The sequence below is a fragment of the Bdellovibrio sp. ZFWA1 genome (assembly GCF_056175665.1).
Genome location: NZ_JBJKJH010000002.1, coordinates 57672 through 115198, shown reverse-complemented (window position 1 = coordinate 115198; position 57527 = coordinate 57672). Strand labels below are relative to the sequence as shown.

58 protein-coding genes, 1 tRNA gene and 1 pseudogene (2 of these 60 cut by a window edge) are annotated in these 57527 nt (G+C 43.5%); 27 read left to right on the top strand and 33 right to left on the bottom strand.

The genetic code is table 11. The annotated features are described in order from the left end of the window. Together AC04MN_RS10130 and AC04MN_RS10125 are read right to left on the bottom strand one after the other, a co-directional pair. Positions 1-357, bottom strand: partial view of a DUF58 domain-containing protein gene (locus tag AC04MN_RS10130; RefSeq protein WP_475383086.1) — the start only. 510 nt of this gene lie to the left of the window's left edge; 357 of the gene's 867 nt are visible here — the first part of the coding sequence; its start codon is at positions 355-357; its stop codon lies off the left edge, out of view. 2 nt (positions 358-359) lie between these two features. After that, a complete protein-coding gene (locus AC04MN_RS10125; RefSeq protein ID WP_475383085.1) occupies positions 360-1349 on the bottom strand; it encodes an AAA family ATPase in 990 nt (329 codons plus the stop codon). Between the two features lie 111 nt (positions 1350-1460). On the opposite strand from AC04MN_RS10125, the gene AC04MN_RS10120 reads away from it, so the two are divergent. The 8 genes from AC04MN_RS10120 (at position 1461) to AC04MN_RS10085 (ending at position 8156) form a co-directional block, all read left to right on the top strand. Further along, a complete protein-coding gene (locus AC04MN_RS10120) occupies positions 1461-2264 on the top strand; it encodes a M48 family metalloprotease (RefSeq protein ID WP_475383084.1) in 804 nt (267 codons plus the stop codon). 11 nt (positions 2265-2275) lie between these two features. Further along, entirely contained in the window at positions 2276-2524 is a 249-nt protein-coding gene (locus tag AC04MN_RS10115; protein WP_475383083.1) for a DUF1844 domain-containing protein, read from the top strand. Positions 2525-2551: 27 nt separating this feature from the next. Then, positions 2552-3979, top strand: coding sequence for a trypsin-like peptidase domain-containing protein (locus AC04MN_RS10110; RefSeq protein ID WP_475383082.1), 1428 nt, complete (start codon positions 2552-2554; stop codon positions 3977-3979). 155 nt (positions 3980-4134) lie between these two features. Further along, a complete protein-coding gene (locus AC04MN_RS10105) occupies positions 4135-5007 on the top strand; it encodes a response regulator (protein WP_475383081.1) in 873 nt (290 codons plus the stop codon). A gap of 91 nt (positions 5008-5098) precedes the next feature. Continuing rightward, on the top strand, positions 5099-6415 hold the full coding sequence (locus AC04MN_RS10100; protein ID WP_475383080.1) for a hypothetical protein: 1317 nt from the start codon (positions 5099-5101) through the stop codon (positions 6413-6415). A 129-nt stretch (positions 6416-6544) separates the two neighbouring features. Beyond that, positions 6545-6868: a septation regulator SpoVG gene (gene spoVG / locus AC04MN_RS10095; protein WP_475383079.1), complete on the top strand. Its 324-nt coding sequence runs from the start codon at positions 6545-6547 to the stop codon at positions 6866-6868. A gap of 153 nt (positions 6869-7021) precedes the next feature. After that, positions 7022-7097: transfer RNA gene (locus AC04MN_RS10090), tRNA-Gln, on the top strand. A gap of 264 nt (positions 7098-7361) precedes the next feature. Beyond that, entirely contained in the window at positions 7362-8156 is a 795-nt protein-coding gene (locus AC04MN_RS10085; protein ID WP_475383078.1) for a trypsin-like serine peptidase, read from the top strand. A 21-nt stretch (positions 8157-8177) separates the two neighbouring features. Here the strand turns inward: AC04MN_RS10085 and AC04MN_RS10080 are convergent, their stop codons facing one another. Continuing rightward, positions 8178-8759, bottom strand: coding sequence for an NAD(P)H-dependent oxidoreductase (locus tag AC04MN_RS10080; RefSeq protein ID WP_475383077.1), 582 nt, complete (start codon positions 8757-8759; stop codon positions 8178-8180). A gap of 56 nt (positions 8760-8815) precedes the next feature. Between AC04MN_RS10080 and AC04MN_RS10075 the strand changes: the two genes are divergently transcribed. After that, positions 8816-9415 carry a TetR/AcrR family transcriptional regulator gene (locus AC04MN_RS10075; RefSeq protein ID WP_475383076.1) on the top strand — a complete coding sequence of 200 codons (600 nt, stop codon included), beginning with the start codon at positions 8816-8818 and terminating at the stop codon, positions 9413-9415. 4 nt (positions 9416-9419) lie between these two features. Here AC04MN_RS10075 and AC04MN_RS10070 read toward each other — a convergent pair whose 3' ends face one another. Next, on the bottom strand, positions 9420-10364 hold the full coding sequence (locus AC04MN_RS10070) for an SRPBCC family protein (RefSeq protein WP_475383075.1): 945 nt from the start codon (positions 10362-10364) through the stop codon (positions 9420-9422). A 25-nt stretch (positions 10365-10389) separates the two neighbouring features. Then, positions 10390-10959 (bottom strand): TetR/AcrR family transcriptional regulator, encoded by a 570-nt coding sequence (locus tag AC04MN_RS10065; RefSeq protein WP_475383074.1) that lies wholly within the window; start codon positions 10957-10959, stop codon positions 10390-10392. Between the two features lie 105 nt (positions 10960-11064). Between AC04MN_RS10065 and AC04MN_RS10060 the strand changes: the two genes are divergently transcribed. Genes AC04MN_RS10060 through AC04MN_RS10050 form a run of 3 tightly spaced genes read left to right on the top strand, consistent with a single transcriptional unit; the run spans position 11065 to position 14124 of the window. Further along, the gene (locus AC04MN_RS10060) at positions 11065-12348 is read left to right on the top strand and encodes an acetyl-CoA C-acetyltransferase (RefSeq protein WP_475383073.1); all 1284 of its coding nucleotides are present in this window, start codon (positions 11065-11067) and stop codon (positions 12346-12348) included. Positions 12349-12383: 35 nt separating this feature from the next. Then, on the top strand, positions 12384-13325 hold the full coding sequence (locus AC04MN_RS10055; RefSeq protein ID WP_475383072.1) for an AEC family transporter: 942 nt from the start codon (positions 12384-12386) through the stop codon (positions 13323-13325). 1 nt (position 13326) lies between these two features. Beyond that, on the top strand, positions 13327-14124 hold the full coding sequence (locus AC04MN_RS10050; RefSeq protein ID WP_475383071.1) for a hypothetical protein: 798 nt from the start codon (positions 13327-13329) through the stop codon (positions 14122-14124). Here AC04MN_RS10050 and AC04MN_RS10045 read toward each other — a convergent pair. Beyond that, entirely contained in the window at positions 14086-15237 is a 1152-nt protein-coding gene (locus tag AC04MN_RS10045) for a PrpF domain-containing protein (protein WP_475383070.1), read from the bottom strand. The two genes, AC04MN_RS10050 and AC04MN_RS10045, sit on opposite strands and share 39 nt — an antisense overlap. Positions 15238-15420: 183 nt before the next feature. Between AC04MN_RS10045 and AC04MN_RS10040 the strand changes: the two genes are divergently transcribed. Further along, the gene (locus AC04MN_RS10040) at positions 15421-16350 is read left to right on the top strand and encodes a beta-sandwich domain-containing protein (RefSeq protein WP_475383069.1); all 930 of its coding nucleotides are present in this window, start codon (positions 15421-15423) and stop codon (positions 16348-16350) included. Here the strand turns inward: AC04MN_RS10040 and AC04MN_RS10035 are convergent. Together AC04MN_RS10035 and AC04MN_RS10030 are read right to left on the bottom strand one after the other, a co-directional pair. Continuing rightward, positions 16347-18926: a peptidase U32 family protein gene (locus AC04MN_RS10035; protein WP_475383068.1), complete on the bottom strand. Its 2580-nt coding sequence runs from the start codon at positions 18924-18926 to the stop codon at positions 16347-16349. The genes AC04MN_RS10040 and AC04MN_RS10035 overlap by 4 nt on opposite strands. Before the next feature lie 63 nt (positions 18927-18989). Continuing rightward, a complete protein-coding gene (locus AC04MN_RS10030; RefSeq protein ID WP_475383067.1) occupies positions 18990-20270 on the bottom strand; it encodes a sensor histidine kinase in 1281 nt (426 codons plus the stop codon). Between the two features lie 183 nt (positions 20271-20453). On the opposite strand from AC04MN_RS10030, the gene AC04MN_RS10025 reads away from it, so the two are divergent. Beyond that, a complete protein-coding gene (locus tag AC04MN_RS10025; RefSeq protein WP_475383066.1) occupies positions 20454-20942 on the top strand; it encodes a hypothetical protein in 489 nt (162 codons plus the stop codon). A gap of 29 nt (positions 20943-20971) precedes the next feature. Here the strand turns inward: AC04MN_RS10025 and AC04MN_RS10020 are convergent, their stop codons facing one another. From AC04MN_RS10020 to AC04MN_RS10005, 4 genes are read right to left on the bottom strand one after another with little or no spacing between them, the layout of a single operon-like run. After that, positions 20972-21913, bottom strand: coding sequence for a spore coat protein U domain-containing protein (locus AC04MN_RS10020; protein WP_475383065.1), 942 nt, complete (start codon positions 21911-21913; stop codon positions 20972-20974). After that, the gene (locus tag AC04MN_RS10015) at positions 21910-24312 is read right to left on the bottom strand and encodes a fimbria/pilus outer membrane usher protein (protein WP_475383064.1); all 2403 of its coding nucleotides are present in this window, start codon (positions 24310-24312) and stop codon (positions 21910-21912) included. The genes AC04MN_RS10020 and AC04MN_RS10015 overlap by 4 nt, the downstream gene beginning before the upstream one ends. Next, positions 24312-25016, bottom strand: a complete 705-nt coding sequence (locus tag AC04MN_RS10010) for a fimbrial biogenesis chaperone (RefSeq protein ID WP_475383063.1) — start codon at positions 25014-25016, stop codon at positions 24312-24314. The genes AC04MN_RS10015 and AC04MN_RS10010 overlap by 1 nt, the downstream gene beginning before the upstream one ends. 36 nt (positions 25017-25052) lie before the next feature. Continuing rightward, positions 25053-25364, bottom strand: coding sequence for a hypothetical protein (locus tag AC04MN_RS10005; RefSeq protein WP_475383062.1), 312 nt, complete (start codon positions 25362-25364; stop codon positions 25053-25055). Between the two features lie 234 nt (positions 25365-25598). Here AC04MN_RS10005 and AC04MN_RS10000 point away from each other — a divergent pair, with 234 nt between their 5' ends. After that, a complete protein-coding gene (locus AC04MN_RS10000; protein WP_475382640.1) occupies positions 25599-26723 on the top strand; it encodes a transposase in 1125 nt (374 codons plus the stop codon). Positions 26724-26836: 113 nt separating this feature from the next. Here AC04MN_RS10000 and AC04MN_RS09995 read toward each other — a convergent pair whose 3' ends face one another. Next, positions 26837-27292, bottom strand: coding sequence for a fimbrial protein (locus tag AC04MN_RS09995; protein ID WP_475383061.1), 456 nt, complete (start codon positions 27290-27292; stop codon positions 26837-26839). 156 nt (positions 27293-27448) lie between these two features. Here AC04MN_RS09995 and AC04MN_RS09990 point away from each other — a divergent pair, with 156 nt between their 5' ends. Continuing rightward, positions 27449-28993, top strand: a complete 1545-nt coding sequence (locus tag AC04MN_RS09990) for an ArnT family glycosyltransferase (RefSeq protein ID WP_475383060.1) — start codon at positions 27449-27451, stop codon at positions 28991-28993. Here AC04MN_RS09990 and AC04MN_RS09985 read toward each other — a convergent pair whose 3' ends face one another. Next, positions 28994-29710, bottom strand: a complete 717-nt coding sequence (locus AC04MN_RS09985) for a response regulator (protein ID WP_475383059.1) — start codon at positions 29708-29710, stop codon at positions 28994-28996. It abuts the gene before it with no gap. A gap of 1 nt (position 29711) precedes the next feature. Next, entirely contained in the window at positions 29712-30074 is a 363-nt protein-coding gene (locus AC04MN_RS09980; RefSeq protein WP_475383058.1) for an Hpt domain-containing protein, read from the bottom strand. Positions 30075-30273: 199 nt separating this feature from the next. Here AC04MN_RS09980 and AC04MN_RS09975 point away from each other — a divergent pair, with 199 nt between their 5' ends. Beyond that, positions 30274-31914, top strand: a complete 1641-nt coding sequence (locus AC04MN_RS09975; protein ID WP_475383057.1) for an ATP-binding protein — start codon at positions 30274-30276, stop codon at positions 31912-31914. A 21-nt stretch (positions 31915-31935) separates the two neighbouring features. Here the strand turns inward: AC04MN_RS09975 and AC04MN_RS09970 are convergent, their stop codons facing one another. Next, a complete protein-coding gene (locus AC04MN_RS09970; RefSeq protein WP_475383056.1) occupies positions 31936-32388 on the bottom strand; it encodes a DUF3465 domain-containing protein in 453 nt (150 codons plus the stop codon). Positions 32389-32428: 40 nt separating this feature from the next. Further along, on the bottom strand, positions 32429-32905 hold the full coding sequence (gene greB / locus AC04MN_RS09965; protein ID WP_475383055.1) for a transcription elongation factor GreB: 477 nt from the start codon (positions 32903-32905) through the stop codon (positions 32429-32431). A 111-nt stretch (positions 32906-33016) separates the two neighbouring features. On the opposite strand from greB, the gene AC04MN_RS09960 reads away from it, so the two are divergent. Genes AC04MN_RS09960 through AC04MN_RS09950 form a run of 3 tightly spaced genes read left to right on the top strand, consistent with a single transcriptional unit; the run spans position 33017 to position 38307 of the window. Then, a complete protein-coding gene (locus AC04MN_RS09960) occupies positions 33017-34855 on the top strand; it encodes a FecR family protein (protein ID WP_475383054.1) in 1839 nt (612 codons plus the stop codon). Further along, positions 34855-36471 (top strand): fibronectin type III domain-containing protein, encoded by a 1617-nt coding sequence (locus AC04MN_RS09955; protein WP_475383053.1) that lies wholly within the window; start codon positions 34855-34857, stop codon positions 36469-36471. The genes AC04MN_RS09960 and AC04MN_RS09955 overlap by 1 nt, the downstream gene beginning before the upstream one ends. 12 nt (positions 36472-36483) lie before the next feature. Continuing rightward, entirely contained in the window at positions 36484-38307 is a 1824-nt protein-coding gene (locus AC04MN_RS09950; protein WP_475383052.1) for an adenylate/guanylate cyclase domain-containing protein, read from the top strand. Positions 38308-38316: 9 nt separating this feature from the next. On the opposite strand, the gene AC04MN_RS09945 is transcribed toward AC04MN_RS09950, so the two are convergent. From AC04MN_RS09945 to lgt, 7 genes are all read right to left on the bottom strand, one after another. Next, on the bottom strand, positions 38317-39582 hold the full coding sequence (locus tag AC04MN_RS09945) for an ABC transporter permease (protein WP_475383051.1): 1266 nt from the start codon (positions 39580-39582) through the stop codon (positions 38317-38319). Beyond that, positions 39579-40268, bottom strand: coding sequence for an ABC transporter ATP-binding protein (locus AC04MN_RS09940; protein ID WP_475383050.1), 690 nt, complete (start codon positions 40266-40268; stop codon positions 39579-39581). Before AC04MN_RS09940 ends, AC04MN_RS09945 begins: the two co-directional genes overlap by 4 nt. Next, positions 40268-40780, bottom strand: coding sequence for a ZrgA family zinc uptake protein (locus tag AC04MN_RS09935; protein WP_475383049.1), 513 nt, complete (start codon positions 40778-40780; stop codon positions 40268-40270). Before AC04MN_RS09935 ends, AC04MN_RS09940 begins: the two co-directional genes overlap by 1 nt. A 13-nt stretch (positions 40781-40793) precedes the next feature. Next, complete coding sequence (locus AC04MN_RS09930) at positions 40794-41243, bottom strand: DUF3299 domain-containing protein (protein WP_475383048.1); 450 nt, start codon at positions 41241-41243, stop codon at positions 40794-40796. A 70-nt stretch (positions 41244-41313) separates the two neighbouring features. After that, a complete protein-coding gene (locus AC04MN_RS09925) occupies positions 41314-41616 on the bottom strand; it encodes a nitroreductase family protein (protein WP_475383047.1) in 303 nt (100 codons plus the stop codon). Between the two features lie 7 nt (positions 41617-41623). Continuing rightward, positions 41624-42016, bottom strand: a complete 393-nt coding sequence (locus AC04MN_RS09920; RefSeq protein WP_475383046.1) for a nitroreductase family protein — start codon at positions 42014-42016, stop codon at positions 41624-41626. A 22-nt stretch (positions 42017-42038) separates the two neighbouring features. After that, positions 42039-43100, bottom strand: coding sequence for a prolipoprotein diacylglyceryl transferase (gene lgt / locus AC04MN_RS09915; RefSeq protein WP_475383045.1), 1062 nt, complete (start codon positions 43098-43100; stop codon positions 42039-42041). A 75-nt stretch (positions 43101-43175) separates the two neighbouring features. Between lgt and AC04MN_RS09910 the strand changes: the two genes are divergently transcribed. Beyond that, positions 43176-43994: a hypothetical protein gene (locus AC04MN_RS09910; protein ID WP_475383044.1), complete on the top strand. Its 819-nt coding sequence runs from the start codon at positions 43176-43178 to the stop codon at positions 43992-43994. A gap of 48 nt (positions 43995-44042) precedes the next feature. Here the strand turns inward: AC04MN_RS09910 and AC04MN_RS09905 are convergent, their stop codons facing one another. The 4 genes from AC04MN_RS09905 to AC04MN_RS09890 form a co-directional block, all read right to left on the bottom strand. Next, positions 44043-44792: a hypothetical protein gene (locus AC04MN_RS09905; RefSeq protein ID WP_475383043.1), complete on the bottom strand. Its 750-nt coding sequence runs from the start codon at positions 44790-44792 to the stop codon at positions 44043-44045. Positions 44793-44871: 79 nt separating this feature from the next. Further along, positions 44872-45429 carry a hypothetical protein gene (locus tag AC04MN_RS09900; RefSeq protein WP_475383042.1) on the bottom strand — a complete coding sequence of 186 codons (558 nt, stop codon included), beginning with the start codon at positions 45427-45429 and terminating at the stop codon, positions 44872-44874. A gap of 52 nt (positions 45430-45481) precedes the next feature. Further along, positions 45482-46669 carry an RsmB/NOP family class I SAM-dependent RNA methyltransferase gene (locus tag AC04MN_RS09895; RefSeq protein WP_475383041.1) on the bottom strand — a complete coding sequence of 396 codons (1188 nt, stop codon included), beginning with the start codon at positions 46667-46669 and terminating at the stop codon, positions 45482-45484. Between the two features lie 24 nt (positions 46670-46693). Further along, entirely contained in the window at positions 46694-47335 is a 642-nt protein-coding gene (locus tag AC04MN_RS09890; RefSeq protein WP_475383040.1) for a hypothetical protein, read from the bottom strand. Between the two features lie 151 nt (positions 47336-47486). Here AC04MN_RS09890 and nrdR point away from each other — a divergent pair, with 151 nt between their 5' ends. The 5 genes from nrdR to AC04MN_RS09865 are packed head-to-tail and all read left to right on the top strand — an operon-like array spanning position 47487 to position 50362. Next, positions 47487-48140 (top strand): transcriptional regulator NrdR, encoded by a 654-nt coding sequence (nrdR, locus tag AC04MN_RS09885; protein ID WP_475383039.1) that lies wholly within the window; start codon positions 47487-47489, stop codon positions 48138-48140. Further along, complete coding sequence (gene nusB, locus AC04MN_RS09880) at positions 48091-48489, top strand: transcription antitermination factor NusB (protein ID WP_475383038.1); 399 nt, start codon at positions 48091-48093, stop codon at positions 48487-48489. The genes nrdR and nusB overlap by 50 nt, the downstream gene beginning before the upstream one ends. A gap of 38 nt (positions 48490-48527) precedes the next feature. Beyond that, the gene (locus AC04MN_RS09875; RefSeq protein WP_475383037.1) at positions 48528-48974 is read left to right on the top strand and encodes a hypothetical protein; all 447 of its coding nucleotides are present in this window, start codon (positions 48528-48530) and stop codon (positions 48972-48974) included. Positions 48975-48983: 9 nt separating this feature from the next. Continuing rightward, positions 48984-49529: a GTP cyclohydrolase gene (locus AC04MN_RS09870; RefSeq protein ID WP_475383036.1), complete on the top strand. Its 546-nt coding sequence runs from the start codon at positions 48984-48986 to the stop codon at positions 49527-49529. Then, positions 49526-50362 carry a pyruvate, water dikinase regulatory protein gene (locus AC04MN_RS09865; RefSeq protein WP_475383035.1) on the top strand — a complete coding sequence of 279 codons (837 nt, stop codon included), beginning with the start codon at positions 49526-49528 and terminating at the stop codon, positions 50360-50362. Before AC04MN_RS09870 ends, AC04MN_RS09865 begins: the two co-directional genes overlap by 4 nt. On the opposite strand, the gene AC04MN_RS09860 is transcribed toward AC04MN_RS09865, so the two are convergent. Continuing rightward, entirely contained in the window at positions 50359-51267 is a 909-nt protein-coding gene (locus AC04MN_RS09860) for a LysR family transcriptional regulator (protein ID WP_475383034.1), read from the bottom strand. The genes AC04MN_RS09865 and AC04MN_RS09860 overlap by 4 nt on opposite strands. 53 nt (positions 51268-51320) lie before the next feature. Here AC04MN_RS09860 and AC04MN_RS09855 point away from each other — a divergent pair, with 53 nt between their 5' ends. Then, positions 51321-52043, top strand: coding sequence for a hypothetical protein (locus AC04MN_RS09855; protein WP_475383033.1), 723 nt, complete (start codon positions 51321-51323; stop codon positions 52041-52043). A 178-nt stretch (positions 52044-52221) separates the two neighbouring features. Here AC04MN_RS09855 and AC04MN_RS09850 read toward each other — a convergent pair. The 4 genes and pseudogenes from AC04MN_RS09850 to AC04MN_RS09835 form a co-directional block, all read right to left on the bottom strand. After that, positions 52222-54234, bottom strand: a pseudogene (locus tag AC04MN_RS09850) (methyl-accepting chemotaxis protein); the annotation flags it as partial. A 5-nt stretch (positions 54235-54239) separates the two neighbouring features. Next, positions 54240-55667, bottom strand: coding sequence for a M16 family metallopeptidase (locus AC04MN_RS09845; protein WP_475383032.1), 1428 nt, complete (start codon positions 55665-55667; stop codon positions 54240-54242). Positions 55668-55679: 12 nt separating this feature from the next. After that, entirely contained in the window at positions 55680-56921 is a 1242-nt protein-coding gene (locus AC04MN_RS09840; RefSeq protein WP_475383807.1) for a M16 family metallopeptidase, read from the bottom strand. A 209-nt stretch (positions 56922-57130) separates the two neighbouring features. Beyond that, on the bottom strand, positions 57131-57527 hold the 3' portion of the coding sequence (locus AC04MN_RS09835; RefSeq protein WP_475383031.1) for a flagellar basal body-associated FliL family protein. 122 nt of this gene lie beyond the right edge of the window; the window shows 397 of its 519 coding nt (coding positions 123-519); its start codon lies beyond the right edge, outside the window — the gene reads right to left on this strand; the stop codon is at positions 57131-57133.

The following is a 57527-nucleotide window of genomic DNA, read 5'->3' as shown; positions in this document are numbered from 1 at the left end:
ATCGTTGTTGCGAACCGCACTGAATGCCAATAGAGCTGCTAAATGGGTCATAACTTCGCCCTTGAACCATTCACCCGAGCCAAAATCTGTAGAGCCGCTAACGTCCACTGCCAAGATCAGGGTCAACTCACGCTCTTCCTCGAAGGTCTTGATAAAAGTTTTTCCCGTTCGGGCTGTCAACGTCCAAGAGATATTACGAACATCATCCCCAGGGACATACTCTCTGAAATCAGCAAAAGTCATCCCTTGCCCTTTGAAAGCCGTGTGATACTCGCCGGCAAATAAATTATTTACCAGCTTTCGAGTATTCAGCTCTAAAAGTTTGACCTTCTTAAGGACCTCAGGAGGTAAAGCCACTGCTACACCACCTCGACCGCAGTTAGGATCTCTTTGATGATTTGATCTGCTTTTATATTTTCAGCTTCCGCTTCGTAAGTCAGGATCAGACGATGTCGAAGAACGTGATAGGCAATTGCCTTGATATCTTCTGCGACAACATAGCCACGCCCCCGCAAAAAGGCATGGGCTTTGGCTGCTCTGAATAACGAAATTGTCGCTCGTGGGGAACCACCAACTTGAATTAAGTTTTCCAAGCGCCCCAAGCCATAAGCTTTGGGCTGACGAGTCGCCATCACGATTTCAACGATGTAGTTTTTAACCTTTGCATCGACATAAATTTGGTCCACGCGAGACGCTGCACGAAGCAAATCGTCTTTGCTAATCACGGCTTGGATTTGTGGCTTTTCATTAGTACCCATTCGATTCAAAATCTCCATCTCTTCAGACTTGCCGGGATAGTCGACGTTGATCTTAAACATGAAGCGATCCATCTGGGCTTCCGGCAATGGATAAGTACCTTCTTGCTCGAGCGGATTTTGAGTGGCCAATACTAAAAAGGGATTTTCTAGCTTATACGACTGATCACCAATCGTAACCTGCTTTTCGGCCATGGCTTCTAGCAATGCGGATTGCACTTTTGCGGGTGCCCGGTTGATCTCGTCCGCAAGAACAATATTCGTGAAAATAGGTCCTTTGCGCGGAGCAAATTCTGCTGTTTTCGGATTAAAAATCATCGTTCCAATTAGATCCGTCGGTAAAAGATCCGGCGTGAACTGAATGCGATTAAAATCCAAGGAAATAGTTTTTGAAACCGTTGCGATCGTCAGTGTTTTGGCCAAACCTGGGACACCTTCCAAAAGAATATGACCACCCGTTAAAAGCCCCATCAAGATGCCATCTACCATTTCTTTTTGACCCACAACCACTTTGTTAATTTCTTGGGCCATTTTTTCGATGAACTGACTTTCTTGTTTGATCGCCGCGTTAAGCGCCATGATATCAACTTGCACACTCACCTCCGGAGTAAAAATCACCCTCTATTTCACTCCTATTCGAGGAACTGTGCAACATTTCCCTCTGAAACTTGCCTTTTTATAAAGTCCGTAGGCAAAATAGGACCTATGAATAACTCCACTAAAGTCTGGCTCTTCATCTTAGGCACTTCACTTTTTTTATTGGTTCTTGGTTACCAATTAGGCGGACGTCTGGGGCTGTTTATTGGCTTTCTGATGGCCATTGCTTTTAACATCATGATCTTCTTTTTCGGGGAAGACCGCCTCTTATCGAAGATGAAAGCCCGGCCTGCAAAAGGTCAGGATGCGTGGGGCCTTAACTCCAAAGCAGAGCGCTTTTCAAACTTAGTGGGAATCGAGTGCCCTCGCATCTATATTTTTCCATCGGAAAGCATCACGTGCTTTTGCACATCACAAAGATTAGGCCGGGGCAGCATCGCTTTTTCCGAAGGCTTGCTTCTGCGCCTGCGTGACGAGGAACTTGAAGCCATCGTAGCCCATCAGATCTGCCAAATCAATCGCATGGACAACTTCGCCTTTAGTGCCAGCTCAACGATTGCCAACTCCCTAGTTGGTTTCGGCAGCTTGCTAGATCGCTACCTGCCTTTCCGCTTTTTTGAAACCTTACTTTCGCCTTTGGGTTGGTTGATCATCAAGCCTATTTCGCCAGCAAACAGCTTTTACCAAACGGACACCGCAACCATTGAGCTGCTGGACAATCGTTTTGTCCTTGGCAAAGTACTATGGAAGCTAGAAGGTTACGCCCAAAGCCTCCCTCTGGATATACCCCCATGCACTAGCCATTTATTCATCACCCATCCGCAGTCTATTCAGCAAAAGAATATATTTTTAAAACTTCACCCTCCCATTGAGTTCCGGCTACAGAACCTGATGGGATACTTTCCACCTTAGAAGGAGGAACTATGCACGATAATATGGAAGCCTCTTTTTCGATGTTAATCATGAGTGTTGCCTCTTCAGCCGCCATGGCTTTGGGATTGACCCCCAACCCTCAGACTGGAGAAACACAAAAAGATAAGAATATGGCTCGATTTAATATCGACCTGCTTATTATTTTAAAAAGTAAGACTAAAGGAAATTTAACAGCAGAAGAAGAGCAGTTTTTAAATTCACTCATCACAGACTTGCAAATGAAGTTTGTGAACTCATAGTTTTCCAAAAATTAAGGAGATATTCATATGAAAAAGTTCCTTTATACTGGATTGGCTTTAACGGCAGGAGCCCTTATTGCCTTCGGACTGAATGCTCAATCACAGGTCCCCCAAAAAACACCCCCAAAAATGAACATGGGCGAAGCTCTGCCAGCAAATGCCTTTATAGAGCTGGCTAAGATCATCAATCCCGCAGTGGTAAATATTTCGACCAGTGTAGTTCCTCGTGGTCGCCCTCAGCGCGATCCAATGCTAGAAATGCTTGAACGCTTTTACGGTGTTCCTGCTAGACCTCAGCCAAAAGGTCCAGTTCAAATGGGTTTAGGCACAGGTTTTATTATTCGTGAAGATGGCCTGATCGCCACCAACGCCCATGTGATTGAAGGGGCTGACATCGTTAACGTGCAACTAACTGAAAAATCAGACAAGCTTTACGAAGCCAAGGTTATCGGCGCCGACAAGCGAACGGATATTGCATTGATCAAAATTGAACCAGACGGGAAACTTCCTGTCGCAGCATTAGGCGCCTCTAAAGATGTTCAAGTTGGTGAATGGGTGGCCGCCTTCGGCAATCCTTTTGGCCATGGCCACACGATGACCAAAGGAGTTATCTCGAGCAAGGGACGCGAGATCGGAGAGATCAATAAGATTCCTTTACTTCAAACTGATGCCAGCATCAATCCAGGCAACTCTGGAGGACCTTTAGTCAATCTTCAGGGCTACGTCATCGGTGTCAACTCTGCAATTGATGCCAGGGCTCAAGGGATTGGCTTTGCAATCCCCATCGACGAAGTAAAGCAGATTATTCCGCAATTAGAAAAGCGGGGTTTTATTCGGCGTGGATACATTGGCGCCGGCCTTGCTGACTTGGATCCAGAGGCTGCTGAATATTACGGCTTCCCTGAATCCATGGGCGCCGTCATAACCGTCCTTGAAAAAGGAGGGCCAGCTCATAAGGCTGGAATCAAACCTTATGATGTTGTGATTGAGTTTAACGGAAAGAAAATTCGCTCCTCTACAGAATTGATCGATGCGGTTTCCGATGCAGAAATCGGAAAGGCAACAAAGGCCATCATCATGCGGGGAGCAAAAAAGCAAACCGTGCAGATAGTTGTCGCCGAACGTCCTGAAGAGAAACTCGCGAAGGCTCCGGTAAAAACTAAAGAAGCTACTAAAGGCATCGAATCACCGCACAACTTGGGCTTCTCGATAGCTGACCCCACAAACGCGCTTAAAGCCGAATGGGGCTACCCAGAAGAGATGAATAGCCCCATCGTTGTAGCCGTTCAGCGGGACTCTACAGCCGCACGGGCAGGACTTCGAATGGGTGATATCATTTTAGATGTGAACAAAGAGAACGTCGAATCCGCTAAAGATGTTCAAAATAAGTTGAAAGCCAAAGGGAATACTCTTCGTATTGCCCGCAGCGGAAGAATTCTCATTTTGAACTTTTAAAAAATAAATATTCAATATTTTCTCAAGAGGCAGTTTCTCAAAAAAGCTGCCTCTTTTTGTATCTTAAATAACGCCAACTATTATTAACTTTAGTTTAACATGGGATTTCTGTTTCTTAACGGTTTGTCGATGTATTTAGGCATAAAATAATCGCTATGGCAGAAAGCAAAAAATTCGATCTCGAGTTACTGACCCTACAACGAAGCTTCGTCGGTGGAATACCCGATCGTCTAGAGGCTATTCAAGAAATGCTTCTGCTACTTGAAAAATTTCCTACGACTAACGAAGCTCCCGAAACACTTCGAGGTCTGATGTCCGAAGTTCATTCCCTCAAAGGATCGGCATCCGCTCACGACCTCTACTGTATTTCTAGACTTTGCCATAAAATGGAAGACCTATTAGTCGGAATCTCGAAACAACAAATTAAAATTTCCAGTAGCAGTGTTTCGGTCCTTCTTAACTTTGTTGATTTGATATCAAAATACTGCGAAGAGTTCTTAGAATCTAATGTTCCCCCAGATATCAACGAATATGAAATACAAATTAAGCAAATTGATCTCATAAAGCAACTGACTGAAAATTCTCGATCGGGCCTATATAAATTAACCAAATCCCTCTCGCACTTAAATCGCATTTTTGTCCTGGATGATGATCAAGATATGTTGGCAATTTATCGCCTCGCTCTGCAAAAAAACCTTGAACAAACGACAATGTTTTTTCATGACTCAACTCAGGCGATACAACAAATTATCTATTTCAAACCAGATCTACTGATCTGCGATCTACATATGCCCGAAAAAAATGGTCTAGATATTTTAAAAGAAATTCACTTATCACATCTCTCTGGCCTGCCCGTACTTTTTGTCACCGGAGACATCGACTCAGATTTAGCAAAGTCCGCTCTTCAGTCGGGAGCGCTCGCTGTTTTAGATAAAAATCTCATCAACCCTCACTTTTCCCAGTGGCTCCAAAACTATCTTCGCCATTTGGAAACGAAGCAAATGTCTCTGAATAAGACAGCGGTATGAACGAATTGAAATCTTCTTCAGCTAATTTTTTATCCAGTCTATGACGATAAGTACAATACGTTATTGATGTTTTTTTACGATTGGAAATTATTTGAGTAAGGCACGACTTCAAAACTTCAATGCCATATTCCACGAAGAATCCTTTGGTGGGGATTTCTTCACTAATGCGCTCAACGCAAGCTCAAATCTGTTTTGCATCGTGAAACTTAACACCGATGTCGAAAATCACTATACGAAAATGACCATTCATCACTTCAATAACGTCTTTGAACAAGTCGTTGGCCCCCACACAAAAATCAAAGGCCAAGACATTCGCCAATTCATCGAGGCACAAGATTTTTTCAAAGAAGGCGAATTCTTAAGCTCAGAAAATATCCAAGGTCAAAAAATCCCAGCGAATTTAAAAACCTACTGGGGCGATTCATTCAATGTAATGGTAAGCTGGAATCTTTTTGAATACGAAAATCAATCATTCATCTTCTTTGCTTTTGACAACTTTCCATTGCCTGAACGAAGTGATGAATCGAAATCGCGCCTTAAAGAAGTTCCAGTTAGCCTTCGGGAAAAACAATTTTTTTCATTCCGCCGGCTTTTAGCAAATATAAAAAACCAATATAAATTTAGTTACCCCGATGGGCCCGAGTTAAATATCAAAATTGATGATCACTTATCTGATCAAATATTAGGCCCCGAAGCAGCTCTTTATGCTTCACTTCATGCCGTTTTTGAACTCTTCTCTAAAGCCAAGATCAAAAGCTCGGTGCGCATGACCTTATCACCGCACCCTGATCGTCCTCGAGTTGCTCGGTTGCTAGTCCGCACATTCGGCCATCTTCCTGAGCTCAACTCTATGGACTTCTACAGCCACGTCTTCGAAGCGCTCGGCGGAAGCTTTAGCACAGAAACCCATATCGATTCGGATTCTTCAATTTATATCTCGATTCCCTTTGATCCTATCGCCGGCGAGATCCCAGCCTCCCCAGCCCCTGAAGAACGGTTGCCGCGCATGGTACCAGTAGGTTTAAAAACACTCTTTGTCCCAAGCAATCAGACCAACAAGCTGATTATTGAACACTTTATCGAAGGCCTTCACCTACACTCATCGTTTGCTTTCGATGTAGAGGCGACCCTAAATCAATATCAAACATCAAATCCCGATATCCTTTTTGTCGAGGTCACTGCACAAGAGATCGAAAAAGCCGCTGACATCATTGAAAAGGTTCGCAGTCTCGAGTCGACGTTTCTAACGCATAAGGCGGCCATCATCGCCATCATTCCCGATGAGGCTGGATCAGCGCTTCCGCAACGAATGATTGAATGTGGGGCCAATGCCTGCCTTTCGGAAAGCTATAGCCGCAAAAATCTGCTCGAAGCTATGATTCATTTCGCCCCAACCGTCTTAATTTGAGATTTCTATATTAAATACACTTTTTTCTAGACCTTGGTCTTTAGTTTTTAAACAGGATGCCGTTATTAGACTTAAGTCAGTTAGTGGCTGTTAGATATGCAACAACGAACGGCAGCCTGAAAGGAAACAATGAAAATCACCGAGGTCAAAGTCTTCCCTGTGAATGAAGATCGACTCAAAGCTTACGTCTCTATCACAATTGAAAATTGCTTTGTAGTCCGTGACTTGAAAGTCATTCAAGGCACCAGCGGGCTTTTTGTAGCCATGCCTTCTAAGAAAAGAAAAGATGGGCAGTTTCGCGATATCGCCCATCCTCTGAACCAAGAGACTCGAACGATGATCGAGGACATGGTGTTTGAAGCTTATGAAAATGAATTGAAATCTATGGGAGCCACTTTGGTGAATCTAAAACGCCAAAAAGGACCCGACTACAACGGTGGGGATGATTATTAAGCCGATGGCGGCTGATACTCTGCTCGCATAGATCTCACTGCTCACTACCAAGGGCTTGGAGTTCCTCCAGGCCCTTCTTTTTAGCAATTTCGCACCGCGCTAGACATTGAATTACCGACCAGATTACCTTAGTTTACAAAGCTCTTAAGCCGTTGGGGTATCGCCAAGTTGGTAAGGCATCAGATTTTGATTCTGACATCCGGAGGTTCGAGTCCTCCTACCCCATCCAATTCTTTGCTGAGTTGAAAACGGTTTAATTTTTTAAAAAACCACCGCGAGGTGGTTTTTTTTTGCCTTCTTCAAACGCGAACCAATGACCTATCCATAAGCTTGCTTCTCAGAACAATAAGTACCTAATTCAGAACAGAACCTAAGGAAAAACGAAGAAGCACGCTCTGCGGCTGCATCTTTTCGATGCGCTCTCAGGATATACTTCGACTCCGTCAAAAAAAATAAAGTATAGATGCTGGCCTAACACAAACGGAGAATACCTATGAAAAAGTATCTATTTCTTTTTTTAACTATCATCATAATTCAAGATCAAGCTCATGCAGAAATCTGCGGAAAAACAGATGATCGAGTTCCATCATTCGACACAAAAGTCGGAAGGGCTTCCCGTGAAAATAAGGCAGGGGTCTGCGTTGCAACACTTGTTGGAAAAAACTGCGTGGTCACTTACGGAGCCTGCACTCAAAATATTGATTTCGTCGAATTTAACGTTCCGATGTCAGTCGCTGGAGTGCCCCAATTTTCAGACTCTACTGATAGATACTATATCAATAAAGATTCAGTCGCTTTTGAAGCACGCGGCATAGGTCAACAATGGGCTGTACTAAAATTGCTTCCTAACTCGGTAACTGGAAAACATGCTGGAGACATCCAAGAATTTTACAAAGTTGCGAAAAGAAAATCCGAAGACAATGATCCAATTAAAGTCATTCAGTATTCTTACGCCCTTAGTGATACCGAATATGTTCGCGAAGGAGTCAACCCAAACCAATACGGTGATATGATTCATTTTGCTCAAAGCAGTTCAAACGGTTCGCTTATCAAGGCAAGTATATTTTTAATTCCTGAAATCATTGAGCACAATGCGGACACATCATACGGAAGCGGTGGAGCCCCCGTTATCAACTTAAAGACCGGCGAATTAATCGGAATCAACACACACGGCGGTTGTCGAGCTACCTATCTTGTTACGGCTGGAGCAAGATATACGAACTCAGGGACTTCAACAACAGGCTCCTCAAAATTTAGAAGAGCTATTGAAGCATGTAACGCCCATTAGTCATTAGAACCTTATTTATGTCTATCGAGCCCGAGCCCGTCCCAAATGACGGGCTTTTTCTATGAAAGAACTGATCTGTCTTTCATTACGGTTTTTAATTTCGTCAAAACTAGTAACCTTTAATACCTTCACTCCGCAAAAATCTAAAACGCCCTTTTTGACCATATTTATTGAAGGATTTCCTAATATAAATCGATTCCACCAATTGGGTGCATCGGTTGAAATAATGATTTCGCCAGTTCGGCCTTTCAACAATCGCTCCCAAAACGGACTATTGGGCCGATACTTAAACGCAAAACCTGGAAGCAGGATCCTATCAAAAAAACCTTTTAGCAGAGCCGGAACGCTACTCCACCAAATCGGAAAAACCACCACAATATGCCGAGCATTTAAAATCATCTTTTGAGCACGAACAAGATCTGGCTCTAATTCCTGGATCTTTAAATATCCTTTGTGCAGTATCGGATCAAAATTTAGATCAGATAAATGCAGAACTTCAACTTCAGCCCCTTGCTGACGAGCGCCATCAGCATATGCCAGGGCTGCTTGAGACAAAAAGCTTTCTTTATTAGGGTGGCCGTTGATAACTAATATACTCTTCATGTTGACAATGTAAACATTGATGTTAACATTGTCAACATCAATTAAAAGAAGGACTCATGTCAAGACACTATCACCATGGCGACCTAAAAGCGGCCGCAATTAAATCTGCCCTGATCATGATTCAAAATCGGAATGAAGTTAATTTTACCATACGTGAAATATCCAATGAACTTGAGGTCAGCCCAACAGCCCTTTATAGGCATTTTCAATCCAAATCAGATCTTATAGCGGCCATCGCAGAAGAAGGCTTTTTACGGATCAACCAGGTCTTCGCCCAAGAAAAAAGCAAGTCTCGATCGGCCGATGATCAGCTGTGGGATTTGGGGTTTGGCTATATTCAATTTGCTCTTAATAATCCAGGGCACTATCGCGCCATGTTCCACCAGGATCTTATATGCGATCCCGAAACTTCTGCTAGTTTAAGCGCGGCTGGGGAAAAGGCATTTCTGTACTTATTAAATACAATCGAAGAAGGAATGACCCAACAGGTTTTCAAAAAGACAAACGCCATGCAATGCGCCCGAACTATCTGGGCAGCAGTTCATGGATTTGCAACTCTATTAATTGATGGCCAGTTCAAATTGCTAGAAAATGAAAAAGAGATCCAAAAAAGTATCAAACAACATTTAGATCTAATATTAAAAATTCTTCTTTAGCTCTTTAAACAATTGGAATCACTACTTCCGTTTTCAAATCAATAACAGACACCTGATCCGGCGTTGTTAAATAAACCTCGTAGACGGCAATTTTCTTGTTGAGCTTAAGCTTCTTAGCTTTTTGATGGGCCATAGCCATCCCCCAAGAATTCCCTAAGTGTTGATAGTCGCCTTTATGCAAAACCCGCAAAGCTTTGTGGGCCCGCACCTCGCCCGATTCAAAGCCCTGCTCTAAATTTGCAAAAGGCTTTTCGTAAGCAAAACAAGCCCGGTATTCGCACTGCCCAGTTACAAAGTTAAATTCGTCAGTAAAGGAAAGTGCCATTTTTGGTTCGGGCCATTCTTGTTTTTTTACTTTAGCCATCATCGCTCCAAAATCACTTTCCATCATTGGCCCTAAATCAGCGATCGCACACGACCTACGCTTGGCCACGAAATAGAAACCACTCTTGTCACCAATGCCCAGCATCTCACTTTGCGCTTTAACCTGGCCATCCTCTAGAACTGACTTTACCATCTTCAGCCCTCTTTGAAAATCATTGCCAATCCAAGCCTGCATTTGCTTTTTCATGAAAAACAGAAAAAATGGCAGTTGTCCCTGCATAGTCCATTTAAACTCACACTTCTCGGGTCCGAGTTCATTTAAATCCCACACAACCGGAGACACTGACTTCCAAGGCTTAAAAAATTCGATCTGAAGCTTGACGGATTTTTTATCAATAGCATCCTGAAGAGTCATTTGCCCTTCACCTATAACATCCCCCCGCCAACGCAACACAGACCCAGCCCCCGAAGAGTTGCCGCTGATTTCAACTTCAGAGTTAGGCTCCAGAACATACCACGGAGACCATTTCTGCCAGTTCTTAAAATCAGAAATGAAAGAAAATACTTCTTTTGATGATTTGTTGATTACAATTTTTTCTGTAATGCTAAAACGGACGTCTAACATAGGCGAACTTCTTTCGGTTGACGCATTATTTGCTAAATATATTCTGGATTATATGTATATGTTCTTGCAAATGCTTCTTTGCTTCGGCTGGACTGCGCTTAAGGCGAGCCGTCTGTAATGCCCCCTGTAACGAGCTTAAAACATAGCGAGCAATCGCATCCTCGCCGCCCATCTTTTTAAGATAAGTCGAAGAATGAATATTACGAAATCTTGAGCTAAGCCATCTTAACTGAAGCGTGTAAAAAGAATTTAAGTCCTCTAACACTTGACCGTCTAACGCTTCTACTTCGATGCAAAACGCCCCAATCGGACATATTCTTTGCTGGTCTTTCCACATCGAGATGAAAATCTTAAAATAAGCCTTCAATTGATCTTGATCCGTTCGGGACTCGACTTTCAGGAACCACTCTTTGAATTGTCTTTCAAAGTCTTCTATTAAAGCTGAGGCTAAATCTTGCTTTGACTTGAAATGATAATGAAGACTGGCCTTACGAATTCCCAATCCATCCGCAAGATCTTGAAAGCTAAACCCATTAAATCCATGGGTTTGCAGTAACTTTTGCCCCAAAATCAAGGCCTCTTGTCTCGTATTCATTATACCCCCTTGCTTTGGAGTCTATCTGTTGTTATTATCTACCTATCGGTAGGTAGATAGCAAGAACCATTTTTTACTGTTCAGGCTCAGCTTGAAGGAGACTCCATGAAGCAAAACCAATCCTTTCGCAAAGTCGCAATTATCGCAGGCGCACGCACCCCGTTCACAAAATCTTTCGGAGCGTACTCAAGAACTTCCAACAAAGAGCTCATGACAGCGGTCTTGCAAAACTTAGTTCAGAAAACGAACTTACGTGGGGTCCGACTCGGGGATGTCGCATTAGGTGCTGTTATGAAAAATGCAGCTGATTGGAACTTAGCTCGAGAATCAACATTAAGCTCGGGACTTGATCCCCGCACTCCTGCCTATGATGTGCAACGCGCGTGTGGGACAGGGCTTGAAACTGCCTGGCAGATTGCTTTAAAAATCGCAGCTGGCCAGATTGATGCTGGCATCGCTGGCGGAACCGACACCAACAGTGATATCGCAGGCGTCCTTCCGACTGAATTATCCTGGATCTTAATGGAAGCACAACGCGCTCCAAGCTTATTTGCAAAATTATCGATTCTGTCTCGTATTCGCCTGCGCCACTTGAAACCTCAATTTCCCGTCGTACAAGAGCCTCGCACCGGCAAATCCATGGGCCAGCACTGCGAGATGATGGTAAAAGACTGGGCCATCACCCGTACAGAGCAAGATCAACTAGCCTTTGAAAGCCATCAAAAAGCAGCCAAGGCTTACAGTGAAGGCTTTTACAACGATCTTATCTTCCCATTCAAGGGCCTTGAAAAAGACAGTTTTGTTCGAGCCGAGACAACAATCGAAAAACTGAACAAGCTTAAACCGGCCTTTGACTTTTCAGGAACCGGCAGCCTCACCGCGGGCAACTCGACTCCACTCACAGATGGGGCCTCGGCCGTTCTATTGGGCTCCGAAGAGTTCGCCAACAAACATCAACTTCCTATACTGGCCTACTTCGTTGATGCAGAATCCTCGGCCGTGGACTTTGTTAATGGCGATGGACTTTTGATGGCTCCTACCGCCGCTGTCGCAAGACTTCTGAAACGCAATGGTTTAAGCCTCCAGGATTTTGACTTTTATGAAATTCACGAAGCCTTTGCAGGCCAAGCACTTTCAACGATGAAGGCCTGGGAGTCCGAAGACTATTGCAAAAAAGAGCTGGGACTTGATCAGGCTTTAGGGAAAATTGACCGAACTAAATTAAACGTCAAAGGAGGCAGCTTAGCGTTGGGGCATCCATTTGCGGCGACTGGTGGACGCATACTAGCAAGTCTCGCCAAAATTTTATCTCAAAAGGGTTCTGGCCGCGGCCTTATCTCGATCTGCACGGCTGGCGGGATGGGCATTGCTGCCATCATTGAAAGATAGTTGCCATTAAGCCAAATCACAGGCAGAAAGAGGATATGGAAAACTTCGTTCTGCTTGTGATCTGTTTTGCTCTTGGAATTCTAGCCCAGCGCTGGAAAAGATTTCCAGAAAGCTCGTCCCAGACATTAAATGCTTTTGTCATTTCAGTTTCGCTTCCAGCATTGATGCTGCTGAAGGTACCCGCAATTATTAACAACCAAACCCCGGTCTCCCAAGCCTGGCTACCTGTAGCCATTATGTGGAGTATGTTCTTTTTTTGCTGGCTTGTTGTTCATTTTATTGCTCAAAAGCTCAATTGGTCCAAGCCTAAAACAGGTGCCCTGATTCTAACTACAGGTTTAGCCAACACGTCTTTCGTTGGCCTTCCCATTTTGAAAGCCCTGATCGGAGACGCCGCAATCCCCTATGCCATCTTAGCTGATCAACCCGGCGAATTCCTGATTGTATCTACTCTTGGTGTTCTGGTCGCCTCTCTCTATTCAGGACACGCCGTCACAGCAAAATCGATACTACTCCGAGTGTTTACATTTCCGCCCTTCATGACACTGATCGCCTGCATTCCATTAAGCCAAAGCACCATCATCAACAATATTCTTTTTCAATCGACAGCTCAAACCCTAGCAAATACTCTTGTCCCGTTGGCTTTATTTGCAGTCGGACATCAATGCAAAATTCACTGGCACGTAATTCAACGGCGCGCACAGCCTCTTATCATTGGCCTTTCGTTGCGCTTGCTAGTTATTCCATTGGTGCTGGTTTTTTTATTTAAAATGCTTCTGCCTACGGGGTCTCCACTTCCCTTAGCTATGGAAGTAAGTCTCTTGGAAGCTGCCATGGCCACACAGATCACATCGGCTGTCGTCGCCAACGAATTTCAGCTGGATGGAGAACTTGCAAATCTTATGGTAGCAATCTCGATTCCTATCTCGTTAATGAGTGTCCCACTTTGGCAACAAGTTCTTCACCGAGTTTTTTAAAATGGAAAACTTAAGCCCTCAAGAATATTGCATCTATTTCGTGATCAAAGGCCTGCTAATAAAAGAAGGAAGAACCCTAATACAAGGACGCTTCGCCGCCCCGCTAAAACCCATTAAATACACAGCAACTATTTCCATTCCAAATCCAAAATCGAATCAATTTCAAAAATACTGGAAGGAACTATGGCCTGCGGAATTTTCTTCCTACAGGGATCAGTCTCCCGATCAGTTTCTATCCACCATGCGCCTCAAAGGTCTTCGTCAAAATGCACAGTTAGCTTTATTGGCTTTTTGGCAAGATGCATGGCCTTTGATCGGCCGCTGGGACTATCCAACACCGGAAGAACTTTTAGCAATTCAAGCCGAAGGCTACCGAGTCGTTTCAATTTTAAAAGATCGTCCTTATACAGAAATGATCACCGCGGACAAGAACAATCTAGAGTTTACAATTCATGATTTAGAGCATGCCGCTAAATATTTTGAAGACCCAACCGCCTCAGTTTTACAAAAGGAACAATTCCAGCGCCTTATGTATTTAAAAGCAGAGCCCTTAATACAAGAGCTGATACAGCAGGATCCTCAATTTTTAAAAGACTGGCACTATCTAATTTCTGATATGAATACCGCCCCCGCACATAGTTGGTTTTTCTTTCGAGGAACACTCCTAAATGCCTTTAAAAGAAAAGCCCAAATTCCAATGACCGAAAAACTTCCTGAGAACTTGGAAGAACAATTTTCGAAATTCGAACAAAAGGCGTGTTTAGACTATTTTGGGAATCCAAACATGTCCGTCAAATAAAGGACGTGCCGTTCGGTAAAATCCCCCGCTGATGGCATGATACTGATTCCCTTTTTTTACAACTTCGGCATCAACAGCTAGAATGCCAGAAGGCATACCAAGCCGAATCAACGAAAGAGTCCCCGCATCCTTCACAAGGACCTCATTTAAAATGGACCCGGGAATACGTGCTGCAACTCCCGCACAAAGCGAAACGGTCAGTGGCAAAGCCTTGTGAGCCTGTCCGCTGGCAATTACTCGCATTGTAAAATCCATTTCATCGGAAGATATTCTTTCACCATCCGATGTAACAAACCCTTTAGGAGCACTGACCAAAGCAATATAAGGCACTGATAAACTTTTGCTTGCGGCTTCAAGATTAGGCGTGATGCCCATTGCGACGGATGCGGCTTGCCGAATCAACTCGAGCTTCCGAAGCAATTCTTTGTTCATCTCGAGTTCTTCCGCAGACTCGTTCCCCACCAAATTAAAGTGCTCGGCCTTCAGGAAAACTGTGGCATTAGCGGCGTCAACCAAAGAAACCATAACGTCACCAACTCCCGGCACACCCAGCATTTCTTGGACTGCGCCAGTGGGAAGTAACTTACCTGTGCTGGCTCCACCTGGATTTAAAAAATTCAAGCGAATGGGCGAGCCAAATCCGGCAACCCCGGGGATGGTAAAGTCGCCGTCAAAGACAGGCTGATTGTCTTTAACAGTAAAACAAGATTCGATAATCTTTTGTGTATTGGTATTTAAAATGCGAACCTTGACCTCTCCGTCAGACACCGCCCCCATCCAGCCCTGCTGAATCGCAAAAGGCCCCACCGCACTTACAATATTTCCACAGTTTCCATTGTAATCAACCTTCCGATCTTTTACGGAAACCTGAACAAATGTATATTCCACATCATAGTCGCGTTTATTAGAAGAATTAGAAAGAACACCTACCTTGGATAAAGATGATATTCCCCCGCCCATTCCATCAAGTTGACGCGCCAAGGGATCGGGACTTCCTAGAGCAGCTAGAAACAAAGAGTCCCAACAAGACTTGTCTAAAGGCAAATCTTCAGTCTTAAACAACAAGGCCTTACTTGTTCCGCCTCGATAGAAACTAGCAGGTATTCGCTGCATACAATCCCCCTCCCCTAAGAATAATCCAAGTTCCAAAAATGACAAGCAAAGGCTGAGTGTCTCTTTTTTAGACAGTTTACCTATCTAATCACCTCTTTATTTGGAAGCGAACAAGGCATCGGTTTTGTATTGGAAAGTCCCGCGAACTAAAACTTTAAATAAAAGTTTCAAAAGGAGTTTCCAATGTCAGGTAAGAAAATCGTTCTTGCAACCATGGCCGCCATTTCTATGACCTCGGCTGTTCAGCCCGCCTTTGCAAACAAAGAAGGCGTGGGAACTGTTCTGGGAGGCATTATCGGAGGACTTTTGGGAAATGCGACGGGCGACTCTGAAGTCAGCCGCCGAAATGGCACTATTATCGGAGCCCTAATTGGTGGCTTTTTAGGGAATCGAATTGGTGCATCTATGGACGAGGCCGACAAACGAGCCTACGCCGATGCTCAACGCCGTGCTCTGGAATCTCGCATAGGTGAAACTATTGAATGGGAAGGCTCGGACTATGGAGGTCGTACGGGGGCACAAGGCGAAGTCACCACGACAGACGATGGATACCATAAACGAACCGGTGAGTATTGCCGTCGTTATCGCAGTGATTTCAGAGTCAACGGCCGATCGGACTCGACAGTCGCATCTGCTTGTTTAAAGCGTAGCGGTCAGTGGTACGATGTTAAAGAAAGCGATATTAATTGGAATACGGTTTCAAACGATGGCGGCCTACCTGGAGCTGATGGCTCCATGGAAAACTCTCAGTCATTCATTGGCGGCACTTTGGTGAATACTATTACGCGAAAATCAGGTGGTGAATGGATTCGGATACGCCTCTCGAATGCGTCCATCCTAGAGCGTCTGCATTTAGAGGTACGAGACAACAATCTTAAAATTCATCAAATCATTGTTGTCACCCGTCAGGGGCATAAGGTGCCTATCAACTTTGCTGGAACTAATGCTATCTTTAACAGAGGATCAACTAAATCCCTCGACCTAAGAAGCATCGGTGTTAGTACGGGCTATATCGATATCCGCGCAGAATCCTATGGTGGCATCGCCTCAATGAAGGTCCTCCTAGAGGACATTCACGGAGACGAAGTGCGCTCGAAAGCTGAACGCTTCTAACGACCAAAAGGCTGTTGGTTTTTTTTACGGCTCGCGTACTCAATCTCGCGAGCTAAATTTCCTTCTGCCAATCCATACTTTTCTGATAAGCCCAGCTCTTGAACAACGAGTTGGGCTTCTTTTTTGCCCAAAATAAATTCTTGAAGTCGTTGTATTTTTGAAAGCAAGTCTTCCCCGCGCTCGCGAAGAGCCTCCATACGCACCGACCCCAAACCTGCCGTCTTCCATTGGGGAACGTATTTTAAGGCAGACTGTGCAACTGCGGAATACATTGTATTTCGGCACTCTTGATCTGGCTTGATTTGATGACGATGTCCAAATTGATCTTCAAGCTCGACAATATGCTGTTCACAAGGTTTTCCGCAATCTTTAAACGAAGAGCCTTTACTAAGGAATGCTGCAAAAACACAATGCTCCATATGAAATGAAGGCATGTACTGAAGAACCGAAATCTCTATTTTATTAGCATCTGCAGAGTGAAGAAGATCCGAAACCTGTTGGTGGTTCAAATCATAGGATGCACATACTGAATGCAGGCCTTTGTTCAACAAATATGATGCTGATAAATGATTGGTCACATTCAAACTAAAATCTCCACGCAATTCTCCGGCAAATGGAGACACTTCGGTAAAGTAACGAAGAGACCCTAAATTGCGCACCAAAATTATATCTGGCGCCAATCGCTCGATCACTTTTAAATTATTATACTCTTGAGGTTTTAGAATTCGCGTCGTCGCAATACCGACTTTCAACCCCGCAGAACGTACCGCCTCGATTGCCGGCTGATAATCACGTCCAAATTCAAAATCTAAAATAACTGCATCGATGGTTTCTTTCGAAAGGCGCTGCGACATTACCGCAGCAACCAAATCTTCTACCTGCCCAATTTCACGCAGCAATATGTTTAACCTCATCAATCCCGGGCTCTGCACCGCCGGACTCTTTTTCTGCTCGATCCATTCAACGACCTCACCAACAGGCTTCACATTAGCGACAAATCCATCAACAGTCGTCGCCATCAATGACTGATCTAAAAGAGCTGCCGCTTGACGACGCACTTCTTTGAGTTCTTTATGCGCAATAAATAAAGGCCCCTCGTCGGAACGCTCAATTTGAATCTTCACGGCTTCGAATTGAGTCCCGCCAAGGGCCGCTAACTCTTCTGCAATAAAGGAATCCTCGACGCCCCGGCTTTTTGCTGGCTCAACATTTGATTGAGTCATTGCCTGAACAAATCTTTTTCCATCTGACATTGTCACACGTAATGGCTGACCCGACTCCATCTTAACTTGAATTTCAACAGGCACTCGACGGCGTAGATTTTTATCATTCCAAGATTTAAAAAGTTCTTTTTTTAAATCACCATCATGGTTAAGCCAAACTCCGGCGCCTTCCATTTGCAACTCAAGCTTGAAATCTCGACTGAACTTAAGCTCCCACTTGTTACGCTGACGTTCAAGCTGACGGCACTCGTATATTTGCGCGCCCCGCTCGATTTTATCCATCCCTCGATTCCAAGCGATCATTATACCATCACCAGGCTTCAAGTGAACCTCAGTGGAAGTTTCTAAGATGATAGCGTCTTCATGAATATTTTGAACTTGCCCGATGCGGTGCCCACGGTGAGCAGAATATCGACCGTTTACAAGCTTCTGATGATCAACACCATGAAGCCATCCCGAAAAAAAACCTCGAGAGTAGGTCGTTGCCATCTTCGCAATTGATTTGTCAAACTGCCGCTTAGAGACCTTCTCGCCCTGCTCATGCAAATCAATCACTTGACGATATTCACTGGCCGCAGAAGCCACATAGTCAGGAGTCTTAAGGCGGCCTTCGATTTTAAAAGTATGAACCCCAATATCCATCAAAGCCGGTACTTCTTTAATTCCGCAAAGATCTTGAGGCGAAACCAGGTGCTGCCTATCTACTAACTGTTTCTTTTTACCGTCGACGATCATCTCGTATGCAAATCGACAGCTTTGCGCGCACTGCCCGCGATTGGCCGAACGCCCGCCGATTCCTTCAGAAGTAAAGCACTGCCCCGAGTAAGCAACACAAAGAGCCCCGTGTACAAAGACCTCAAGTTCTTTTTCGGTTTTAGCTTTGATAAGCTTGATTTCTTCAATTGAATTTTCACGCCCCAATACAAAACGCTTGATTCTTAAATCATCTAGCAAAGAAATCGCTTCATGATTTGTGATGGTCATCTGAGTTGATGCATGAATCACTTGCTCTGGCGCAATCTGACGAATCAACTGCACAACACCAAGATCCTGCACGATAAAAGCATCGGGTTTTAAAGGAATGATTTTTTCTAGAGCTTCAGCAAGACGTTGAAGTTCATTTTGAAAAATTAGAATATTCAAGGCCAGGTTGACCTTCACGCCATGGGCATGCGCCATATCGATCAATTCTTTAAGATCATCTAGTGCTAAATCGACAGTGCGACCACGAGCATTGAAACCAGGAAATCCCACATAGATCGCATCAGCGCCGTTGTGGATTGCCGCAAGTGCCATTTCTTTGTTGCCGACAGGTAGCAATAATTCGTGACGTGACTGATGTGACTTTGGCATGGGAACTCCTTCAGCTCTTGAAAAGCCCCACTTTATATCGCACTAGGCTCTAGACCGCAAGATTCATCCCTTTTGCCCCAGAGGGAAACGCAATGTCACTTCAGTACCTTGTAATTGATTCACACCCGCGACCTCATTCGAAACGACCTCTATTCGTCCATGCATTTTTTGGACATATTCTTTAACCAAAGGCATACCATATCCGGTCCCTTTTTCTCCTCGGGTGCCTAACCTAGATGTCTGGGCGCTCATACTAAAAAGGTTCTCTAAAATGTGAGGTGGTATTCCTAAACCATAATCTCGAACCTTTAAAACTATTTCGGCCTGATTTTTAGACACTGTCAGATCGATTTTAGATCCCTCTGGAGAAAACTTGATCGCGTTAGTTAACAAGTTCATGACAATGATATTTCTAAAAGGGACAGAGGCCCCTTCGATATAGACATCCTCGCTAGGCATTGAAAGTTCAATACGCATATTTTTATCTTCTAGGCGTACCTTTAATTGATCAATGGCCTCGTGAATTAAGGCATTAATATGAATTGGGTGAGGTTTTAAAAATACCTTCCCATCTTTTAAAGATTTGAACTCGCGGATTTGAGCTAAAATAGCATTCAGATTTTCGGTACTTCTTTCGATTCGGGAAACTGATGTCAACAAGTCAGGCTGCTCGACTTTTTTCTTTAGTCGAAAGGCCTCCATCTGCACGACGGTCAAAGGAGTCGCTACATCATGAATAAGAATACGTAATAGGTTTTCAACCTCTTGCTTCGAATCTTGAATTTCGCCGATCATTTTCTCTTCAGCTGTCACGAAATAGTGGGTTACAGTTGCCGAATAGGCCAAAAAAAATAAAGTATTCATACGTTTTTCAACGTCGTAAATGTTTAAGTCGCGGATAAAGTTAGGACTCATTCCCCAATAATCGCAAGTATAATAGAACGCCACTGCCAACAGGACCGTAGCGGCTCCAATGAAGTTTCCATACCGACCAAAAAATATTCCCGCGGTTAAAGGAACCGCACTAAGCCAAAATACTCCGGGGGCCTGCATCCCACCGGCCGTCCACACCAAAAAAATCAATTCCAAAGATGGTATCGTATACAGCAAGATCTCGGTTAAAAGTAAGTTTTGAGTTCGCCGATAAATCAACGGCGTAGCTAGATAAAGCAAATATGGTGGAATCAATTGCCAATTGTAATAGTAGAATTTGTACTGAAAATTATACTTTAAAATATAAAATCCCACAGTGATTGCAGAGATCACAAAGAGGGCATTAAAATATTTAATCCTATTTTTTAATAGAAGATCACCATCATCATTAAGTGGTTTGAAGAACTGCAAGAAACCCCCTCCATTTTTTAAAATGGAAATCGACGTAAAAATCACTTCATTATGCAATGATTTCAGACACAAAACAGCAATTTGATTATCTGACAGGCCTTTTAAATAAGATTTCCCCTTTAGTCCAAGGTGAACCGCATTTTTGTCTGGTCAAAAAAGTAAAATTGGGGCAAATATAAAGGCATGAATGCTCAGGATTTAAGCTCTCAATTATTAATAGTTCGTAAGCGTCTTTTGGACCTTCACAAAGAATTCTTGGCTCACCTTAAAGAAGAGCATGACCTCAAGGTGGGGCATTTATCAACGCCAACAGAATGGTTTCAACTGATCACGACAAATCCAGATTACGAATGGCTCAAAGAGTTCAACTCTCTTGTTACCGATATTGATTTATTGACTGAAATAAAGCCGATACCGGTGGAGTTTGCTGGAACGGCGAAGGCCGAGCTTAAGCGACTTTTAATGGGTGGTCCTCAAGATGGCTACGGGGCATTTACTAGCCGCTATCTGAAAGTCCTCATGAGTGGATCAAATATATTGCTTTATCACCATCAGATTAAATCAGCAGTCGATGCGCTGCCCGATAGGGAAATTTCATTTCCAGCGGCTCGGGAAGAACGCCTCAAATGGCAAGAGATTCAACGCCAGCAGGCGCGCCAATCACGCAACTAACAATTCCAGAACATTCCTTCAAGTAAGGACTACTCTTTTGACTCGACCGTGAGAGTGATCACATCGGCGTAACTACCTGCAAGAGCCTGACTGAAGTTTCCAATACTGACGTTAACAGCATGGCGTGTGCCAGCACTCGAACTTTGGCCACTACCTTCAGCTATCAAAACTGGATTACTGGCCGAACCCGAAAGGTTCTTTGTCTGTGTGCCAACTTTAAAAGAGTACGGAATAATCGTGCTGTTGTTGGAATGCTTAAGACCTCCGTTATTCATAGACGAGGCATATATTCGATAGCCGGCATTGTAAACAGCGATCAAATCAAAGCCCCGACTTGCTCCCGGAGTAAGAGTTCCAAACTGTAAAGTCTGAGACGTGTCATTAATATTAAAAGGTGCGCCAGAGTCGACCAAAGATATATGAGTATTCGCATTAACGTAGTAAGTGTGGACTAAGTTCCACGCTTGTATAGTGCGATAACTTCCGCCTGGTGTTCCTTCATAAAGAATCATTGTTACGACATCTAGATAGTTCCCCGAATCAACACCGACAGGATCGGGCAACAGCTTCATATAGTAGGTATGCAAATTTGAAGTCAAACTAGGAGAGCCACTTGGAAAAGAGCCAACTATAAAATCGGACGATGAAGTGGAAACCCCTGCCTCTTTGATTATTCTTGTTCGGCCTGAATCGACATAGATATTATAGGGGTAATATTGGTACCACGTGTACATGCCACGAGGATTGTAAGACAGCGACCAACCGGTCGAGAAGCCAACAAAGTAATTGCACGCACTGGAGTTGCCCCGAGCCACTCGAAACGTCAAAGCAGGAGCAGCTCCGCTGTTAAAGCTGTAATTTCCAGTGACATCTTTAAGATAGACACCATTGCAGTTAGTTTGAGCCACAACTTTGTTGCTAACTAAGAATGCACTGACAAGCCCTACCAACCAGCGAACTGGATGCCTCATAAACCCTCCTTAGTAACAAAAGTTCCAAGATCCACTTCGCCAAACTTGAGTTCCGGTATTTCAATTTCTATTTTTTGCAACGAACCATTCGTCTCTAATTCCAACGAGTATTTTCCTGGTTTGATACCTTCTAAATAGAGCCGACCCTGCTTGTCTGTGAAAAACACTGCCTGCTCATCACCTCGCACATTTAATAAACGTCCAGCAATTAGATCTACCGGACGCTGCCTTCGATCTATTAACCGAGCACGAGCCACCAACGTCCCACGTGTTTCAAGCGCAATCTTCATGGCACTTCGATAGGTTGGATAAAGTGTAAAACGATCGTTGGCTAAAGACGTAAAAAGAGATCCTCCCCCCAGTTGCACACCCATCTCGAAGCGGCGATAGGACGCAAGCTCAGGAAGAACCAACTGATTCCGCCGAACTGAATCTTCTTCAAGTAGATCTCCGACGGCGGATACGGTCACGTCTTTGCTTGCCTGAGTCTCGTCCAATTTTACAAGCAAAATGGAATCAGTAACTGGTCTAGACAATGTCCACGCACCAGGCATTACCACTATGGCCGATCCCACATTCCAACGATAAGCTCCGGATCTTTTGGCAAGATCAAGCGATGAATCCTTCCACTCGCCAGAAACACCAGCAACAAACGAAGAACTGCGGTAAGAGGTTTCAGCATTCGCGATCGTGCTGCTGGCCTTCGAAGCGACACCCGCCCTCGCACTCCAAGGCGACTCTTTTCGAGAAGGCTCCCAAGATATTTGCGCCCTCGTTTCACGATCTTTTTCGACGTATGAAGAATATACCTGCAAATTCTTTTTGGGCTCGAACCAATTAAAATATACGAAAAGTCTATTTTCATTGATTGTGGCGTCTTTCCGTTCCGAGTATTCAAAACTCAACTGGCCATTTTTAATTGGAGACAACGAGTAGACTGCATAATTTTGGTTTTTATTTTTTATTCCCATGCGGTCGTCAGCCTGTAACGCCCCCACTGTTAATCGATGACCAAACCATGGCGAAAAACTGATAAAGCAGTCGCGCTGCCATTCATATCGCTCGTATGGATTGGATACTCCCCAAGTAGAAAATCGAAGCTCTCGATTTTCTAAGGATAAACCTAAAGAACTTTGCCATAAATTCTTATTGGTAAAGCTTCGGTATCGAAGACGACCTGCAAACTGCGCCTTGTCATTTCTCAAATAGCTACGAGCGCCCTCTGCGGAAAATAATCCCCATCGAGTCCCTAAGGTTCCCTCAAGGCCTGCGATATTTTGGCCATCATCACCCTGCGCCCAGACGCCTGACGTGAAGGTTTCATGCAGCCCCCATCTGTGATAAAAGGAATAGCCAGAGTTCTTATAGTACTCTCTCCCGGTATTTGATTGATCAAAACCCAAACGACCAGCATTTAGACTGTAGCGCTGCTCGCCCTTGGATAATAAACTTTGCTCAGACAAATATGGAAACTCAACTTTTTGAGTTTCTCCGTTTTCATCAGTCACCAAAATCTGAACTTGATTTAATCCCGCCACTAACGGAAGGTCTGCAATATTAAAGCGCCCTGGCCCCAAACGCTGAGACCTATACAGCGAACCATTGATATAGATTTCAACTAACGAAAAGCGATTTAAGACAATTTCTTGCCCGCTCAAAACCTGCGTTAAAGGATCCCAACTAATCGCCGGATCCTTTTGCATCCCCAGACCTAATAGAGGCCGAAATACTTGATATCCGAGCACCCCATATTGCAAATCTCCAAGACTCCATCGAGTCGATAAATCAGGTCGATCATAGACCGCCCTAAAGTCTTGTCGATACACCGAACGGCTATTCTCGAAGGTTTTAAAGTACCCCTCAAAAACAAGCTTTTTAAAGCGCAAGGCAAAATCATGATCACCTAGAATAGGATCCCGAAAAGACTTATTCGCAGTATCAGGAGAATAAATATTTTGGGAGGCTCGTGCATTAAAGATAAGACTCCACGGTTCTGGATCCAAGCGCAACGCCAAACCTTCATTTTTTGATTTTATAAAATCTTGAGAGCTCATCTCTTCAGGTGATTGCCCCCAACTTAATTGAAGTTTATTAACATCAAATTTTAAATTGAATCCCTGCGCGTTCAAATCGCGAATCTTAAGTGAGGAGTTTAAACGAGCTAATTCTTCGAGTTGCGCTTTTTTCGCAGGAATCAGCTGACTACCTCCAACTTGAATTAAGTCTTGTATCAAGACTGAGACTTGCTCGGCATCTTCTGATGGGGTGACTCGCACATCTCCTAAAAGCTGGCCATTAACAATTAAGGGAAATGGGAGCTGCTGAGCCAACACCGATTGACTACAAAACAAAAGAACAAATATGAAAACAGATCGAATAGATCCCCTCCAAAAAGGCATTATTGACGCTCTCTCAGTTTCACTTTAACGACGGTCGAATCGTCAATACCTGCAGGTAGATCAACGCTATAGGATTTACTTTTTCCAACCAGCAGGTTATCTCCTAAATGTTCTTTAAGCTGCTTCAAATCAAAATTCCACTTCTTAGCGGCCTTGGAAATTTCAATTTCCGAAATGTCTTTAATTAGAAAATGAAGATTTCCAACGTTTTCAATCACTAATTTTTGATTTTTGATTTGAGCCGCAGCTTTAAATTCAATTTTCTTTGGAAGAACATAAAGGGACGCTACAAAGCTGATCATAAATTTTAGATCGACTCTTTTTTTAGTATCTACTGTCTTCTTTAAATTAATAGGCAGTTGCTCCACCACTAAACGATAAGCCTTTTCCTGGTTTAGTTCTTTTTCTCCCATATAAGCCACACGCAAATTGCGAGTTTCTCCTGCCTTTAAGACAAGTTGTTCCGGAAAAAGGGAAAAGTCAGAGGTCGATTGGCGAGTTTCTTTTCCAGCCTCATCTTCACCTCGTGCTAAAACTTGAGCTTTGATCGCCACGTCCTCATTTGATGGATTTTGAAGAACAAAACTGACCGAGGATTTACTTCCCTCTACTTCGAATTCAGAAACCATGGGGGTCAAAGAAAAAGCATAGGTGAATGAACTACATAACACAGATACAAACAAAAAAGGGATGATTGCTTTCATCCCTCTATAGTAACGATTTTAAAGATGACAGAACAGTCAAGGCGCCTGAAACTCGACTCTATACTGCCCCTTCGGAAGATCGCGAAGTCCTGCCATCGCCATACCTGATTCAAAAACGATCTCGGTTGCGAAATCTTCACCTTGGTTGACTGTGGACGCTGGACTGCGGTCGCCACCTTTAGCTTGAACGTGGACCTTATATGGAAACTCAGGGGTTCCATTAATTCGCAAATCCTGATCTGTCCCTAATACCTCGACCTTCGGTAAAACCACCCCCGATAAAAACAAATTATTCGCTTTTGTCGGGACCGCCGCTAATAGAACCAGAAAGAAAACTCTTTTCATCATGCTTCATTTATCGGAAAAGCTAGACCGGACTTTAGTAATAAAAAAGCCCCGAAGATTCGGGCGAATTGCCCGGAAATAAATGTTACCGAAGCTGCCTCAAAACGAGATCCAGATTTTCGTCCCCAAGCTCATTGCCCGTTAAATAGTGTTACCGAACAGGCTAGCCTTAAGTCCTTAGAATCACAGGGAGGTGATTTGGTGCAAGGGTCTAGTAAGTGGGACTATGTCCGAGTTATGAGCGAACGTTACCAGAATGCGTGTCGCAAGGAGAAGCGTCTCATTTTGGATGAGCTGGAGAAAAATTTAAAAGTTCACAGAAAAAGTGCCGTGAGGGCCTTGAATTATGTAAAAAATAAAAAGCCCAAAGAGTCTCGAGGTCGCCGTCGTATTTACGACGATTTCGTGATCCAGCATTTAAAGAAGTTGTGGCTGGAGATGGGGCAGCTCTGTTCGCGCAGAATGAAGAAGGCCTTGCCTCGCTGGATTACTCACTACGAAGCTCCTGATGTGACCAAGCACTTATTGCTACAGATGAGTAAAACAACCATAGATGTATATCTGCGGCCCTACAAGGCACAATACCGCCGTCACTGGAATAGCGGTACGAGAGCCGGTAAGTACATCAAAACGATGATCCCTTTAAAGCCCCTGGACTACAACGTGGGATCCGTGGGGCATATCGAGGCCGACACGGTTCACCACTGTGGCGGGAGCTTAAGTGGAGCTTATGCGATTACGCTAACCGTGACGGATGTACTGAGCAGTTGGACGGAGTGCCGTGCTATGTGGGGCAAGTCTTCGTTCGGGGTTACGACTTGCATGGTGGACATTGAAAGAAGTTTACCGTTTAGGCTACACACGATCTGCACGGATAACGGCAACGAGTTTTTAAACCATCAGTTCCTCCGTTACCTGCAAGACCGCGAAGAAAAGGTCGCTCTTAAGCGAGGTCGTCCCTACCGCAAGAATGATCAGTGTTACGTTGAGCAAAAGAACTTCACCCATGTCAGGGAGCTTTTTGGTTGGGATCGTTTAGACAAAAAAGATCTGATCGAAGTGATGAACGACATTTACCGCAACGAATGGTCGTTACTACAAAATCTTTTTTATCCGCAGATGAAGTTGGAATACAAAACTCGAGTGGGGGCAAAGTACAAGAAGAAATACTCGGAACCACAGACACCTTTAGAAAGAATCCTAGCTTCACCAAACGTCTCCCCAGACTGCAAAGAGAAGCTAAGAAAGCTTGAACAAACTTTAAATCCGTTCGAACTCAAAAAAAGCATAGAAACTAAACTAAAGATCATCAACAAACTTCTTCAAAAAACCGAAGAAGATCCAGAAGGAATACCAGCATGACACATAAACCCACAGACAAGTCCTTCGGTAACACTTATTTATCGGTCAATACGTCGGGGCTGGTATGTCTCATTTTAGGATTTAATTTAAGGCACCCAGAAACTATCTGGAAACTATGGAGCCGCAATTTCAAAAGTGATTGTATCGCTGAAAGTTCCAGCCAAAGCCGTAGCCTTGCCCGCAAAGGTGATCTTCACTGCAGAGTTCACATCTGACGCTGCCGCCAACGTGCTGACTGTCTTTACAACTTTCTTAGAGTTCAAATTAACAGCAGATCCGCCATCATATTGAATCGAATATGAAACACTGTCCCGACCTGATGACAGCAAGCCGCCGTTTTGAGACGACGCCGAAATCTTATAACCGTCTGGGTTGTTAGAAACCTCTCGTACCGAGCCCACCGTTTTTGCAGTTTCACCGCCAGTGATATTCAGACCTGTATTACCCGATGCCGTCACCACAATGGAATATACGGGGGCGACAACACCCTCTAGATACAATGTCCCAGACGTCGCAGCTTGAGCTGATAAACCAAAAAGAGTTGTAATTAGAGCAGCTTTCAATTTCATTTTTTCTCCCTTATTAAAGTAATAAATTTCAAACTAGACAATGAAACACCTCAGCAAAAGACACGCCATCGCTGAGACTCATTTTATGCTTGTAGCGGTTAAAAAAACTGTCAATTTCATCGACATCAGACCGAAAATAGATGTAGAGTGCCAAGCATGAAAAACGTGTGGAATACTCTTAACCCGAAGCAAAAGATCATTCTCTTTTTGAGTCTAGTTTTTGCGACAAGGTTCCTCTTTAGTTTTTATATTCCTTTGATTGACGATGAGGCCTACCACTGGTCTTGGACACACCCCTTACAACTTTCCTATTTCGATCACCCAGGTATGGTTGCCTGGGTCGAAGCTTTGTCTACCTGGATTTTAGGCGAAACCTATATTGGAATTCGACTCCCTTTTTTGCTTTTCTACATGGGAACTCTTTGGTTTTTATGGAAGCTTACAAAAGAATTGTTCGGTGAAACAGAAGCTTACGTCGCGTCGCTATTGATGCTTTTTTCTCCAGTTTTTGGATTAGGAGGATACGTAGCTAGCCCCGAACCTCCTTTCATCTTTTTTTGGATGGCAGGAGCTTGGGTTTTCTGGCAAGGAGCTCGCGAAGACGAATATCAATGGAGTCTAAAAAAGACTTGGATTTATCTGGGCATCATCATGGGCCTGGGCTTGAATTCTAAGTTTATTATAGCATTGCTAGCGATTGGCTTTGGCATCTATTTACTTTTAACCCCTCATCGCCGTAAAGACTTGCTAACGCCTTGGCCCTGGGTCGGCATTTTGATTGCAACTCTGATTGCTTCTCCAATATTCATTTGGAACATTCAAAATGGTTGGCCGGGTTTTATCTATCAGCTGTCAGACCGCCACTCTCGAGATGAGTTTTCATTCGTTCGCTGGATTGGCTTTCTCGGAACCCAGTTCGGTCTTTATACTCCTGTAGTTTATGGCCTCTCATTAGTCTCTCTAGTTTTGGCTTGGCATCACCGAGCCATGCCTCATTGGCGATTCATTTTTTCATTGAGCATTCCATCCTTCCTTGTTTTCTTTTGGCAACCCCTAAAAGCAGAATACAAACCTCATTGGTCAGGCACCGCACTTTTGATATTAAGCATGGCCGTGGCCTACTTATGGGTGCGTGGCCTTAAATACAAAGGGCGTGTTCTATTTATCCCTAAAAGTAGAAAAATTTTGTGGGGAGTTCTGATCTTTTTTATCCCATTAAATTTTATTTTTTATACGGGTTTAGCCTACCCTTGGATACCCAAAGTTTATAAACTGTTCAGACCCGCTCAAACCTGGAATACCTCCTGGGACTTTACAAATGAATTTTACGGCTGGGAAGAGTTCGGACAGTTTATCAACCGCCGACAAAGAGAGCTGCATGCTGAGTCGGGTCGTCGCCCTTTCTTAGCCTCGCAGCGCTATGAAACCACAGCTCAGATGACCTGGGGAGCAAAACAAAAAGTTTATATGCTGAACACAACAACGTCGCAATATACCGTTCAGCAAACACCTCTTGAAATGAAAGCTCTTGAAGGACTTGATGCATTATTTGTAACTAGTGAAAAGTATAAAACAGATCCGAATAAGTGGGCTTTTTGGGAAGAATGCCTCGAAGAAACCTACAAAACCTATCGATTCGACGAGCACGCAAGGACATTTTATCTTTATTACTGCAAAAACTTTCAGGGCATAAAGAAGTAGCTATGACATCTCTTCCAGCTTTTGCAGTTTATTCAAGCGAAAGCTGAGCACTCGAATCTTTGTGAGCTCTGCTTCTTTCAGCCCAACAATTTTTGCAGTCAGTACATAGGATACACCGTCTGGCGCTCTCTGAGACTTTTCTACAATTACTGGAATTTCTTCTATTTCTAGATCCTTAAGTGCTTGCAGCTGCAACTTCATCGGAGAGCCTGGTAACACGGCCCAAGGACTTACAAACTGTATTTCGAGTTCAGAAATGGTTAACAGACTTCCGCTGTAATTCGCACTCATTTGCCGAGAGACTTCGGAGTTTCTTAAAGACGCCTGCTGCCATTTAGCCTTTTCGGGATCATCACCAAGTAACTTGTGCGTTTTTGTAACAAAAAGTAAAGGATCTAAAGGCTTGATCGAATAATCTCTGGCCCCCAGTGACACAGCAGTTATGACATCCCCCATTTCATTTCGACCTGTCAACATCATAACTTTGATGTTCTTTTCAAAAATCTTAGCTGATATTTTACGTAAAACATCTAAGCCCGATAAAACTGGCATTTCGATATCTAAAATCAAGGCATCCATCGTCAGCCGAGGAAATTCTTTTAAAAATAGCTCGGGATCCGAATAGGTTTGTACTTGGTAGCCTTCGCGCTCCAGCACATAACTTGTTAGCTTCAAATCCGTCGGATTATCGTCTACTATAAATATTTTCTTGCTCATACTAAGCCGCCTTTTTGTTAAACGTTTCCAAAAACAGCTTTCCTTCCAAAAAATATTCGTCAATTCTTCCTATCAAATGATCATAATCTAAAACCGCATCTGCTTTTAAGCCCTGCTCAATGGTTTGACAAAGTTTACTGAGGCCAGCAAGTCCCAAATTAGCTGCGCTCGATTTTAACTTATGTGCTTGTTTAGCAGTTGCCGACTTGTCTTTGTTGGCCCAAGAAGATTTAAGTTCATCAATTATTGGAGGCGTTGTTTGCAAAAACACCTCAATTAGCATCCCCAGAAGGTCCTCTCCCGGCTTTGACATAGATCTTAACATATCTAACTGTGACTCGTTTATATTTCCCGAAACTGTCATAAACACTTCCTCTAAGTTCTATAATAGCCGTATTTAGCGAGAAGTTCTGTTTTTAGCGCGTGTATTACAGGCTTCTAAACATGCTGTCTCCTTTAGGGCTTTGATTGACTCATTATTGGTCAATCCCTACTTCGATTAGCGCATTGTTAAACAAACAGGAGACAATCATAGTTATAAGATTGTTAAAGGTACGGATGTTATGGGCAAAACACAAAAATCAACAGAGCTCTCAAGAAAAATTCTTAAAGCGATGGCTTTAAGAATGAGTGTCATGATGCTGATTTTTACAGCCTTCAACTTCACTGTTCTATTTTTATTAGCGAACTATATCGAACTGAAAGCCCCGAACCTTCCCTTTGATGTTCATATGATCGCCTTCGAATCCTCGATCATCCTTTTTACTGGCGGTGTTTTTACGTTAGCTGCTGAATTTGCCTTAATTAAAAACATTCTAAATAAGTATCTTTCAAACCCACTGTCTCTTCTACTAAAAGCCACTCGAAGAGCCCGTCGCGGCGACCTCAATGTTAAAGTTATTCATAAAGAAGAAGATGAAGTTGGCGAGCTGGCCCAGTCATTCAACGAAATGACTGATGTTCTTCAAAGAAAACTCGAGGACTTAAGGCAAACTAAAATGAAGGCAGAGGTTGCCTCGGAAAAAGCTGTCAGTGCCAGTAAATCTAAGTCGCAGTTTTTAGCCAATATGTCGCACGAGATTCGAACTCCTATGAATGGAATTATTGGCGTCTCTAGAATGCTTGAAGAAACTCAACTAAATCCCCAGCAACGTGAATACCTTTCAATAATTCAAAACTCTTCTCATTCGCTGTTAAGCCTCATCAATGACATTTTAGATATTTCAAAAATCGAAGCCGATAAAATGGAAATGGAATCCATTGAGTTCGATCTACTCTCGACAATAGACAATGTCATTGCGACCATGAAGTATTCTGCCTCAACGAAAAATTTAGACTTGCTGATCAACAGCAATATAAAAATGAATAATTCGTTAGTAGGAGACCCCAATCGTATTCGCCAAATACTTCTTAATCTTGTCGGCAATGCTATTAAATTTACAGAAAAAGGCAAAGTTCAAATACATATTCGCGAAATTCCATCTCTGGAAATTGGAAAGCATCGAATATATTTTGAAGTTGAAGATGAAGGAATAGGAATTCCAGAGGATAAATTAAAAAATCTTTTCACTTCTTTTCATCAAGTTGACGCTTCCACAAGCCGAAAATTTGGAGGCACGGGCTTGGGACTTTCGATTTGCAAACGACTTGTCGAAATGATGAAAGGCCAGATCGGAGTAGAGAGTCAACTTGGAGTCGGTTCAAAGTTTTGGTTCTTTATTGAGCTTAGTGAGGGTCGCCCATTAACTGAATTGGCCGAGCTCTCTAAACCACGACAGTTTACGTCTACCATCGATTCAGAAGGAATCAAAATTCTTATCGCCGAAGACAATCTGATCAATCAACTTGTCGCGAAAAACATGGTCGAAAAAATGGGATTTGAAACAGTCCTAGTTGAAAATGGCGTTCAAGCCATTCACGCCATTCACAATGATTCAAATATAAAACTGATTTTAATGGATTGCCAGATGCCCGAAATGGATGGTTATGAAGCCACAAGAAACATCAGAAAAAGTATTAATCCAGATATTCGAGATATCTATATAATTGCACTTACGGCCAACGCCTTGGCAGACGACAAGGACAACTGTTTAAAAGCTGGGATGGATGACTTTATTAGCAAGCCAATGGAACCTTCGGCATTGGAAGAAAAAATTCACGCGTACATAAATGCACAAAAAAAATCCTCTCGCGCCACTGGCTAGAGAGGATTTTTAATTCAAGACTTAGTCAATACAGTAAAATTTTCCAGCCAAATAGACATATCCATCGGGTCTTTTGTTTTTTGGATCATGATGCAACCAATGTAGAAGAGGGCCTTGCTTGGTTTGAACAAGCTCTCCACCCATGCTAACAACATCGCCAACTTTGACGGGAACCTGTGGACACATATCGACATTATAGACTGCAAGCATTTCAGTTCCGTTAGACAATTTTACTATCCATTTCTGATGCCGGCGCCCTGAATTGTCATCTGGAAGCAAGCGAACAACTTGCATTCCTCCGCCCTCAATAAAACGCAATGCTTTTTTCTTAACAACAGCTCTGACAAGATCAGAATCATTATCAACTACATAAGAATCGACATCGGTCTGAATTCCCTCTGTTTGAATAACTTGTGCCTGCACGGGTGACCACACGAATAATGCAGCCAGTATCAATGCCTTCAATTTGATCATCTATTCCTCCTTGAACAGAGCCTATTTTTATTTCTAGAATCTATTTATATTCAACCTTCTCAATAACAACGAACTCTTCCCCAGATGGTTTTATCAATCGGACCTCATCACCTTCCATCTTTCCCAAAACGGCTCTGGCCACCGGTGATTTCCATGAAATTTTACCGAGCTTTACATCAAACTCATCTTCGCCGACGATCTGATATCGAACTTGTTGATCATTTTCATCAACCAGTGTGACCCAGGCTCCGAATAATACTTTTTTACCGGACATCTTGGATGGATCCACAACTTCTGCATCTTCAATTCTTTGAGTTAAAAAACGAACTCGTCTGTCAATTTCGCGTAGCCGTCTTTTTCCATACTGGTAATCCGCATTTTCAGAGCGATCACCATTTGATGCTGCCCACGCCACAACTTCTACAAGCTTAGGACGCTCGACATGCATCAACTCGTGATACTCGGCCCTTAACTTTTCCAATCCCTCTGGTGTGATGTAGTTTTTTCCATTATCCATCACCAGACCATAGCATGTTCGTCTAGTCCGGGGAAGCAACCCCCTGGACCTAGGTCCCACTGGACTCAACAATCCGAGACATACTTCCGAAACGACATGAAGGAGGAATTAGTGAGCGATAATAAGTTCAAGCGCCTATTCACTGCGGCCATGCTGTCATCAACAGTATTTGGAGCCACTTATTACTGGTATAAACACAGTGAAGTTCGCTATTCCTACAGTGGAGATGAAAAAGCTTTGGCCTACGTTGGAAAAATCGTCGACGACATTCAGCGACGCCCAGCAAGTAGACTCCTGTGGCAAAGCGTAGAAACCGGTGAAGCCTTATATAACGGTGAAGCCATCCGCACTCCCTCGAACGGCGAAGTACGAATTCAATTTGCCAATTCAGAGCGCTATATCGACCTAGAAGCTGACTCACTCATTGTAATTAAACAATCTGAAGGCGATATTGCCTTGGACTTGATGGAAGGTAGCCTTTTTGTAAACGCTAAAGGTGGAGCCTCTGAAGGAACAGAGCCGGGACTTGTGTTGACCTCTGATGGAAACAAAGTAGATCTTTCCAACGCCTCCGCGACTTTAAGTAAAGGTTCGAATAACAAGATTGACCTTCAAGTCCTTGAAGGTAAGGCTTCGATCAAAGATAAAAGTGGAAAGTCCCAAGAACTTGGAAGCGGTGATGCAGGAGCTTTAGGCCAAGATGGATTGGTCTTCCGTCAAGACTCCATCCAAATTATTACTCCGACCCCCTCTAAAACAATCTATCGCTATGCTGACGCAGATTCAAATCTTGATTTTAAATGGAGCGGCTTTCCTAACGACAGCGAAATTACTTTATGGATTGGCAACAGTCGGAAAAATCTAAAGCCAGTCATGACTTTGGCCCCGAATGCAAAACCTGAAGCACAAGTGCCTCTAAATATCGGTAAGTACTACTGGAAGCTTTCAGCTAAAAGCCCTGCCGGACAAAGCATTGGCGAGACACCAATTTATAAAAACGAAATTTCAACTCGGCTGACTCCTGCGGTCTTATTTCCACAAGTCGATGCGCAAATTCCGATCCAAACAGATTTCTTTGACATGGCTTTTAAATGGCAATCTACGGATCAAACTGAAAATGTCACTTTAGAAGTTTGGGAAGATGAACAATTAAAAAAACTTGTTACCCAAAAATCTTTTGCAAAGGAAGACTCCTTCACCCTTCCCGCTTTAAAAGAAGGGACCTACTATTGGCGCCTCTCGGCTCTCTTCTTTGAGGATAAAAATCCTTATGTCGGAAAAATTCAAAAGTTTTCTATTTACAAACAAATTTTAGCAAAGCCCAAAATTCAAGTTGATGTTGCTTGGAACGCTGAAGCAACCAAAGATATTCAATACTACGTAGAACAGCCCAAATTAGATTTGAAGTGGGAAGCGAATTTGCCCGAGCAAGTAGCCAACTACCGTCTAAAGGTGCTTAATGAAAATGGGGATACCGAACCCGTTCAGATAAAACAGACCAAAGAGAATCAAAACTCGATTCCTTTGCCTAAACCAGGCCGCTATATAGCATCGATTGAGGCTCTGGACGCTAACGGAGAAGTGATCGGTACTTCAGCCCCTAAGACCATACAATCGGCAGAATTACCGCTCCTGCCTCCACCTCAGTTTGATGGCGACATTTCAGTCCAAGCTTCTAACGACGGTAAAACAGAATTGCAATGGAAGGAAATTCCAGGAGCAAAAGAATATGTCCTGTCTATTTTTAAGAACGGCAAAGAGATCAGAAAAACAAACTACTCTAAAAACACCACAGCTCTGAAGAACTTGATGCCGGGTGAATATGAAGTGCGATTACAGGCTTTAGATAATTACGGAAGAGCCAGTGAAATTGGCGAAGCTAAAAAGATTTTGGTTCCTGATAAATCAGGACTAAAAGCTCCTAGCTTAAAGAAAATTAAGGTGAATTAGTGAAATACGTTTGGGCGTTGATTACAACAATGATGTTTGTACTGGGCTCGGTGGTGTTTGCCGCCGAGGGACCGTACCGTCGTCTTGTAAACTTCGAATGGGAAGCCATCGAAGGCGCTTCAGCCTATGACGTGGAACTGACTCAGATCATAGAGGGAAAACCAGGTTCAAAATTCAACTTTAAAATGAAAACCGCAGAGTGGGCAGGAAAACTGACTCCGGGTAAATACACCATGATTCTTCGAGCTCGTGACTATCGCGGTGTTCCCGGCGAATGGTCAGACCCCAGCGAGTTCTTCGTCGGTCTTGATCCTGTCAAAATCTTAGCACCAAGCCAAAACTCGAAAATAAATAGCTCTAATAAAAAAGAGCAAAACGTCCAATTCAAATGGCAAGCTGTCGGCGGAGCAGAGCGCTATCAGTGGACTGTACTGGGAGCTGACGGCACTACAATCAAATCGGAAATCACTAAAAAAACGGATATGGATTTAGAACTTCCAGTGGCCGCGTCTTACAAATTCAAGGTTTCAGCAATTTCACCAAACGGAATTGAAAGCGATGGAACTTCGATTTCTGAGTTTGAAGTCTGGGGACCAAAACTTGAGTCTCCTGAAATTAAAAAGCCAGAGTCTCAATTTGTTCGCGAGTTAAACTGGAAAAATCCAGAATTTACCTCTACAAATGAAATTGTTCTTTTTAAGCTTAATCCTACTTCGAAGAAATGGGAAAAATTCCAACAAGCCCCCGAGACACAAACAACGGGTTTAGATTTTCCTAGCGACTGGGCCGGTGGAAAATATCAACTTTGGGTGCGTGGAAAATCACCACTGCGCCCTCAATCCGAATTTGCTAAATTGACGTTCGATGTATTAAACGGAAATCGCTCACCCGCTGCTGAATATACCGCGTTGGTTCGCAAATCTATCGAACGCTTCAGTGGTTGGTATGGTATCGCCTCGTACCTGGTAACACAGATTCAATATAAAGGGGTTAATCCTGAAAATGCTTCGTCTGTAGCCTATAGCGCTGTTGGCGGCACAGGCCGGCTTGGAGTCGGCTGGTATCTTCCTGAAAAAGTTTGGGGCTTTTTGGGAATTATCGATCTTAGCGGATTTACTATAAACAATAAAACCAGCACCTTTGCTTCGCTTGAAGGAAATGCCGTCTATAAATCAGCTGTCGGAGAACGCGGTGAACTGCGTATTCAGATTGGCGGATTCTACAAAGAACTTCCCGAGACCATCGGAGATCCGTTCACGGCGACATCTTATTCAACAAAAATACGATCGATCGGACCCCATGTTGGCGGAGAATATTGGTACTCGTTATCTCCTAAATTTGGACTGCAAGCCAATGCCCATGGCTATGTTTCATTAATCAAAATAGATACGCCGAACGGACAACCTATACAGACGACCTTTTCAACTCAATTTGGATTTATGGGAAGCTATCGATTCAGTGAACGTCTTACAGGTTTGATGGGATATGCCCGTCGCGAAGATCGCATGGCCTATAAAGCCAAGCCCGACTCTGGCAATTTTGCTGTTGATGGCGACATCAATACGGCCACCGTTGTTGGCGATTACTTAAACTTTTTTGCGGAATATAATTTTTAAGGGGTAAATTAAATGAGAATCCCAATATCTACTAAACTTATCTCGGTCACGATCTTGATTCTTGTCGCAGCGACGGGAACGATCACTTATATTTCGTCCGCTTACTTTGAAAAACGATCATCAGAGCAAGTCGATATCGCCAATCTTGAATCTGCGACAGGTAAGGCCAAAGAAATCGAAAACATCATCACTTCGATGATAGATAAAACCAAGCTTTCGGCCAGTATTTTACTTCAGGGCGCGACAACCAACCCCGAAGCGCTTTTGAACTTTGATGCGAACTTCGAAAAAGACCGCAACTTTATTTCACTCGAAGTGCTTAAAATCGAAGGCTCGGCCCTCACCTCTGTGATATCACGCCAAAAACAAGAGGTCGTGAAAAAATACAATCTTCACCCCAACTATTTCCAGACAGTACGTGCTTGGCAGAAGTTTCCAATCGTCAATGTCCGTCAAGGTTCTTTTGAAATTGCCAATGGCTCTTATGTCAATGGCCCAGCAATGTTCACTGTTGGCATCCCATTGATTCGAGATGACCAAGGACAAATCACACATATTGCCATCGCCAATATTGATTTGGCGATCTTGCAAAAGCCTTTTGCTGAACCTTCCGAACGTGCGCAATACATTATTGATCGCAATGGCGATGTCTTAGCCCACAAAGTTGAGGCCTATGCAATTCGCAAGCAAGCGATGGTAAAGAATCCAATTATTGAAAAAGCACTTACCCAAAAATCCCCGCAGTTTCAGACAAAGTTCGTAGATCCATCAGACAAAAAAACCTATTTTGGGGCCGCGGTAAAAACATCCGTTGGTGCCACATTAATTTCACAAACTTCTGAAGAATCTATTCTAGAGGTCAGCCGCGAAGTTCGCCGTCGAGCAATCTTTGTCGCAGGCTCTGCGATTTCTTTGGCGATCTTCTTTATCTTTTTATTTTCGATGACCCTAACCGGTCCAATTGAAAAACTCGCCTCGCTAATTAAATTAGTTTCTAAAGGTAATTTCGATGTCAATGCCCGCGAGCAAGTGAAGTCCCACGATGAAGTTGGCGACTTAGCTCAAGCCTTTGATGAAATGACCGAGGGTCTTAAAGAGCGAGACAAAGTTAAAAACTTATTCAGTAAGTTCCACGGATCTTCCGTTACCGAAGACTTGATCAACAAAGATATCGGTCTAGGTGGTATGAAAAAAGAAGTCGTGGTGTTCTTCTCGGATATTCGGGGATTTACTGCCTTTTCGGAAAAACGCCCACCCGAGGAAGTCGTAGGTATGTTGAACGAATACTTTGGAGTCATGGTGAGTGTTATTAACAAATACGGCGGTGTCGTTGATAAATTTATCGGTGATGCGATTATGGCCGTATGGGGCGCTCCAAAAGAAACAGAATACGATGCAATGAATGCCGTTCGTGCCTGTATAGAAATGCGTAAAGGTTTAGAGGAACTGAATCACAAAAGAATGGCTCGCGGTGATGTTCCCATAGCAATTGGTATGGGCCTTCATACAGGTTATGCAATTTCCGGCACCATAGGATCTGACGAGCGGATGGAGTACACCGTAATCGGAAACACCGTAAACACGGCATCACGTATTGAAGCTTCAACAAAGGCCTTCGGAGCAGATTTATTAATCACGGACGAAGTCTTAGCAAAAGTTGGAGACAACTTTAATGTCATCTATGCTGGAGCTGCTGAAGTAAAAGGCCGTTCTGACGCCATCAAAATGTACAAAGTTCGTGGCTACAAAGATCAAACAACAGGCGAATACGTTGACGTTCAAACAGAGTGGTCTGACTACGAAGCCGAAAAAGTAGACAAGGTAAAGGTAGCTTAAAGGCTACCCTTACTTTACCGTCAATCCATCCTTCAGGGCTTGATTTTGCGCTTGAAGAGCTGGCACCAATCCGATCAGAAAGCCCAAGACCAAAGTAACCAGCAAATAAATTAATTCGGTTGAGGTAAATAATGGACCAACCAAGTAAAGACCGAACTCGGATTCAAGCCATGGCCCCAAGCCAAGGACAATGGCCACAGAACCTGCAGCTCCTAGCAAAACACCTGTAAAGGTCAGAATAAATGATTCTAAGACCAACAAAAAAGTGATTTGATTCAATCCGGCCCCGATGGCGCGAAGAATGGCCATTTCTCGGCGACGTTCATTCAAAGTCGTCATCAACGCAATTAACATCGACGACAATCCAACCGCTATCACCATCCAAGAAATAATCTTTAATATTTTTTCGACGTATCCCAAACCATTCCACAATTCGCTTAAAACTACTCCCGGGATGATGGCCAACAATGGCTCTTCTTTGTAGGTATTGATTTCCCTCTGCAAACGCAAGGTCTCGATGCGGCTCTTAGTGCGAAGGAAAAAGGCTGTGATCGTTTGAACTTTTAAATCATCTGCCTTGATCTGATCTTTGGTTATGACCTGATCCGGAGTCGGAGCTGCCCCTGTACTCCAGTCAATATGTACAGCCTCTAAACTCAAAAGACTAACATAGACAGCTCGATCCAACGGTGTCCCTGTCGGCTGCATGATACCTACAATTTTGAAGGGTTTGTCGTCATGCTTTTGAATCCCTTCACCCTTTGTCACTCCATGAGCGATGACTATCTCATCGCCGACTTTATACTTCAGCTTTCGCTCAACTTCGGACCCGATCACGACATCCCATAGTCCCTCAAAAATTCTGCCAGACTGAAGTTGTACCGAGCGATCCCCACGAAATCTATAATGTTTAAAAAAATCTTCCGACGTACCTACAACCCGAAAGCCTCGATGCCCGTCACCTAACGAATAAGGAATTGTCCACTCGATGGCTGGATGACTTTTAAACTGCTGAAAAGTTTCATAGGAAATATTATGAGTGGCATTTCCCATATTAAAGACAGAATACAATAACAACTGAAGGGGACCACTTCGAGCCCCAACGATAAGATCTGTTTTAGAGATCGTCTGCGTGAAACCATCTTCTGCCGCATGCCGGGCCTTCTCGACCCCCAAAAGAAGACTTACACTCAATGCGATACTTAACACCGTTAAAATACTAGCAAGCTTCCTGTTACAAAGAGACTTCCATGCTAAGACTAAAAGAACTTTCATAGATATTCAGCTCCACCAAAGCTAGCTTGATTGATCTCGGACAATGAAATCGAGCGATCAAATAAATGCTGTATCGTTCGATCATGGGATACAAAAACCAACGTCGTACCCTGCTCTTTGCACAAATCAAATAAAACCTTTAAAAACCGTTCGCGGTGATCTTGATCTAAAGCCGATGTCGGCTCGTCAGCTAAAATGACCTGCGGCTTTGCTAACAAGGCCCGTGCCACAGCAACCCGTTGTTGCTGCCCGACAGAAAGCTCCATCACTTTATCATTTATATGTGATGCTAGCCCTAGTCTTTGAATCAATGAATCCATTTCTTTTAAAAGAGCTGATTCATTTTTTAGCCCATTCTGGCGCAAAGACAATGGCAATAATATATTCTCTTGAACAGATAAATAAGGAATCAAATTGAAACTCTGAAAGATATAACCCAAGTTCAAAGAGCGAAATTGATCTCTTTGTCCCGAATTCATAGTTACAAGATCAATACCATTAATTTTAACATGTCCAGACTGTGGCACCAACACCCCGGCAAGAACCTCTAACAATGTTGTCTTCCCCGTCCCCGAGGGACCGAAGAGAAAGACTTTCTCCCCAGCCTGAATCGTTAAACTAGGAATTTGCAAAGTTGGTTTGCTTTTGCCGGGATAAGTAAATTGCAGTGCCGTTAAAGTGATCATTATTTTTTAAACTCGATCAGACCCTGACCGCCCTTAAGCTCTTGTTGCTTTTGAAGATCATCGACAAGAATCTCTACCTTAAGGGCTTTAACTCCCGCAAAAACTTTTCCTAATAGGATTTCCATTTTTTGACCCGCCAAAGCCTTATTACATTGAACGTCCCACTGTGCTTCGATCTCGCTGTGACTGCCATCGAATTTCTGTTCAACATTTGCCTTTGAAATTTCACAGCCCATATCCTTGAACTCAAAAACCTGACTGCCCACCTTCAAAGTTTCCAGCGCTTTGGCAACAGTTGCTTTATCCTTGGGAGTTTTTGCTTTGTGCTCGAATCCGATAATGTTTCCCGCCGGAGTTTCGAGCTCGATCTTTCCTTTAGCTCCCTCGAACGCAATCGACAACGAGGCTTCACCATGAACATGGGCACCATGTTCACGATGATCGTGATGATGTCCCTCTCCGGCAAAAGAAAAAATGGGGGCCACAAGCAATGCGAAAATAAACTGAGACATGGGAACTCCTTTTCTATTTGTATTCTTCGATATAATCGCCCGTCAGTTCAAATGAGGACTCTCCGTAAATTGAACGTGTCGTTGTTAAACGCAATTTTCCATAAACCCAGATCGGACCAAACGCCACATCAACACCTTTTGGAATTTTAACATGAACCATTTGATTAGGTGGAGGTGGCGGCACATGAATACAGGCCTGCGGTGAAGGCACTAATAAAAATTCAGTAACTAATTTTTGTTCGTCCTCGAGGGGGACCATGAAGCCAGGAATGCGAACTCGTTGCCCATCCAATGCCGTCAGTTCTGATGACGCTTTTCCGGTCACAAAATCAAGCTCTCCAAGAAGACGCCAATCGACCTCAGTGCCCGAACCCGAGCCTGCGCTATTTGAAAAGTGCTGATAGATCACAGCACCAGTTACTACGGACAATAAAAGAACGCCAATGAGTACGAATTTTTTCATATATCTATGTAAATCCGGCTCTGAATTAATTGCAAGTCTTTTGCTTTTGGGAATAGATTCGCTAAGGGAGTTAAAGCTTTTTAACTACCCATTCCCTCGGCACTCGAACTTGCGCACCGAAGACACCCCCAGCATCTTCTTCGCCGACTCCCAAGATCATCGCAACATGAGCTTTGCCCCGAATTCCCAACAAGGACTTCACTCGGCATTGATCAAAACCTTCCATAGGACATGAAGCATATCCTTGTGCCGTTAGAGCCAACATCAGGTTTTCACAGGCCAAGGCTGTAGTTTTACTGGCAACTTCATACATCTCTGAACGAAATGCAGGTCCGCGAGGTACGGGCCTAAAAAGCCCCATAACCGAAAACATGACTTTTTTAAAAAGTCCTGAAGCTCCCAAATGGGTCATGAATGTAGACAAAAGGAATCAATTTTAAATAGTAATCAAAAACCGACTTTGGGGTTTTGCTGGGACTTTTTTTAAACTGCTCAACTAAATAATCACGATGCCGCGCCCAAGAGTCAAGCCTAGCAACACAGACGATAAGATCCGAAGCCGTGGCCGCAGCCCCTTGAGAAAAGCAGGCTTTCACTAATTCTTTTTTCACGGAGTCTGAACGAACCCAAATAAATTCCCAAGGCTGCAAATTGGAACTATTTGGAGCAATCAAAGCAGCATCAATGGCCTTTTCAATCACAGCTTCAGGCACTGCTGTCGCTGTAAATTTTCGAACAGAGCGACGCTTTTGAACGACTTCAAAAAAATCCATGACGACTCCGATTTGCGAGGCGCTACTTGCGCCCCAACTTGATATCTTGCCCTTTGCTCCATCCCGGGATTTTCACAAAACCAGAACGCGACCACACAAAAGTTAAAACTATTCCGACAATCAACATTGCCACACTCAACCACTGGCCTCGAGTTAAACCCAGCGCTTGAAATCCAATTTGGGCATCAGGCATTCGGAAGTTCTCATTAATAATTCGCACAATGGCATACGTGATCACGAAATAACCTGCAATGAATCCCGGCTTCCGAGACTTCCGCCACAACCAGAACAAAACCAGAAAGGTAAACAGCCCCTCAAGAGCCGCTGCGATTAATTGTGAAGGATAACGAGGTGTCAGCAAAGGCTCTATCGCGGCGCGAGCCGCCTCGTTGCCGAATTGAATCTCGTGCACAATTCTTGTCAGTCCGTCATAGACGTGCTGTCTTGAAGCCGCATCGAATCGGAAATTAGAAAGCCAAGTCAGCCATTCTTCACGATTTAGACCTACTTTATCAACCACTGATGCCAAACCTTGCAGACGATCAAACTCTGCATTGGGCCACAAAAAAATATCCGAAGGAAACTTCACAGGAAAAGGAAAAGACGCTGGAGCCTCGCGGCCTACAAGTTCTCCGTTGATGAAGTTGGCAATTCGCCCCATGAAAACACCGATAGGTCCTGCGACGGCCACAAGATCAAACAAGTACAAAGTATTTAATCCATTTTTTCGAGCATATAAAATACAGGCAACTACGATTCCGATAATACCACCATGAGAAGCCATCCCGCCCTCGTTGACAGCCAATACTCCCCAAAACGGAAACTCTGGTTTAAATTTTAAAAACAAATCTGGAGCATAAAACAAGCAATAACCCAAGCGACCACCGACAAGAGTTCCAATGGCCCCGTAGGTAATAAAATCACCAACCATCGCAGCCGTTAAGCCAGCACGCTGGCGCTGCACAAGCCATGTGATAAAATAGTAACAAAATACAAAGCCCGCCATATAAGAAAGGCCGTACCAACGAACACCAAAATCACCTGAAATCTGAATCGCAAATGGGTCTAAATTGTGTACAAACATCCACAGTCCTTCTCAAATTGATCACTGTTTGTGAAATACTTGGTGAGCCTTCAGCCTCCAAGGCAAAATAGAGATATGAAAGCACAGAATAGATTAATTCATACTCCGAGAGTCTTTAATTGGATAGCCCTTTTTTTAGGAGTTCTCTTCTGGGGTTTGAGTGCTCCTGTCGAGACCTTAGCTCAAAGCCGCAGCGCAGGAAACTATTGGGGGCAACGGTCTGCCCAGCGAGAAGCCTCGCGATGGACACTTGAAGAGTGGCTCGCTCAGAAGGACCGCAATGCCATGATGGATCTGTGGCTTGCATTCAATCAATCGTCTCCGTATGAATTCACCACTACATTGACTTATTTAAGCTATAAACTAAATAACGACGATGGAGCCGGCACCCTCACTGAAAAGTCAAATGTCTCGAATCGCGGACAACTTCAAGCCTATGCTAGTATTTTTGGCTTGGCCTTCGAGCATGAACACAATATCCCCGAGAACTCGAGCGAGAGCACGGGACTTTTTCAACTTCGCCTACTAGGAGACTCTCTACAGAATACTCATCTGACCGCGTTTTACGGACTACGCACAAAGCACTACGCTGCAACGACGACCGATGCTGCGACTAGCGTTGGACAAAATGTCGCCGGCATAGAGCTTCAAATGTATCTGGCTAAATATTTTGGAGTACGCGGAGAATATCGACAAAATTTAAAAACTGAAAATGCTGTTTTTGGCGATGTGACGGGCTCGCAAAGTGAGGCTGGGCTATTTATCGATTTTGGTCCCGTCCGCGTCTTTGGCGACTGGTACCAAGAAAAAGAAATCCGTAAAAACACAACAACGTTGATTGAAAAAAAAGTAGACCGTTCAGGCATTAAATCAGGTCTTAAAATTTTCTTTTAAAAAGACATAAAAAAAGGGGCTTCAAAGCCCCTTTTCACTAACTAATCACTACTCAAGGTGAACTAGTTTATTGTCACCACTAACGAAGAAAGTCTCAGACTCTTCGATGTGAGTCACAGGAGTGTCAACACTCCACTTCATAACCATTTGCATTCCAGCAACTGGGTTGTCAGTTGTACCCATGTTGAAAACAGATGGAATTTCAGCAGTCGCATTGAATGTGAAGCCCCATGATACGTTCAAGCTTGCAGGCATGAATGTAGCGTTAGTTACATACTTACCTTTACCGTTCATTCCGCCACCTGCTGTGAAAGTCACACGGTAAGCAAAAGTCACAACTTCAGCACCGAAACCGTTTTCATAAACAACTTCGTAAACTTTAGATTGAGGAATCTGCCAACCAGAAAGTTCATTCCAGCAAGACAAACCACGAGGAAGAGCATTTGCAACGTCCATTTTAACGTTTACAACTGGGCGACCCGCTTCGATGATATTCCAAACCTTACGACCTAAATTGATGATTTGATCAAGATAGATATCAAGTTGAGTAAGTGGATTCAATTCAGCATCAGCACCCTTAACTGGAGCTGCCATTGGAGACAACAATTCCCCATTTGCGTTAACCGCAGCACAATTTGCCATTACTGGCGTAGCCATAACCGCAGTACCTTCGTACTTTTCAGTTACATCGCGAACAGACACTTTCTTAATTTGAAAGTATGCGTCTTCAACTGCCATTGCTGGCGTTGCTAAAGAAAGAACTAAACCTAAACTCATCAATTGGATCATTAATTTCATGAACCCCTCCCCTATGCGGACGGGTTCTAACAGAAGGTTTCTTCTATTTTCAATAGAAATAAACTTGAGGCCGTTAGCGTCAGAAAGTTTTAATCAAGAGTAATGCAGGAAATAGCCAATTTTTGTTGTAAGTGACTGTAGTTTTTGTAGAGCCCACTGTTTTGCTTGTATAATCAGCATTATAATAGTTTATCTGAATCCCTAGCCTTAAACGCTCCCCAATCTCGGGTGTCGCGGCAAAACTAGCTAAATAAGAAGTCCCCGTCCAATCCTCTTGAGTTGTTCCGTTCGATTGACTAGCTGTAGCTAATATATTGTAGTTCACAGAAAACATATAATTCCGGCGTGAGCCCAAGAAATACCGAACAGCGATCCCCATGTCTTGAGTTTCAAGCGTATTTTTAGTCGTGCCCACTTTCTCATCAAGTGAAACACTTCCATAACTCCAGCCCATAAATAGATTTTTAGTTAGATCGACCAGAAAAGCACCTTGCCAAAATGTTCCCGCATTTTCTGAGTCTGTCCCTGCATCTTGGGTACCAGATTGGTAAAAACCTTGCCCCTCAAAGCCCCACTCGGCCTTAAGCTTCGGACTGAACAACAAGGTAAACAAAAAAAGCTGTAAAAAAATCTTCACAGCTTTCTTATCGGTTTTGTTTTAGTTTTATACAGTCCAGGACAGGGAGCACCTACTTATTTCTACTTAGCAAAGCTGCATAGAAGCCATCAAACCCGTGCACGGCCGGCAGTATTATTTTTTCCTCGACCAGAGTCCAATCAGTATTGCTAGATAAAAAGTTCTGCACTTGTTCTTGATTCTCTGAGGGAAACAGGCTGCAAGTCGCATAAACTAGGCTGCCACCATTTTTAGTCATCTGCGAGTAGTCCTGCAAAATCTGACGTTGCAATTCGCGCAAACGCTCAAACTCTTCCGGCTTCAGTTTCCACTTTGAATCTGGGTTCCTTCGCAATACACCCATCCCAGAACATGGAACATCCAGCAAAACCTTATCGAAGCTTTTCTCTAGACGTTTGATGGTTTTGCTGTTTTCAATGACACGGGTCTCAATAATATCAACACCCGCTCGTCGCGCGCGATTTTTAAGCTCTTTCAATTTCCACTCATGAATATCCATGGAAATAATTTTGCCCTTATTAGCCATGAGCGCTGCCAAATGGAGCGACTTACCACCACCCCCAGCACAGGCATCAGCAACCCGGTCTCCGGCTTTGGGCGCCAACAGCGGAGCCACCAATTGCGAAGCCACGTCTTGCATCTCGAAAAAACCTTTATGAAAGGTCTTTGTCGCATGAACATTCTTTCGTTCATTCAATCTTAATGCATGAGGCGCGACCGCCCCCACCGGTGTCGTGGCAATATCTTCATTTTGAAGATCCTCTAGAACTTGCCCCAAAGAGGCCTTCAGAGTGTTTACGCGAAGAAAGGCCTCTGCTGGTTTATTTAAAACCTGAAGATTGGGCAGCCATTGCGCCCCTAATTCGGCCTGACCTTTTTCGAAAAGCCAATCTGGAATAGATTGCAGAATCGCCGGATTTTTAATTTGTTCTGCTTTGGTTTTTACTTCTGATAAACGCAGACCTTGAAGCTCGTTCCAGTCTGGCAGTTCATGCCCTTGCATCAATGAATAGGCACCCCAAATTTTCCAGTAATTTTTTTCTACCGCCAAGGCTTCGTAGTAGCGATACCATCGAGTCAATTCATAGACTGTCTCAGCAAAATAACGACGATCTCGCCCACCCCACTTCGGGTGCGCTTTGAACATTTTTTCGATCACTTTATCAGCGTAAAACCCTTGTTCAAAAATTTGTTCTAAAGCCAATACAATCTGACTGACAAGGTGACGATGAAACTTCACGGTAACTCCTTAGAAACGGCCCAACTAGAAGGTAAAAAGGGCCCCGCCGGTCAGGAATGTTCCATTCAGTTGCCCACTCGTCAACAAATGAAGATGATTTTTCAGACCACTTTCAATAAAAAAGCCCACATTATCTGCAACATCAAAAAATCGAGCCCCAGCAACGAGCTGATAGTCCAAAGAAACCGAAGATTCTCCTGAAACCTGTTTAAAGAAAATACCAGGCCCGACGCCGACTCCAAAATAAAGCGGGAACTTTGAATTCGCCTCTGGGAATGTCAGCAAAGGCAGAATTGAAAACTTCAAAGGCTTTTCGTCGCCCCCAACGTCGAATTCTTGGAAATCCAACCGAATATTCCAATCTAGCTGGCCATTCCACTCATCAACGCGATAAGTGACCCCGCCCGTAAACTGTCCGACGTCTTTCTTGGATTTTCCATACCACTCGTAGGACTGAGATCCCATATACTTTCCAATATGTAAGGCCAAATAATGATCAATGCTTCCGCGTGACTGTGCTGGGCGACGTTCACCGCTATCAGAGCTTTGGAAGTACTTCGCTGCTGCCGCTCTGCCAACCCGAGGGGCGTCTTCTGCAACCGAGACCGAACAGACCAGTAATGAAAGGTTTATTGTCAGTTTAATCAGTGGTTTAACTAGGCGCATAATTCCTCCGAGCAGCCCTCATTGTAACTTCCTGGGTCCCGGGCGAAAAGACGAGGAAAGGTCTAGGCGCTATGCATCTAAAAATGACTCCATCGTCTTGTTGACTCACACAGGAGGCCTTTATAGATTGCCCGACGAAGGAGAGGTCTGAATGAAATGCCCTTTTTGTGGACATAGCGAAGACAGAGTCTTGGACACCCGTATCCAGAAGGATGGGGCCATTCGTCGTCGTCGTGAATGCCTAGAATGTCGCGGTCGTTTCACTACCGCCGAGACCATTGTCCTGAACCTTCCGTTCATCATTAAGAAAGATGGCCGTCGCGAACCTTATTCAAAAGAGAAAATTTTTAAGGGCCTGCAGGCTTCGACTCAAAAAAGGCCCGTTTCGTTAGCGCAAGTTGAAGCTGTTGTTGAACGAATCACGGCTTGGGTTGTCAATCGCGGAGACAGCGAGATTTCTTCTAGATTGATCGGCAAAAAAGTCATGGCTGAACTTAAGCAGTTGGATGACGTTGCCTACGTTCGTTTTGCCAGCGTCTATCGAACTTTCAAAGACGTCCAAGAGTTCGTAAATTCATTAGAAGACGCCGAGCTTTTAGATCTGGTTGATCCTAACAGTCCCCAGCTTCCACTGACTCCAATGGTAGACCTAAATTTTGTAGAAAAAAATGGACTGGAAAAACCGCTCGAGAAGTCGCAAGATAAAACCTCTTACAAAAACACTGTAAAAACTGATCAAGAAAAGACTGAACAAAATGAGAAGACAATCACGAGAAATCGCCCTACAGACCTTATTTCAAACTGAATTTGCTCCACAAGTGAGCTATGCACATCTGTTAGAAATACTGGGCGAGACTCATGATAAAGAAGTCATTCAGTACGCAGATGATATCGTTAAAGGCGTGCAAACCTATAAAGCTGAAATCGATGGACGTATCCAGTCTTCCTCGGCTCACTGGAAAGTAGACCGCATGGCGACGATTGACCGCAATATTGCTCGAATTGCGGTTTGGGAAATGCAATTCTCTCGCGACATGGTTAAACCCAACATCGCCATCAATGAAGCTATTGAAATCGCAAAAAAATATGGCTCTTCAGAATCTCCCGGATTCCTCAACGGATTGCTTGATCAAGTTGCCCGATCTCGCGCATAATTTGAATCAAGAAGCTCGCAAAATCGAGGGGATTCAATTTGGCTAACGTACTATCACTGGCAAGTTCTAGAAACTCTGGCGCGGACCTCTGGGTCCTGCCTAATCCAGAAAATGGACGCCATACGTATCCGTTGGACCGCAGTTTGAACTTTCAGATTACCAAGGCGTCCCGTCATCGCCGTCATAAGCTTTCTCATCATCTTGATGGGATTCTAAAAGAAACCGAAATCGCCCTTTCGCCTCTGAAACTTGATGACGAGGCCCCACTTCTTATTCCCACGCAATTGCACCTGCCAAATCGTTGGGTGCTGGTGGTGCCATTTACCGATTTAAAATCCTGGACTCGTCAGATCCACGATACCTGGAAGGGTTTAGGGGAACCCTCTTTTCGAGTTTTCTTACCAATTGGACAAAATGCTGGCGACTTTCAAAAAATATGGCAGACTTATTCTGGAAATGAAGATTACTCTTTAGTTCTTGAATAAGGAGACCCTGTGGATCAGATTTTTTCAGCGATTGTTTCATTTAAAAAAAATCTTGAAGCCCTTTTAGAAAATGATTTAGACAAAAATCACGAAGAAATTGAAAAGACCAAGCAGGGTTTCGAAGTTTCTCAAGATCCGGTGCTTATTAATTCTTTAGCAACGGGACTTCCAGACGACTCGACAGATCGAGCGATCGCCCTGTTTTCTCGGCTATCTTATTTATTCGATGCGGGCATCTTTCTGGAAAATCAAGATGGCCCCTACAAAGCACAAGCCTACTTTCACAAAAGTGTCATAGAACCTTTAAAAATCGATCCGCGCCCTATAATCTCGCTTCCTCATGTTGATCTGATGACAGTTCTTTCGACTTCGTCAGCGCAGGTGCTTGAGAAACTGAATCTAAATCATTTAGATCCAGAAGGCGACGGTAAAGCCTTGCTCTTAAAGCTCACTCCAGAGTTTTCCTTCGTGTTGATATCGCACTTACCTGATCTTTGGTTGAAGTCTCATATCGAAAAAGTCCTTGAAGCCATTCACCGCGGAATTGCTGAATGAGCCAGCCCTACACGATCTATATTATTTCCGACGGAACCGGGGAAACAGCAGCGACAATGATTCGCGCTGCTCTGGTGCAATACTCGGGAAAAGAGATAAACCTCATCCGTCACAAAAACATACGCTCGGATCAACAGATTGAATCTATCATTGATGAATGTTTTGAACGGCGAGGTATGATCGTTTACACCGTCGCAATTCCACAGATGCGACAAAAAATCCGCGAGCTTGCAGCATCAAAAGGAATTCCCTATCACGACCTCTTAGGACCGATGCTAAATACTTTAGATACCTTTTTCGGAGTCGCTTCAGAATCGAATGTGGGCGTACTTCGGGCTGTAGATGAAAGTTACTTTAAAAGAATTGAAGCCATCGAGTACACGGTGAAACATGACGATGGAAAAACGATGGCCGAACTGGCTAAGGCTGATATCGTTTTAGTCGGCATTAGTCGAACATCAAAAACACCTTTAAGCATTTTCCTGTCGCATAAAGGATGGAAAGTGGCGAATGTCCCAATGGTCTTAGACACTCCACTCCCCGAAGAACTATTCAAGATCGATCAGCGTCGCATCGTTGGATTGATTATCGATATGGAATCCCTGCAAAGAGTGCGTCGCAGTCGACTGGAAAAGTTTGGCCAAGATCCCGGTGGGGAATATGCCTCGATGTCTCATATTGCAAAAGAGATCGAATACGCCGAGAAAATTTTCAAACAAAATCGACGTTGGCCCGTTTTTAATGTTACAGATCGCGCCCTCGAGGAAACGGCAGGAGAAATCGTCCGCGTTATTTCAATGCGCCTAGGCCTGCCAACGTCAGTACTATTTTAAGAATATTTTTCTTGTTTAGAAAGTGTCTGGAATAAAACTTCGGCCAGTAATTTGCCTTCGCCACCTTTTTTAGAATAAAAGTAAAGATCGACGTCATAGCTAAAATCACGTACGTGAATTCGCGAAAGACGTCCCGAACGCACTTGTTTTCTAATCGAGTGTGAGGGTAAAAATCCCCATCCCAATCCAGTTTCAATAACCCGCTTTAGCGTACCTACGTTGCTGGACTCAAAAATCGAAGGCGGCAATGATCCTAAATTGCCCAAGCTCACTTCCATCTTTTTATTGAACCCAGGATACTCTCCGGCAAAGTGCACTAAAGGATAAGTGCCAATTTCTTTTAAGCTGATCTGAGACGGCAATCCAACTTCTTTTCCAGCTCCTACCAGCCACATTTCTTCTTTTTGCAAAAAGCGCTTATCAGCCCCTTCAACCTCGATATCGAATTCACTTTGGGTCTCGGGTAAGATCACAACATCCAGGCTGCCTTTTTTAAATAAGCGCACCAACTCATCACCCTTGCCGTACTCGAACTTCAAGCACAACTCGGGATTATGCCTCATCAGACGCCCAACAATGGGACTCATTAAATGCAATCCAATCGAATTCATCGTGCCAACTCGAAGCGTCCCCTTCAGCTCGGCCCCGATGGACTTAATCGAAATTTCAGCTTGCTGGACCAAAGCCAAGATTTTTTTGGCTTGCTCGTAAAGAATCTCGCCCTGAGGAGTGGCTTTAATTTGGCGCACCCCTCGAACTAATAGTTCAACTCCAAGATCTTCCTCTAAATTTCGAATCTGCTGACTGACCGCAGGTTGAGTCAGATAAAGCTTATCAGCAGCCGCGGTCATACTGCCCTCCGCAATCACCGTCACAAAAGTTTGTAGTTGATACAGATTCTTCATTTGAATTACTCCTCTTGTTGCCTCTATAATGAAAGCGTTAAACAAGGATGTTTATGATGAAGCTTATTAAATTAGCCGCACTTACGATGATTCTAGCGACAAGCACAGCAAACGCCAAGGTCTTCCGCAATGCCTATATATCTTTTGAAATGCCCGAGTCTTGGAACTGCAACCTCGAGCAAACAGAGTGGGTCTGCCGAAGCGAACAAAGTAAAGAATCCAAAGAGGCCATTATCATTCTGACTGCTAAAGAAGTAGGACCGACCGATTCAATTCCATTGTATGAGTCTCACTTGAATGAACCCATGGCCATTCAACTTCGTGGTGGTGAAGTTTCACAGTCTAAAGTCCAGTACAAAGCCAAACAAGTCTCGATCAACGATCAACTTTGGATTGATGGACTTCACTTAGGATCAGAAGTACCAAACTACTTCACTCGCTACCTCGCAACGATCAAAGAAAAAATTGCCATACTCATCACGTTCTCGGCTCATAAAGATTTCTACACAAAGTACTCTGCTGATTTCTTTAAAGCCGTGCAAAGCTTGCGAGTCATTGCTGCGAAAAATCTATTAGCGGGTCGGGACACGGGAATCAGACCTGGATCTGAAACTTTAGGTGGCCCCATCGGAGCCGCAATTCCCGGCGACATGATGGGAGCTGACGAATTAGCAGGAAAGAAAAAGGGTGGCATGAACGTTAAAATACTTGGCGGAGCCCTTTTACTTGCAGTCATCGGTATTTACCTTCTGATCAAACGCAAAAAGAAGAAATAAAAAAAGGGACCGTAAGGTCCCTTTTTTTTATTAGCTATGCATTTTTAATATCACGATCCAATAACCGAATAGCTTCAACAGTTGCCTCGGTACTGACATCGAAGGCATTGCCCTCTCCAAGCATTTGCAAGGCGCTTTGCTTATTTCCAGACTCTACCGCCTTTAAAACTGAACCTGCTGCTTTATGAAATTGTGCATGTTTAACCTTTAAGTTTTCATAAGAACTAAGCTGCGCAAACTGAACACCTTGGCCATATATCCACTGCCCTAATGCGCATTGGTCGTCTTTGCATACATGAACGCTCTGAAGCTGCTCTGAGGATCTACCATCAATAAAATCTTTTAAACGAACCTTCCATTTTAAGTGAGCAGCAATCGCCTCATCAGCTTTGAATTCTGTCAAGACTGCAGTTGAATCAGCAGAGTTCATCCCTCGCAACTCTCGATCTAACACTGAAACAATTCGCATCAATCCTTCAGCTTGATTCATAGCCTCTTTCGAGTATTCTGAAGCCTTCACCGCGACCCCACTATTTTCCATCGTCGAACGCTCTAAATCATTGATGGCCGTCGATATCTGCAAAATTCCCGCAGATTGCTCCTGACTAGCATGAGCAATCTCAGTATTTAATGAAGTCACTTTTTTAATACTTTCTAAAATTTCCTTCATAGCATCATTGACGCTATCCGCACTTTGCTTTCCTTTAGATATAGAAGACAAAGAATCTTGGATTAAGGTTCCAATTTCTTTTGCGGAATTAGCACTTCTTTGCGCCAAAGATCTTACGGCATCAGCTACGACTGCAAATCCTTTTCCATGCTCTCCCGCGCGTGCTGCCTCAACCGAAGCATTTAAAGCTAACAAATTTGTTTGAAAAGCGATGTCATCGATTATCTGCATGATCTCTTCAATTTTTTTCGCACTGCCTGAAATTGCATCCATATTATTTTGTAATACATCTACGTCTTTAACCCCAACTTCGACCTTTTGACTGGCGATCTGGGCGATGTCCTGGGCTTGTAAAGAGTTTGCAGCGTTCGTTTTTACAATACTTGATAGCTCCTCTAAAGAAGCGCTGGTCTCTTCAATCGCGGCGGCCTGAGTCGCCGATGAATCAGCCACTGACTTAGAAGCCCCAAGTAATGAATCTCCGACCCTAATTGATTTTTCTGAATGAGCTTTTAACTCGACAACAGCAGCTCCGAAGGCTCCAACAGTTTGGTTTACTGTCATCGCAAGGTAAGCCGAAAATAATATTGCAAATATCAATAAAGCTGACGAAACACCCAGGCGCAATTTCATGGTATTATTAAGTTCATCTACTCGATGCGCCACCATAAAGCGAAAGTCTTTTTGGATACCATTTAATATAGAACTATTTCCCACAAACTCTTGTACAACCCTAGATATCAAAACGCCATCAATCTGCTGTTTAGATAAAATTTCAGCTAAAACACTATTCAAAGCTTCGCTTTGTTTTTTGATTTTGGATTCATATCCATCAATGTTTTTAATGACTTCAGCACTTTCTCCGTAGTATTGAGAATCAAACTGTTTAACTTTTGAAAAATTAAGTAAAATCTTTTCAGTGATTTCCCCAAGGACAACCTTAACATGATATATGTCCCGCAACTGATCTTCACTTAAAGATCCTTTCTGAGCTTCAGCTGCATACATTATGGCTTTGGCTTCGATCTCGTGAATACTAGGAATCCAGGTAATCATATTGTCCATTAAGTAATACGTATCCGAGTCTGGATCGAGCATGATGTTATGTGTATCGGCGATCGCTTCACGAACAAACTTCAATCCTACCAAGGCGTCATAAAGAGCTTTGCCAGATGCCTTATCTTGGGATGAAGAATTAATATAACTTTTAACGACACTTTTTGCTTTAGCTTTGTCAAACTCAACATCTTCAATTTCTTGAAAGTACAGTTCCCATTTCTTTTCTAAAGCCGTCCACTCATCAGAATTTACATTTTCTTTTAATGACCGAAAATGAAGATTCAAGGACTCTTCCTTAACAATTGTTCCCGATATTAAGTGATCAACGCCTTCAAGTTCTTTTTTCGAAAAGTTAACAGTCTCTTGATTTCCTTGCCATAGATAGAACACAAGACTGATGATGGGAAAACAAAAGATAACAATAGATAAAATAAAACGTATATTAACACTGAGTCTTTTCATAAGTCCTACTTTTGATAGCTCTTCAACTGTCCCGCAACTACAGGATCTGCATAGACAAGCACCTTCAAGCTATCCTTATCGAAATACTTTTTTATTGCATTATTGACGTCGGCTAACGTCACTGCACGCACATTGCGATTAAAATCCGTTAAATAAGAAAACGGCACTCCATAATAATCTAAGGCTAATATATTAAAGGCCAATCGATCTGAAGTTTCGATAGAACGCGGAAACTGCCCCGCCAACTGATTTTTAGCCGCATCCAACTCTCGCTGAGTGATCCCATTTTTTACAAACTCTTGAAAAACTCGAATGGTCTCACTCACAGTTTTACCAACAGTTTCATTCTTAGTAAAAGTTGATATCTGAAAGCTTCCTGTTTGCCCACGACCATCCATAAACGAGTAAATAGAATAAGTTAATCCTTGATCATCCCTGATGACTTGATTCAGTCGACTTCCAAAGCTGCCGCCCAGGGCCTCGTTAGCCATTCGAACCAACATAAAGTCGGCGCTACCACGAGGAAGCCCTTTTTGTCCCATCCTGATTTCTGCCTGCTTTAAACCTGGTTTGCCGTCCACCTTTACTTCAATGGTCTTCGCTTGAACTATTTGCTGGCTTATAACTTCAGGGCTTGGTCCCGCAGTCCAACTTGCGAAGACCTTTTTTGCTCTAGCCGCAAAGGCCTCATCGAACTGTCCAGTGATAGCCATCGATGCCACCTGTGGACGGAACCACTTTTTATAGTGAGCTAGCACATCTTTTCTTTGAATTTTCTGAATCGACTCAATAGTACCTAATTCATCTTTAGCATAGGGGTGCCCTTGAAAGATCCACTCTTCAAATTTTTGACTTGCATACTGCCCCGGATTGTCTTCTTTCTTTTTAATCAAAGCGATAACCTGAGAGCGAGCCCGCTCGATTTCAGCCTGATCAAATTTCGGAGCCATAACGACTTCGGCGACAATATCCAGCAGCTCATCAGCATCACTCACCAAGGCATCTGCGGCAATCGTTATAAAATCACTGCCTGGTTTGATCTCGATTTCTGTTCCAAGAGCCCCCAACTTGTCCGCAATTTCCAGAGCTTTCCATTTTTTAGTCCCTTGGTCCAACAAAGAGGCTGTAAAGGCATTCAGGCCATCATAGCCTTCGGGCTCTGACGCGGAACCGACAGCCAATAGTAAATTAATGGAGACTCGAGGCAGCTTATTGTCCTTAATAAGATGAATCTTTAGACCATTAGAAAGCACCTCTTTGCGCATTGGAGGCATGCTAACGCTTCCCGATTTATAGATGACATATCCGTCTTCGGTTTTTTGAGGATCCGAAGAGGTTTCAACTTTCGCCGTCGGACTTGTCGCACACCCTATGAACACAGAAGTGGCTGCTAAAAATGTCATTGGTTTTCTAATATTTAAAATCTTTTTCATTGTCGTCTATTCCTATTTATTTGGAACAAGTTCTACAAAAAGTGCTTTTTCTTCTGGCAAATATTTATTCAGAACATTCTTGATATCATTCGCGGTGACAGACTTATATTTATCTAAATCTTTGTAAAAATTTTGATAGTCTCCAGTCATGATCTCGTTCACAGCTAAGGCGCGCGCCTTTCCATCCAGTGTCATTAATTCATCGACGGCACCTTTGATCACAGTTGTTTTTGCTTTTTCAAGCTCGGCAGCTGTTACCAGTTGTGTTTTCATCTTTTTCAATTCAGACAGCAAAGTCTGCTTAACTTTCTTGTTTTCTTGGCCAGGTTTAACCATAGCTCCGACCGCAAACATCCCGTCAAATTTCATTGAATAATTATAGGAAAAAGCACCGATAGACGATTGCTGTTGATAGATCATCTTTTTATAAAGACGACTGGAGGAGCCTCCGCCCAAAATAGTCCCAGCCAAATCTAAAGCATATGCATCAGCACTGGAGGCCTCAACCGTTGGCCAAGCAATAAATACTGTCGAGTTCTGCACATCCTTTTTTAAGGTGATTTCGCGCTTTTTAGTAACCGCATTTCGCGGTTTAAAAGCTGGCGCCACTGCTGAGCTAGGCTTCAGCTTTCCATAATATTTGCGCACTAAACTTTCCGTTTTTGCCGGATCAATATCGCCTGCGATGACCAGGACCGCGTTATTAGGTCGATAGTAAGCATCGTAAAAAAATCTTAGCTTATCACTGGTGTATTGACCAATATCATCCATATATCCAATGACGGGCCAACCATAAGACGATCCTTCAAAAAGGTTCAACATCAAAGCCTCGCGAATCAATCCCATTGGATTATTGTCGGTTCTCCAGCGACGCTCTTCTTTGACAACTTCTCTTTCACTCAGCAAGTCTTCACTACGAATTTGAAGCGAAGACATTCGATCCACTTCCATGTCCATCATCAATTCTAAGCGATCACTTGGCAGAATTTGGTAAAAGCCCGTATAGTCGTATGTCGTAAAAGCATTATTCTCCATTCCGTTCTCGTGCAGAATTTTGTCAAATTGCTTTCCATCATATTTTTTCGCGCCTTTAAACATCATATGCTCAAGCATATGAGCTGCCCCTGTAACACCGACGGTTTCATGCCGTGACCCCACTTTGTACCAAGTATGATAACTTACAAGCGGAACGCTATGATCCTCGAGCATAAGCACAGTCAATCCATTATCTAAAACGAATTTTTTGACGGGCATTTCCACCTTAAGATTATCCCTGGGGGAACCTGCCATAGAAATGAGTGAAAATGAGAGTGTTAAAAGAAATGATAACGTAGATTTAAATTGGCGTTTTTTCATTCCTCTATTGTAGCTAGCAATAGCCGCTAGGCAATCGGTTCAATAGAGGAGCTATTCATTAAAGACGAAGGTCGAAGTGCTTGCTCCCGGACTCTATAGCACGAATTTTATTGTACAACAAAATCGCTAAAATAGACGTCTTTTACGACACCCTCTTTTAAGAGCCCATTGATTTCGGTGGCAATCTTATTTTTTAAAAACAGCTTTCCCTGAATAGATTCTAAGTCCGCAAACTGTTTTTCATTCAACAGTCTTACGATACTATCTCGAGCTCTGGCCCGATTGCCGGGTTCCATGATTTCCTCGAAGCCTTCTTGACCAAGCATTTCCAAATTGACCTCAAGACGAATGGAGCGTTTAGGTTCGCCGCCTAAATTGACCGTGAACTTATCCATTGTATAGATAAATGGATCTGCCTCGCCTTCGCCATGCGCAAGCGAAGCCTCGTGAACTTCTTCAAGTTCTTGCTCGGTGATCGCCGGACTATGCCAGCCCAACGTCGAT

What these genes read in the sequence shown, in the direction of transcription:
- AC04MN_RS10120 (WP_475383084.1), top strand. Translation starts at nt 1,461, where the DNA reads ATGAATAACTCCACTAAAGTCTGGCTCTTCATCTTAGGCACTTCACTT.
- AC04MN_RS10115 (WP_475383083.1), top strand. Translation starts at nt 2,276, where the DNA reads ATGCACGATAATATGGAAGCCTCTTTTTCGATGTTAATCATGAGTGTT.
- AC04MN_RS10110 (WP_475383082.1), top strand. Translation starts at nt 2,552, where the DNA reads ATGAAAAAGTTCCTTTATACTGGATTGGCTTTAACGGCAGGAGCCCTT.
- AC04MN_RS10105 (WP_475383081.1), top strand. Translation starts at nt 4,135, where the DNA reads ATGGCAGAAAGCAAAAAATTCGATCTCGAGTTACTGACCCTACAACGA.
- spoVG (WP_475383079.1), top strand. Translation starts at nt 6,545, where the DNA reads ATGAAAATCACCGAGGTCAAAGTCTTCCCTGTGAATGAAGATCGACTC.
- AC04MN_RS10085 (WP_475383078.1), top strand. Translation starts at nt 7,362, where the DNA reads ATGAAAAAGTATCTATTTCTTTTTTTAACTATCATCATAATTCAAGAT.
- AC04MN_RS10080 (WP_475383077.1), bottom strand. Translation starts at nt 8,759, where the DNA reads ATGAAGAGTATATTAGTTATCAACGGCCACCCTAATAAAGAAAGCTTT.
- AC04MN_RS10075 (WP_475383076.1), top strand. Translation starts at nt 8,816, where the DNA reads ATGTCAAGACACTATCACCATGGCGACCTAAAAGCGGCCGCAATTAAA.
- AC04MN_RS10070 (WP_475383075.1), bottom strand. Translation starts at nt 10,364, where the DNA reads ATGTTAGACGTCCGTTTTAGCATTACAGAAAAAATTGTAATCAACAAA.
- AC04MN_RS10065 (WP_475383074.1), bottom strand. Translation starts at nt 10,959, where the DNA reads ATGAATACGAGACAAGAGGCCTTGATTTTGGGGCAAAAGTTACTGCAA.
- AC04MN_RS10060 (WP_475383073.1), top strand. Translation starts at nt 11,065, where the DNA reads ATGAAGCAAAACCAATCCTTTCGCAAAGTCGCAATTATCGCAGGCGCA.
- AC04MN_RS10055 (WP_475383072.1), top strand. Translation starts at nt 12,384, where the DNA reads ATGGAAAACTTCGTTCTGCTTGTGATCTGTTTTGCTCTTGGAATTCTA.
- AC04MN_RS10050 (WP_475383071.1), top strand. Translation starts at nt 13,327, where the DNA reads ATGGAAAACTTAAGCCCTCAAGAATATTGCATCTATTTCGTGATCAAA.
- AC04MN_RS10045 (WP_475383070.1), bottom strand. Translation starts at nt 15,237, where the DNA reads ATGCAGCGAATACCTGCTAGTTTCTATCGAGGCGGAACAAGTAAGGCC.
- AC04MN_RS10040 (WP_475383069.1), top strand. Translation starts at nt 15,421, where the DNA reads ATGTCAGGTAAGAAAATCGTTCTTGCAACCATGGCCGCCATTTCTATG.
- AC04MN_RS10035 (WP_475383068.1), bottom strand. Translation starts at nt 18,926, where the DNA reads ATGCCAAAGTCACATCAGTCACGTCACGAATTATTGCTACCTGTCGGC.
- AC04MN_RS10025 (WP_475383066.1), top strand. Translation starts at nt 20,454, where the DNA reads ATGAATGCTCAGGATTTAAGCTCTCAATTATTAATAGTTCGTAAGCGT.
- AC04MN_RS10020 (WP_475383065.1), bottom strand. Translation starts at nt 21,913, where the DNA reads ATGAGGCATCCAGTTCGCTGGTTGGTAGGGCTTGTCAGTGCATTCTTA.
- AC04MN_RS10015 (WP_475383064.1), bottom strand. Translation starts at nt 24,312, where the DNA reads ATGCCTTTTTGGAGGGGATCTATTCGATCTGTTTTCATATTTGTTCTT.
- AC04MN_RS10010 (WP_475383063.1), bottom strand. Translation starts at nt 25,016, where the DNA reads ATGAAAGCAATCATCCCTTTTTTGTTTGTATCTGTGTTATGTAGTTCA.
- AC04MN_RS10005 (WP_475383062.1), bottom strand. Translation starts at nt 25,364, where the DNA reads ATGATGAAAAGAGTTTTCTTTCTGGTTCTATTAGCGGCGGTCCCGACA.
- AC04MN_RS10000 (WP_475382640.1), top strand. Translation starts at nt 25,599, where the DNA reads ATGAGCGAACGTTACCAGAATGCGTGTCGCAAGGAGAAGCGTCTCATT.
- AC04MN_RS09995 (WP_475383061.1), bottom strand. Translation starts at nt 27,292, where the DNA reads ATGAAATTGAAAGCTGCTCTAATTACAACTCTTTTTGGTTTATCAGCT.
- AC04MN_RS09990 (WP_475383060.1), top strand. Translation starts at nt 27,449, where the DNA reads ATGAAAAACGTGTGGAATACTCTTAACCCGAAGCAAAAGATCATTCTC.
- AC04MN_RS09985 (WP_475383059.1), bottom strand. Translation starts at nt 29,710, where the DNA reads ATGAGCAAGAAAATATTTATAGTAGACGATAATCCGACGGATTTGAAG.
- AC04MN_RS09980 (WP_475383058.1), bottom strand. Translation starts at nt 30,074, where the DNA reads ATGACAGTTTCGGGAAATATAAACGAGTCACAGTTAGATATGTTAAGA.
- AC04MN_RS09975 (WP_475383057.1), top strand. Translation starts at nt 30,274, where the DNA reads ATGGGCAAAACACAAAAATCAACAGAGCTCTCAAGAAAAATTCTTAAA.
- AC04MN_RS09970 (WP_475383056.1), bottom strand. Translation starts at nt 32,388, where the DNA reads ATGATCAAATTGAAGGCATTGATACTGGCTGCATTATTCGTGTGGTCA.
- greB (WP_475383055.1), bottom strand. Translation starts at nt 32,905, where the DNA reads ATGGATAATGGAAAAAACTACATCACACCAGAGGGATTGGAAAAGTTA.
- AC04MN_RS09950 (WP_475383052.1), top strand. Translation starts at nt 36,484, where the DNA reads ATGAGAATCCCAATATCTACTAAACTTATCTCGGTCACGATCTTGATT.
- AC04MN_RS09945 (WP_475383051.1), bottom strand. Translation starts at nt 39,582, where the DNA reads ATGAAAGTTCTTTTAGTCTTAGCATGGAAGTCTCTTTGTAACAGGAAG.
- AC04MN_RS09940 (WP_475383050.1), bottom strand. Translation starts at nt 40,268, where the DNA reads ATGATCACTTTAACGGCACTGCAATTTACTTATCCCGGCAAAAGCAAA.
- AC04MN_RS09935 (WP_475383049.1), bottom strand. Translation starts at nt 40,780, where the DNA reads ATGTCTCAGTTTATTTTCGCATTGCTTGTGGCCCCCATTTTTTCTTTT.
- AC04MN_RS09930 (WP_475383048.1), bottom strand. Translation starts at nt 41,243, where the DNA reads ATGAAAAAATTCGTACTCATTGGCGTTCTTTTATTGTCCGTAGTAACT.
- AC04MN_RS09925 (WP_475383047.1), bottom strand. Translation starts at nt 41,616, where the DNA reads ATGTTTTCGGTTATGGGGCTTTTTAGGCCCGTACCTCGCGGACCTGCA.
- AC04MN_RS09920 (WP_475383046.1), bottom strand. Translation starts at nt 42,016, where the DNA reads ATGGATTTTTTTGAAGTCGTTCAAAAGCGTCGCTCTGTTCGAAAATTT.
- lgt (WP_475383045.1), bottom strand. Translation starts at nt 43,100, where the DNA reads ATGTTTGTACACAATTTAGACCCATTTGCGATTCAGATTTCAGGTGAT.
- AC04MN_RS09910 (WP_475383044.1), top strand. Translation starts at nt 43,176, where the DNA reads ATGAAAGCACAGAATAGATTAATTCATACTCCGAGAGTCTTTAATTGG.
- AC04MN_RS09905 (WP_475383043.1), bottom strand. Translation starts at nt 44,792, where the DNA reads ATGAAATTAATGATCCAATTGATGAGTTTAGGTTTAGTTCTTTCTTTA.
- AC04MN_RS09890 (WP_475383040.1), bottom strand. Translation starts at nt 47,335, where the DNA reads ATGCGCCTAGTTAAACCACTGATTAAACTGACAATAAACCTTTCATTA.
- nrdR (WP_475383039.1), top strand. Translation starts at nt 47,487, where the DNA reads ATGAAATGCCCTTTTTGTGGACATAGCGAAGACAGAGTCTTGGACACC.
- nusB (WP_475383038.1), top strand. Translation starts at nt 48,091, where the DNA reads ATGAGAAGACAATCACGAGAAATCGCCCTACAGACCTTATTTCAAACT.
- AC04MN_RS09865 (WP_475383035.1), top strand. Translation starts at nt 49,526, where the DNA reads ATGAGCCAGCCCTACACGATCTATATTATTTCCGACGGAACCGGGGAA.
- AC04MN_RS09860 (WP_475383034.1), bottom strand. Translation starts at nt 51,267, where the DNA reads ATGAAGAATCTGTATCAACTACAAACTTTTGTGACGGTGATTGCGGAG.
- AC04MN_RS09855 (WP_475383033.1), top strand. Translation starts at nt 51,321, where the DNA reads ATGATGAAGCTTATTAAATTAGCCGCACTTACGATGATTCTAGCGACA.
- AC04MN_RS09845 (WP_475383032.1), bottom strand. Translation starts at nt 55,667, where the DNA reads ATGAAAAAGATTTTAAATATTAGAAAACCAATGACATTTTTAGCAGCC.
- AC04MN_RS09840 (WP_475383807.1), bottom strand. Translation starts at nt 56,921, where the DNA reads ATGCCCGTCAAAAAATTCGTTTTAGATAATGGATTGACTGTGCTTATG.